The organism is Marinospirillum insulare DSM 21763 (genome assembly GCF_000686905.1).
Lineage (GTDB): Bacteria > Pseudomonadota > Gammaproteobacteria > Pseudomonadales > Halomonadaceae > Marinospirillum > Marinospirillum insulare.
In genome coordinates this window covers 1-57,671 of record NZ_JMLW01000019.1, presented here as the reverse complement: position 1 = coordinate 57,671, position 57,671 = coordinate 1, and the positions used below count along the sequence as shown (strand labels likewise).

Below are 57,671 nucleotides of genomic sequence, written 5' to 3'. Positions count from 1 at the left end.
TATTGATCGTTTAGATTTACCAAAACGCCTTGTGCTAACTTCTTATGACACTTTACGTTCTTACCAGTTTTCTTTATGTAAAGTTGATTGGGGTTTAGTGTTTTTTGATGAAGCTCAAAACATTAAAAACCCTAATACTATACAAACGCGTGCTGCCAAGGCGCTAAAAGCAGATTTTAAAATGCTAGTAACGGGTACTCCTGTCGAGAATAGCTTAGCTGATTATTGGTGTCTATTAGATACCGCCCAACCTGACTTATTGGGTGATTGGAAGGTTTTTAGAGAAAACTGGGTTTCACCTATTGTTAACGCGATCCCAGAAGAGAGGCATGATATTCGGCTAGAAGTTGGTGCAAGACTTCACCAAGCTACCGGTAATTTCATGTTAAGAAGAACCAAAGAAGAAGAACTAACTGGTTTACCTAGAAAAAAATTTTATATAGGTAAGCTGCTTCAAGAGTCAGCTAGTAACATTGAGCTAATGCCTTCCATAGGTTTAACAATGAAAGGTGAGCAGTTAAAAGTTTACGATCAAACGTTGAAAAATTATCAGCAAGGTTTAGATGCAGATGATAGTAAAAATTCTGCACTAACAACCCTAGCTGCTCTCCGTAATATAACACTTCACCCCAATTTAAATGGGGCTAGTTTTAACTCTGAAGGAGTTGTTGGTAATGCTAAAGCATTTATGGATGCTTCAGCAAAGCTATTGGCACTAAATAGTATTTTAGAAATCATCAAGACTAAGCAAGAAAAGGTGATTGTATTTTTAATTAATAAGAAAATGCAGTTACTTCTTAAGCAGGCACTAGATGAAATTTATAAGCTAAACATTGATATTGTTAATGGTGATACTAAAGCAGTTGCTGATAAAAAAAATGACTCAATGACACGCAAAGGAATAATTCAAAAGTTTGAAAAAAAAGAAGGTTTCAATATTATTATTATGTCACCTATTGCTGCTGGTGTTGGATTAACTATAGTTGGTGCTAACCACGTTGTTCACTTAGAGCGTCACTGGAATCCAGCAAAAGAAGCTCAAGCAACAGATAGGGTTTATAGAATTGGTCAGACTAAAAATGTACATATTTATTATCCCTTCAGTTTGCATGCAACAAAACCCTCATTCGATGAACATCTAGCTTTATTACTTGATAGAAAACATTTACTAAAAGAAGCGGTAATAAGTCCAGAGCCTGTAAATGAAGAAGAAGTAATTAGTAGCTTGTTCAGTTAAATTGCCCTCGATATGATTTATGATAAAGCTAGTACTTTATTAAGTAATGACTAAAAAGCTATGTTATTTAAGTTGTCAATATTTTTATTGCCTGATTTTGTTATATTTAAAGCTACCAACACTAGGTTTATATGCTCTAGTGCTAGGTAGCTTTGGATGAGCGGGAGAGCTGGTGTAGTTACCCAGCCATCATGGCTATACCTACTTTTGAGCGGTTGGGGCGGTTGATACTGCGGGTTATCCAATCACCCGTTGCGGCAAGTTTTTCTAGATTTATACCGCTTTTTATGCCCAGTCCATTTAGCAGATAAATCACATCTTCACTGGCTACGTTGCCGGCTGCACCTTTAGCGTAGGGGCATCCGCCTAAGCCTGCAACCGAGCTGTCAATAACTGCTATGCCTTCTTCTAATACTGCGTAGAGGTTGGCTAGAGCTTGGCCGTAGGTGTCGTGAAAGTGGGCGGCCAGTTTACTCATAGGAATGTGCTGGCTAACTGCTTCTAACATACGTTTGGCTTTTAGCGGTGTGCCTACACCCACGGTATCGCCTAAAGAGATTTCGTAGCAGCCCATTTCAAACAGGGTTTTACTCACTTCGGCAACTTTGGCGGGTGCGATTTCACCTTCGTAAGGGCAGCCCATCACTGTTGAAACATAACCCCGCACGGGAATGCCAGATTTTTGTGCCAGTTCTATAACGGGTGCAAAGCGTTCGAGTGATTCAGCAATGCTGCAGTTAATATTTTTTTGGGTGAAGCTTTCTGAGGCTGCACCAAATACGGCGACTTCTTTAACACCGCACTCTAAAGCACTTTCTAAACCTTTTAAGTTAGGTGTTAGCGCTGCGTAGGTAACGCCTGAGCGGCGCTGAATGCCAGTCATGACTTCACGCGCATCGCCCATTTGTGGCACCCATTTAGGTGATACAAAGCTAGCGGCTTCTATGTAGCTAACACCAGCGTCGCCTAGGCGGTCGATCAATTCTAGCTTAATAGCGGTGCTGACTGGGTTGGCTTCGTTTTGTAAGCCATCCCTAGCGCCAACCTCAACTAATCTTACAAAATCTGGAAAAGCCATTTGTTATCTCCTAATAACTATCTGCGTAGCTATTACTGTGTTAAAAACCTGCTCAAAATGCTCATTTACAAACACGTAAACTGCGCGTTATCACAGGTTTTTGCCTTGTACTAGCGTCCTCGATGACGTTATTCAGCATTTATATTGGCTACTCATTTAAGTAGACCAGCTTGCCTAGTTCAATCACTCTTCGTCGGCATCAAATTTAAGCAGTTCTGCACCTTGCGAAACTAAATCACCAGCAGCAAAGAAAAACTCAGCCACTTTACCGTCAGCGGGTGCACTTAGGGTGTGTTCCATTTTCATGGCTTCAATAACAATTAGTGAATCACCTTTTTTAACCGCTGCACCAGCTTCAACCAGTAGCGTTACCACTGAACCGTTCATAGGTGCAGTTAGGCTGGCGGTGGCTTCTTCAAATTCGTGGCTGTCTAAATCTGGGCGTAACCACTGGCAGTTAAAGTGTTCGTCGTTGGTAAACAGGGTTAGGTCATTGTTGAGGTCAGCAACATGAATGCTGCGGTGATGACCATTAACCACTGCATCTAGGCGGTCGTCTGTTAGGCGGCCTTCAACCAATAACTTATGCTCACCTACAAAAACAGTCCAGAAGTTTTTGGCGCTGTTGCTTTTGGCAACCACTCGCACGTCGACTGGCTCGTCTTTTCCAGGTAGAGCAAAACGAAGGCTCAGCGCTGGATCGGTGTTCAATCGCCAGCCACCAAAGCCATGCCAAGGTGAATAAGGATCAATCGAATGTTTGGCTTCAGCTTGGCGTTCTTGGTCTAGCTTTAAGAGGGCATAAAGTGCCGCTAGTGCGAGCAGGTTAGGGCTGTAGCTACCGCCCTTTTTAGTGAAGAGAAGGTCTTCATTGCGTTCAATAAAGCCGGTATCAACATCAAAGTTTTGGAAGGGTGCAGCTTCTGCTAAACGCTTTAAAAATTGGGTATTGGTTTTAACCCCAGCAATGCGGTATTCACCCAAGGCTTGTGCCATGCGGCTGAGGGCTGCTTCACGGTTAGTATCCCAAACAATGAGTTTGGCTATCATGGGGTCGTAATAAATACTGACTTCATCGCCTTCCAATACACCCGTGTCGACACGCACATGGCGGCTTTCAGCTGGAGTTCGCAGGTAGCTAAGTGTACCTGTGGCAGGCAGAAAGTCTTGGTCTGGGTCTTCAGCATAAATGCGTGCTTCAAAGGCATGGCCATGAATGGCTAAGTCTTTTTGCTGTTTAGGCAGAGGTAAGCCAGCGGCAATTTTTAACTGCCAAGCCACCAAATCTTCACCGGTAATCATTTCGGTAATCGGATGTTCAACCTGCAAGCGGGTGTTCATTTCCATAAAGAAGAAGCTGTCATCGGCATCTAATAGAAACTCAACCGTTCCAGCGTTGACATAACCTATAGCTTGGGCGGCTTTAAGTGCAGCATCACCCATCTTGGCGCGGAGTTCTTCGCTCATGCCCGGTGCTGGCGCTTCTTCAATCACCTTTTGGTGGCGACGTTGTACTGAGCAGTCACGTTCAAAGAGGTAAACACCGCTGCCTTGCGAGTCACAGAACACTTGAAATTCAACGTGGCGTGGCTTAACGAGGTATTTTTCAACCAACATGGTGTCATCACCAAAACCGTTAATTGCTTCACGTTTAGCTGCGGCTAGGGCTTCATCAAAATCGCTGGCTTTTTCAACAATACGCATTCCTTTACCACCACCACCTGCAGTGGCTTTTAGGAGTACGGGGTAACCAATTTTTTCTGCTTCAGCTTTAATCAGTTCAGGCGATTGGTCTTTGCCGTGGTAGCCAGGTACAAGCGGAACACCAGCATTTTCCATAATAATTTTTGCGGCAGACTTAGAACCCATGGCTTCTATGGCTTTAATGGGTGGGCCAATAAATACTAGGTCTGCGGCATCACAAGCTTTTACAAATTCACTGTTTTCGGCTAAAAAACCATAGCCTGGGTGAATGGCTTCTGCACCCGTTTGCTTGGCAGCAGCGATGACTTTATCAATCATTAGATAGCTGTCACGTGCAGGTGCAGCGCCTAGGTAAACGGCTTCATCGGCCATTTTTACGTGCAGGGAATCTCGATCTGCATCAGAATAAACTGCAACACACTGAATGCCCATTTGGTGAGCGGTACGAATAACGCGGCAAGCAATTTCGCCACGGTTGGCAATTAGGATCTTACGGAACATAGCGCGTTCCTCTTCAAGTCAAAGGGGTTAAATTACTGCCAATTAGGCGCTCGTTTTTCAAAGAAGGCGCTGAGTCCTTCTTGGCCTTCTTCGGATACACGAATTTTGGCAATTAAATCGGTGGTGTAGTCTTGGGTGGTTGCATCGGCTGGGCGGTCGGCAACAAAGTTGACCAAGGCCTTGGTGTGCGCCACGGCTTGCGGACTATTAGCTAGCAGTGTGGTTATTAGCTGTTCTATTTGGCTGTCTAGGGAATCTTCGGCAACCACTTCATCCACCAAGCCCAGTTGTTGGGCTTTGTCCACGTTTATCACTTCTGCGGTTAAGGCATAGCGGCGCATGGCACGCACACCTAAGGCTCTGACCACATAAGGGCTAATAACCGCAGGCGAAAGACCGATTTTTACTTCTGAAAGGCAGAAGCGAGCTTTAGCAGTAGCCACCACTAGATCACAACAAGCAGCTAAACCCACTGCACCACCATAGGCGGCACCTTGTACACGGCAGATGGTTGGGCAGGGCAGGGTGTCGAGTTCGTGCATTAACCTAGCCAGTTCTTGGGCATCTTGTTTGTTTTCGGCTTGGCTGTAACTGGCCATACGTCTCATCCAGCCTAAATCGGCACCAGCTGAAAAGCTTTTTCCTTCTGATCCAAAAACTAACACTCGAGCTTTTGCTTCTCGCACTGCGGCTAGCTTGTTGAGTATTTCTGCTATTAAGTGGTCATCAAAAGCATTGTGAACGTCTGGGCGGTTAAGCGTTAAGTAAGCCACACCACGCTCGTCGATTGTTAGCAGAACGGTTTGAGTGGTCGTCATTTTCTTCTCCTTAAGCAGCACTTACATGCGGAACACGCCAAAACGTGTCGGCTTGTTGGCGGCATTTAATGAAGCGGAAATGGCTAAACCCAAGGTGTCACGGGTTTGAACTGGGTCAAGAATACCGTCATCCCATAAACGTGCGCTGGCAAAGTAGGGGTGGCCTTGGTGCTCGTACATTTCACGGGTGGGCTTTTTGAAAGCTTCTTCTTCTGCTTCAGACCATTCTGTACCATTACGCTCGTGCTGTTCACGTTTAACTTGCGCCAGTACGTTGGCAGCTTGTTCGCCACCCATGACAGAAATACGAGCGTTAGGCCACATCCACATAAAGTTAGGATCATAAGCACGGCCACACATACCGTAGTTACCGGCACCAAAACTACCACCAATTAAAATGGTGAATTTAGGCACTTGGGCGCAGGCAACAGCGGTGACCATTTTGGCACCGTGCTTGGCGATACCTTCATGCTCGTAACGCGAACCCACCATAAAGCCGGTGATGTTTTGTAGGAACACAAGAGGAATGCCACGCTGGGCGCAAAGTTCAACAAAGTGAGCGCCTTTTTGAGCGGACTCTGAAAAAAGCACGCCATTGTTGGCTAGTATGCCGACTGGGTAGCCGTGAATACGGGCAAAGCCAGTGACTAGGGTTTCACCATACCAGCGTTTAAATTCATCAAATTCTGAACCATCGACCACACGGGCAATTACTTCACGCACATCGTAGGGTTTGCGTAAATCAGTACCCACAATGCCGTAGATTTCTTCTGGGTCATAAAGCGGTGGGCGTGAAGGTTGAATGTCGAGTTCACCTAGTTTTTTCCAGTTCAAGCGACTAACCGAACGGCGAACCAGTTGTAGGGCATGTTCATCGCTGAGTGCGTAGTGGTCAACCACACCAGAAATACGTGCGTGAACATCGGCACCGCCTAGGTCTTCAGCCGTGACCACTTCACCTGTGGCAGCTTTAACTAAGGGTGGGCCTGCTAGGAAAATAGTACCTTGTTCTTTAACAATAATGGATTCATCGGCCATGGCAGGTACATAAGCACCACCGGCAGTACAAGAGCCCATAACCGAAGCAATTTGGGGAATCCCTTCGCTAGACATAGTGGCTTGGTTGTAGAAAATGCGGCCAAAGTGATCTCTGTCGGGGAAAACTTCATCTTGGTTGGGTAGGTTAGCACCGCCGGAATCGACTAGGTAAATACAAGGAAGGCGGTTTTTACGGGCAATTTCTTGCGCTCGCAAGTGCTTTTTAACCGTGAGCGGATAATAAGTACCGCCTTTGGTGGTGGCATCGTTGGCAACAATAATGCATTCCACACCAGAAACACGGCCAATGCCGGTAATAATGCCAGCGCTGGGTACAAAATCATCGTAAACATCAAGGGCGGCAAGTTGTGAGAATTCTAAAAAAGGTGCGCCTTGGTCGAGTAGGCGTTCAATACGTTCGCGAGGTAGAAGTTTACCGCGACTTAAATGGCGTTCTTGGGCTTTAGCGCCACCGCCTTGTTTTACTTCGTCTAGTTTGGTGTGCAGGTCTTTAATAACTTCGCGCATGGCTGCATCATTTTCTGCAAACTGCGGCGATCGGGTATTTATCTGCGTTTTAATCACGGTCATTTCAGTGATCCTTTTTTGTAATAGTTTCAGCTGGTGCTTTATTCGCGTATTAAGTAGGTGCTTTATGGCGTCGGTTGTTGTTTTTCGGGGCGCAATAAGTACGCCTTAAGTGGCATTCCAGAGTACAGCTGCTGTTCGTCAGGACGCTACAAGTACTTCCCTGTAAGCTCTGCTGCTGCGTCCTGCAGCAGAAGCCTGACTCATTAGCAGGCTGTACTCTTTGGTAAGCAGTCTTGTCAGTATCGCCAGCAACTTACATGAGCTGCGGCCTAGGTTGTTGTTTATCGGGCTTCTGCAACATGGATGTTGCAGTTGAGTTTACAGGGACGTATTCACAACGACCCGATAAACAATACCTAGGCTAGAGCAGTTCGTTAGAAGCTAGCGAGACTCGTTAAAAATCTCACGTCCAATTAGCATACGGCGTACTTCACTCGTGCCTGCACCAATTTCATATAGCTTGGCATCACGCAATAAACGGCCTGTTGCATATTCGTTGGTGTAGCCATTGCCGCCTAGTAGTTGGATAGCATCCAAAGAAACTTGCGTCGCTTTTTCAGCACAGTAAAGAATGACACCAGCAGCATCTTTACGGCTAACTTCACCACGGTCGCAACCTGCGGCTACTGCATAGAGGTAAGCACGGCAAGCTGTCATGGTGGAGTACATATCAGCAATTTTTCCTTGAACCAACTGGAATTCCCCTATGGGTTGGTCAAACTGCTTACGCTCATGAATATAAGGAACAACGATATCCATGGCTGCTTGCATAATACCAATAGGGCCAGCTGCTAGTACGGTACGCTCGTAATCTAGACCGCTCATAAGAACGCGAACACCTTTGCCCTCTGCACCTAATACGTTTTCTGCAGGTACTTCACAGTCTTGGAAAACCAACTCACAAGTATTTGAACCACGCATACCTAGCTTGTCTAATTTCTGGTGACGTGAAAAACCGGGTGAATCACCTTCTACAATAAAAGCGGTAATGCCTTTAGAACCAGCAGAGGTGTCGGTTTTAGCGTAGATAACAAAAGTATGTGCATCAGGGCCATTAGTGATCCACATTTTGTTACCATTAAGCACGTATTTATCGCCTTTTTTGTCAGCGCGTAACTTCATGCTCACTACGTCTGAACCCGCATTAGGCTCAGACATGGCTAATGCGCCTATGTGTTCACCCGAACAAAGTTTAGGTAGGTATTTTTCTTTTTGTGCTTGAGTACCATTGAGTTTAATTTGGTTTACACAAAGGTTGGAATGCGCTCCATAAGATAGACCAACCGAAGCTGATGCGCGGGAAATTTCTTCAACAGCGATAGAATGAGCTAAATAACCCATGCCAGAACCGCCAAATTCTTCAGGAACGGTAATACCTAACAAACCCATATCACCAAATTTTTTCCATAGATCCATAGGAAATTCATTGCTACTGTCAATTTCAGCAGCACGAGGTGCGATTTCAGCAGCAGCGAAAGCATTGATAGATTCGCGCAGCATATTCAGGTCATCGTCCAAGCCGAAGTTCATATCTTTAAAAATGGATTGCATGGTGTATCCCTCTGCTGTTTTTTTGTTTGAAGACTTATTTCTATAGTTAACGAACTTTAGGGTAAGTTGACGTTAACGTAAAGCTAAATTTAATGACTAGACCGTCATTGCCAATTATAAAAGTAGTAAAGCCTTAGTTTTACTGTTGTTATTTTTACTTTCTGGTTCTAATCTAGCGTTGACAGCAAGGTCGCTATTGAAAATTACATTAACCAAAATAGGAAATACCTTGAGCCTTGAAACTTTAAGTCGTCAGCAAGCAATTTTAGAAGCCGCCAATGAGATGATTATCACTGTATCCTTAGATCAGCGTCTAATGTATATCAATCTTGCTGGTCGTCGGATGCTAGGTATTCCTGCAGCACTAAACTTAGATTTAGAAAGAATTTATGTGCGTGATTTGCATTCTAACGATGTCTATCAACAGTTAGATCAGCAGATTTTTCCTCAGGTTATAGCTGCCAGCGAAGCCTGGGAAGGCGAGTTAGAGTTTTGTGATTTAATGGGCGAGTGTTTTCCAAGCCATTTAACGGTCATCCCTCATACAAGCAAAGAGGGCAAGGTTTTATGGATTACTGGTATAGCCAGAGACCTGCGCCGTAGAAGAGAGTTTGAATCTCAGCAGCGTTTGGCGATGCGAGTGTTTGAATCCACCATTGAAGGCATCATGGTGACCGACGGTCGCGCTAGAATATTGCAGGTGAACTCTGCTTTCACTGAAATTACGGGTTATCAAGCTGAAGAAATTTTAGGTTTAACCCCTAAAATTTTACAATCAAATCACCATGATGCAGCTTTTTATAAGGCTATGTGGGCGAGTATTGCGAAATATGATCGTTGGCAGGGTGAGGTGTGGAATCGTCGTAAAGATGGCAGTGTTTATTTGCAATGGCTGTCCATTAACTGTGTACGTAATGAGCAGGGCGAAATAGAAAACTACATTTCGATTACTCATGATTTAAGTGAGTTACGCGCTAAAGAAGCCCAAATTCAGCATTTAGCCCATCACGATCCTTTAACTGGTTTAGGTAATCGTCACCAGTTAAATGAGCGTTTACATCAAGCCGTACGTCATGCCAAAAGCCAGCAAGAAGAATTAGCTTTAATACTTTTTGATTTAGGTCGTATTCAAATTATTAACGAAACTTTAGGGCACAACTGGTGTGATCGGCTGATTAGTGAACAAAGTAAAAAGCTCCAAGCTTTAGTGGGTGATGCAGACACCTTGGTAAGAGTTGGGGCCGATGAGTTTGCTGTGTTAATTGAAGACTATGAGTCAACCCATGATATTACCCAGCTTGCTTATGACATTAAAAAGAAGTTACAGCAGCCAGTAACAATTGATGATAAAGAAGTCACTTTAAGTCCTTCGATAGGCGTAGGCTTTTTTCCTACCGATGGGTTTGATGCGGATACCTTGTTAACTAACACTCAAACAGCCTTAAGTGAAGCTAAGAATTCTGGGCGCGATACCTTCCGTTTTTTTGATCATAAAATGAGTGAAAATGCCCGTCAGTTACTTAAGCTAGAGCAAGCGCTGCGCACGGCTATTAGTGGCGAAGGTTTAAGCTTGCATTTTCAGCCTAAAGTACAGCTGGTTGACCAACAGCTTTATGGTGTTGAAGCCTTAATTCGTTGGCAGCACCCTGAGTTAGGGCCATTATCCCCAGCGGTATTTATTCCTTTAGCAGAAGAGTCGGGGTTAATTGTTGAAATAGGGGCTTGGGTTATAGAGGAAGCCTGTAGAGCTATGGTACGTTGGCGCGATGCTGGTTTAGCGATACCTAGAGTTGCTATTAATATTGCTGTACAGCAGTTAGAACAAGAAGATTTTCCTAGTTGGTTAGAATCAGTCATTAAAAACCATCAGTTAAGCTTAGATAACTTTGAATTAGAAATTACTGAAACGGGTTTAATGGCTAATGAGTTGTGTGCTTTAGCTACGCTGAGTAGTTTGCAAGAAAAAGGCTTTCGTATTGCTTTAGATGACTTTGGTACGGGTTATTCTAGTTTGTCTTACCTGCGTAAATTACCCCTTTCAACCTTAAAAATTGACCGATCTTTTGTTATGGATATGGGTAATGATGATACCAGCCTCAGCATAGTACAAACTATTGTTCAGCTGGCGCACAACCTAAAGTTAGACTTAGTAGCCGAAGGTGTTGAAGAAGAAGCTCAGGCTAGGCAGCTATTGGCTATGGGCTGTCAGTTAGCGCAAGGCTTTTTATATTACAAACCTTTGCCTGAAGACGAGTTGGTTAAGCTGCTAGCAAAGTCTTAACAACTGAATCATTTGATGCGCTGCGTTTGAAAGCGTGCGCTCACGGTGATGCAAAAAACCCAGCGGACGGGTTATTGGCTGATGATCTAGTTTTAGTACCACTAAGCTTTCATCTATTAAAGTTTCAGGTAACAAACTCCAACCTAAGCCTATCGACACCATCATTTTGATGGTTTCCATATAATTGGTTGAAAGGGTGACGTTTAACTCCAAGCCTTGTTCTTTGAATACTTTGGTCACTATTCCTCGTGTAAAGGTCTGTTGGCCTGGCAAAACCGCATCGTGTTGGGTTAAATCCGCTAGTTTTAGGTTATTCAATTTACTAAGCGGGTGATCTTTTGCCACCACAAACCTAAGTTGATCTTGCCACACAGGCACCACCACCAAAGCAGGGTCGGGTTGGGGTGCCAGGGTTACAATTGCCAATTCTAAATCGCCCGTTAAAACACCCGCATAGGCCTGCTCAGAATCTTGAAAACGCATATCCAATTTTACTTGCGGATATTGCTGAGTGAAGGTTTTTAATAAGGGTGGTAAACGGTGCAAGCCAATATGGTGGCTGGTTGCCAGGGTTAACGAGCCCTGAATTTCACCGCTTAAATTGGCTAGCATGCGGCGCGTATCTTTTAAATCCGCCAACAAATGCCTAGCTCTGGGTAAGAGGGCATTACCTGCTTGGGTTAATTTGATATTGCGCCCAATTCTATCAAACAGCTTTTGGTTCAGCTGCTCTTCTAAACTGGCAATGCGTTTACTAATTGCTGGTTGAGTTAGGTGCATTTCAATAGCAGCAAGCGAAAAAGAGCTAAGTTCGGCCACCGCGACAAAAGCCTGCAAGGATTGAATGTCCATCTTGGCTAGCTCCCCCCTAAAAAGAGTATTTCAATTAGCCAGCATTCCAAAAAGTTATGTTTAATATGAATGCTATGAATTGGTTTTATTAAAGCCTAGGTATTATTATGAGTGCAAGTCTGATTAAAGACTAAAAATTGAGGAGAAAAAGAAATGGCTCAAACCCTATACGATAAACTGTGGGATGCCCACCTAGTTAAACAGCGCGATGATGGTACGGCGCTGATTTATATTGATCGTCATTTATTGCATGAAGTGACTTCACCCCAAGCCTTTGAAGGCTTGCGCTTGGCGGGTCGTAAACCTTGGCGTTTATCGGCCAACCTAGCTACGCCAGACCATAACGTGCCAACGACTGTTAAAGAGCGTGCCCAGGGTGTTAGCGGTATTGAAGATGAAATTTCACGTATTCAAGTGCAAACCCTAGACGACAACTGTGAAGCCTTTGGCATTACTGAATTTAAAATTAACGATATACGCCAAGGTATTGTTCATGTGGTTGGCCCAGAGCAGGGCGCAACGCTACCGGGTATGACTTTAGTGTGTGGTGATTCGCACACGGCAACGCATGGGGCTTTTGCTGCCTTAGCCCACGGGGTAGGTACTTCTGAAGTTGAGCACGTTTTAGCAACCCAGTGTTTAATTCAGCGCAAAATGAAAAACCTGCTGATTCAGGTGGATGGCAAGTTACAAAAAGGCGTAACTGCTAAAGATATCGTACTGGCAGTTATTGGTGAAATTGGTACCGCCGGTGGTACCGGTTATGCCATGGAGTTTGCTGGCTCAGCCATTAGTGAGCTTTCTATGGAAGGTCGTATGACCATTTGTAATATGGCAATTGAAGCTGGCGCACGTGTAGGTTTGGTGGCTTGCGACCAAACGACCCTAGATTACGTTGAAGGTCGTCCTTTTGCACCCAAGGGTAAAGAATGGGAGCAGGCAGTGACTTGGTGGAAAACACTGCATTCCGATGCTGATGCTAAGTTCGATAAAGTGGTTAAGTTAGATGCTGCCAAAATTGAGCCACAGGTTAGCTGGGGTACTTCGCCAGAAATGGTGGGCTCAGTGAATAGTCTTGTACCCGACCCAGCTAAAGCTGCTGATGAAAACCAGCGCAAAAGCTGGGAATCAGCTTTAAACTATATGGGTTTACAAGCTAACCAAGCGATTACTGATATTAAGTTAGACCGTGTATTTATTGGTTCTTGCACTAACTCACGCATTGAAGATTTACGTGCTGCGGCAGAAGTCGCCAAAGGCCGTAAAGTTGCCTCTACTTTAATGCAGGCTTTGGTGGTGCCGGGTTCAGGTTTAGTAAAAAAGCAAGCTGAAGAAGAAGGGTTAGATAAAATCTTTATTGAAGCCGGTTTTGAATGGCGTGAACCCGGTTGTTCTATGTGTTTGGCGATGAATGCCGATAAGTTAGGTCAGGGTGAGCATTGCGCTTCTACCTCTAACCGTAACTTTGAAGGTCGCCAAGGTTATGGTGGGCGTACACACCTAGTTAGCCCAGCTATGGCAGCCGCAGCGGCAATTGCTGGTCACTTTGTTGACGTTCGTGAGTGGAGTTAAAAAATGCAAAAATTTACCCAATTAAATGGCTTGGTGGCACCTTTAGATAGAGCCAACGTCGATACTGACCTAATTATTCCTAAGCAGTTTTTAAAATCCATAAAGCGCACGGGTTTTGGTCCTAATCTGTTTGATGAACTGCGTTATTTAGATGAAGGTTTTCCTGGTCAAGATGCAACGAATCGCCCCTTGAATAAAGACTTTGTACTCAACCAGCCACGCTATAAAAATAGTGAAGTGTTGTTGTCACGGGCTAACTTTGGGTGTGGTTCTTCACGTGAACACGCACCTTGGGCTTTGGTTGATTACGGCTTTCGTGCCATTATTGCGCCTAGCTTTGCCGACATCTTTTTTAACAACGCGCCCAAAAATGGCTTGTTGTTAATTCAGCTAGATGAAGCAACCGTTGAGCGTTTATTTAAAGAAGTAGAGGCTACAGAAGGCTATAAGCTGCTAGTAGATTTACCTGCCCAAACAGTGACTACGCCTAGCGGTGAAGTGCTTAGCTTTGAAATGGATCCCTTCCGTAAGCATTGTTTAATTGAAGGTTTAGATGATATTGGCCTAACCCTGAAAGATGCAGCCGACATTAAAGCTTATGAAGAAGCACGCGCTAAAGTAACGCCGTGGATTTTCGCCTAACCTAAATTGCTACCTAACTTATTGTTAATAGAGATTTTATAATGACTAAACATATTCTTGTGTTACCCGGTGACGGTATTGGTCCAGAAATTACCGCTCAAGCAGTAAAAGTGATGGAAGTTTGTCGTGATGAGTTTGGTGTGGATATTAGCTGGGAAGAAGCGCCTGTAGGTGGTGCTGGTTACGAAGCGGCAGGTCACCCTTTGCCACCAGAGACTTTGGCTAAAGCTCAAGCAGCTGATGCAATTGTATTAGGCGCAGTAGGTGGTCCTAAGTGGGACAAATTAGAAGATATTAGCTTGCGCCCAGAGCGTGGTCTGCTAGGTATTCGTAAAGAGTTAGCACTGTTTGGCAATTTGCGCCCAGCACTTTTATACCCTCAGCTAGCCGATGCTTCTAGCCTTAAACCTGAGGTGGTTTCTGGCTTAGATATTATGATAGTACGTGAGTTGACTGGTGGTATTTATTTTGGCCAACCACGCGGTATTCGTACCTTAGATAATGGCGAAAAAGAAGGTTTTAATACTTACGTTTATTCTGAAAGCGAAATTCGTCGTATTGCTAAAGTGGCTTTTGAAATGGCACGCAAGCGTAATAAGCGTTTGTGTTCGGTAGATAAAGCTAACGTGCTTGAAGTGACTATGTTGTGGCGAGATGTGATGGAAGAAGTGGCTAAAGACTACCCAGATGTAGAGTTGTCGCACATGTATGTTGATAACGCAGCCATGCAGCTAGTGCGTGCGCCTAAGCAGTTTGATGTGATGGTCACTGGTAATATGTTTGGTGATATTTTGTCGGATGCAGCGGCCATGCTTACTGGTTCAATCGGTATGTTGCCTTCAGCGTCTTTAGATGAAAACGCCAAAGGTATGTACGAGCCTTGCCATGGTTCAGCACCGGATATTGCAGGTAAAAACCTGGCCAATCCTTTGGCGTGTATTTTATCGGTGGCCATGATGTTACGCTATTCTTTTGATAATGCAGGCGTAGCAGGTAAAATTGAACAGGCAGTTAGTCATGTGCTTGATGAAGGCTTGCGCACTGCTGACATCTTGTCAGCTGGTCGGACACAAGTAGGCACAGTTGAAATGGGTGCTGCAGTTGTTAAAGCGCTGAAAGCACTTAAGTAAGCAAGATTGAAATAAGAAGCACTTAAATAAGAGGATACTATGAGTAAACTCACAGTAGGTTTAGTTGGCTGGCGCGGAATGGTCGGTTCGGTATTAATGCAACGGATGCAGGAAGAAAATGATTTTGATTTGTTTGAAGCGGTTTATTTTACTACTTCTCAGGCAGGTCAAGCGGGTCCTGATGGTCAGCCATTACAAAGTGCCACAGACTTAGACGCACTTAAAAAGTTGGATGTGATTCTAACTTGTCAAGGTGGTGACTACACCACGGAAGTGTATGGCCCACTGCGCGCAGCAGGTTGGCAAGGTTACTGGATAGATGCTGCTTCTAGCTTACGTATGGATGATGACAGCATTGTAGTGTTAGACCCAGTGAACCGTAAGGTCATTGATTCTGGCCTACAAAAAGGCATGAAAGCTTTTATTGGTGGTAACTGTACAGTTAGCTTAATGCTGATGAGCTTAGGTGGTTTGTTTGATAAAGGCTTAATTGAATGGATGACCTCCATGACTTATCAAGCGGCTTCTGGCTCAGGCGCACAGCACATGCGTGAACTGCTCAACCAAATGGGTGGCTTGCGCGATACGGTAGCCACTGAATTGGCTGATCCAGCCTCAGCTATTTTAGACATAGACCGAAAAGTAGCCGCTGCCATGCGTTCTAAAGACTTCCCAACCGATAAGTTTGGAGTGCCTTTAGCAGGTAGTTTAATTCCTTATATCGATTCACAGCTAGATAACAAGCAAAGCCGTGAAGAGTGGAAAGGCTATGCTGAAACCAATAAAGTGTTGGGCTTAAGCAATAACCCCATTCCTATTGATGGCTTATGCGTGCGTGTAGGTGCTATGCGCTGCCATAGCCAAGCCTTCACCATTAAGTTGAAGCAAGATGTACCTCTAGATGAAATTCATGACTTGTTAGATGCACACAACGATTGGGTTAAGGTCATACCTAATGAGCGTGAAGCATCCATTCATGAACTTGGTCCGACCGCTGTAACAGGCACCTTGTCGGTTCCTGTGGGCCGCTTAAGGAAAATGAATATGGGTTCAGAATACCTATCAGCATTTTCTGTAGGGGACCAGCTGCTATGGGGTGCTGCAGAGCCCTTGCGTAGAATGTTACGCATACTTTTAGAGCGCTCATAATGTAAAAAACGGCAGCCAAGGCTGCCGTTTTTGTAAATCAGCGATGACAAAGTGTGTAAAAACTGTTAAAAACGCTTATTAATTAAAATTAGGCAAGCTATGAGGCTGGGTATGGAGAGTAAGTTGAGCGGAGTAAGATCTTGGTTGCTAGCAGGTTTAACAGCTGTTGTTGTAGCAGTACCATCCATTTCTTGGTCGGTGGCACTGAGTAATGAAGAGTTACGCACTGCTTACGCGTCTACTTCTAACTCTCCTAATCGTCAGCGTACAATTCAAGTTGGGCCTAGAGATACCCTATGGAGTATTGCTCGCACTACTCGCCCTAGTAATAGAGTCACTATTAAACAGGCTATGCTGGCCATACGTGATGCCAACCCCGCAGCTTTTCCAACAGGCAACATTAATGAAATGGAAATGGGTGTGCGTTTAGTTATTCCTTCTAATAGTGCTATGACTAAGCGTACTGCTATGCAAGCTGAGCGAGAAGTAAGGCGCCAAAACCAAGCTTGGGTTGCTGGTCGTGCGGCTCCAGCTAAAACGAAGCCAGTTGCACAGCCTAAGCCAGTAGCTAAGCCCCAACCCGTTGCTAAACCTAAACCACCAGTTCAACCACCAGAAGTTAGCCCAGCTACTACTGAAACCACTAGCCAGCCTAATCAACAAGACCTAACCCTCAGTGCAAGAAAGGTTAGTAAGGCTCAAGAAGAGCGTATTAATGATCTAGAAAATAATCTTGCTAGCAGCGAAGAAAATTTAGAAATTGCTGAGCGAGAAAAAGATGAGCTAGCAGAACGTATTTCTGACATGCAACAGCAAGTTAGTACCCTGCAACAGCTTATTCAGTTGAAAGATAAACAGTTAGCTGACATGGAAGAGCAGCTAGCTTTAGAGCAAGCCCAGCCAGGGGCTAGCCGTACAATTCTACCCAAAGCACCAGAACCACAAGATTTAGCCAGTCAAATTAAGCGTCAGCCTGAGCTTTACGGTGCTTTAGCAGGCTCACTGGTTCTTTTGTTAATTTTATTTTTTGCACTGCTATCTGCTCGCAAAAAGCTTAAAAAAGCCAATCAACAAAAAACTGATGCTACAGCGGGTTTAACTTCTGCTTTTGCTGAAGATCAAGCTAGCTCAAAAGACTTTGATTTAGACCTTAATGCTCAGCCCCTAGAAGGGCTTGAAGAATTGGAGCCCCTTGATTTTGATGAGGAGTTAACGGGCGACCTCAGTTTAGATGACCTAGATAGCTTAGATAGTAATTTAGAAACAGCGGCTTCAGCTTCACCTGCTGCAGCTGTTACAGAACAAGAAAAACCTAAAGACCCACTAGAAGAGGCAGAAACGTTTATAGCCTACGGTCGTTTAGAGCAGGCAGCCGGCTTCTTACAGTCAGCCATAGAAAAAGAACCTCAGCGTGAAGATTTACGCATCAAGCTTTTAGAAGTTTTGGTTGAGTTAAACGATGAAGAAACTTTTCGTCAGCAGCAACAGCAATTAGCTGCTAACTCTGCATCTGCTGCAGGTTTAGCACGAGCAGAAGAGTTGGCTTCTCTATTTACACCTGCCAGCACTTCGGTTGACTCAGCAGAAACAGAGGTTGCAGAAGATGACTTAGGTGAGCTAGATCTGGGTGAAATGGATTTAGATGAGCTAGACGATTTAGATTTAATTTTCCCAGGTGAGGAAGAGGAAGAAGTTGCCGAAGAAGCTTCTCCGGCAGCAGACACTAGTTTTATTGCTGAAGCTGAGGGTGTTGTTGATGACTCTACTGACGATTTAGCTGATATAGATTCTCTAGAGGCAGATTTAGACGGTTTAATTGCTAGTAAAGAGCCAGTTAAAGCTAGCCCAAGCGAGCCAGCAGAAGAAGACCTAGATTTTGATGAGCTAGATGAAACAGACATAGAAAACTTGGAGCTAGAACTAGATTTAGAAAAGCCCTTAGATGAAAAAGAACTAGCAGATCAGAATGATCTTGCAGCAGATTTTGAGCCAGTAGACTATAAGTCTGATGCCGATGACTTTATGCAAGCTCTAGATAGCTTGAGTTTAAATAATGAGCCAGAGGGTGAAGTGCCCGCAACTGAACAGTCAGATCCTCAGCAGGCACCTGGTGTTGATGAAGAGCTGGCAGCATTAAATGAGAATTTTTCAGAGCTAGAAGCTTTTACTGAGACTAAACCCGCTGTGACCGATGATTTAAGTGACCTAGACGACTTTGGTGACCTTAGTGAGCTTGATGATTTAGGCAATTTAGATGATTTAGGTGATTTGGGAGATCAAGATTTAGATGGTGTTGAAGACAGTATGTCTACCCAATTAGACCTTGCAACAGCCTATATAGAAATGGGTGACCAAGAAGGTGCTAGAGAGCTGTTGGAAAAGATAGCTAAAGAAGGGGATGCAGACTTAAGGGCAACAGCTCAGCAAATGTTAGAGACCTTGTCTAACTAAAATGGCTTTGTCTGATCCCTTCGATTTATTTCCTATAGATGATGCTACACCCGGGCGATTAGCCTTGGGTGTAGAGTATTTAGGCAGTAACTACCGTGGTTGGCAAACTCAACAGGCAGGTGTGCCAAGTATTCAGCCCCTAGTAGAAAAAGCCTTAGCAAAAATTGCTTTAGAGCCCATTAGGATTCACTGTGCAGGTAGAACTGATGCCCAAGTTCATGCCTGTTGTCAGGTGGTTCACTTCGATACATCAGCAGCCCGCCCAAGTCGTGCGTGGGTATTAGCTACTAACAATAACCTGCCTGCCGATATTCGTATTCGCTGGTCCAAACCAGTGGCTAAGGATTTTCATGCACGCCACTCTGCTTTGGCTAGGCGTTACCGTTATGTGATTTTTAATTCCAGCGTACCTTTTGCGCAGATGCACGATCAACTGACTTGGCATAAAAAGCCCTTAGATGCTGAAAAAATGCATCAAGCAGCACAAAGGTTAGTGGGTGAAAAAGATTTCTCAGCTTTTCGTTCAGTGCGCTGCCAATCCTCAACTCCCTGGCGGCATTTGCACTTTATTCGTGTTTACCGCCGTGGCCAGTTAATTATTATTGATATTCAAGGCAATGCGTTTTTACATCACATGGTACGCAATATTGCTGGTGCTTTAATGGAAGTAGGTGAGGGTTTACAAACGGCTAGCTGGTTAACTGAATTATTAGCAGCTAAAGAACGTGCAGCAGCCGGAATTACCGCTCCAGCCGAAGGTTTATATATGGCAGCAGTGCATTATCCAGAAAGGTTTAGCTTGCCGCTTGAACCGCTGGGACCACATTTTATGCACTTGTTGGCTGATGAGCACCCAGATGATCCTTATCCAGAATTTTTGCCCGAGTGGTACCGTAGCGATTTAACTCGTTCGCAGCAGAAAATTACATCGCTACAAAAGGAAATGAGTTAGCGTGCGTATTAAAATCTGTGGTTTAACCCAGCTAGAAGATGCTTTAGCGGCAGTTAATGCGGGTGCCGATGCTTTAGGCTTTGTTTTTTATCCACCCAGCCCAAGAGCAGTAGCGCCAGAGCAAGCAGCTAAAATTATTCAACAACTACCTCCTTTTGTGATGATGGTGGGTTTGTTTGTTGATCCTGAGCCTGAATGGGTTGAAGAAGTGCTTAATACAGTAGCTATTGACCTGCTGCAGTTTCATGGCGATGAACCTGAAAACTTTTGCAAAAGTTTTGCTCGGCCTTATATAAAAGCGCTACGCATGAAGCCAGAATTTAATCCAGTGCAAGCAGCCGCTAACTGGCCAACAGCAAGGGGCTTTTTGCTGGATGCTTACACACCGGGTATTCCCGGCGGTACAGGTGAGGTGTTTGATTGGCAGCGTTTTCCTAAAAGTGAATCATCTAAGGGTGGGTTGCTTGATAATAAACCTCATCACTGGATTCTTGCTGGAGGTTTGACGCCATCCAATGTTGCTGAAGCTATCCAGATCACCCATCCTTATGCGGTGGATGTTTCTGGTGGAGTTGAAAGCAGTCGAGGTATAAAATGCTCGACAAAAATTAATGCCTTTATTAAGGCTGCTAGAAGTTAAGGGGTGTAAAGCGTGTCTAAATATGCAGATTTGCTAAACCTGCCAGATGCTCAAGGCCATTTTGGTCCTTATGGCGGTCGTTTTGTATCAGAAACCCTGAGCCATGCTTTGGAACAGCTAGAAGAGCAATACACTCGTCTAAGTGCTGATCCTGCTTTTCAGGCCGAGTTTGATAAAGACCTAGCCCAGTATGTAGGTCGTCCATCGCCGCTTTATCATGCTGAGCGTTGGTCTAATCACCTAGGTGGTGCGCAAATTTGGTTAAAGCGTGAGGACTTAAACCATACAGGTGCTCACAAGGTTAACAATACTGTGGGTCAGGCTTTGCTTGCCAAGTATTCGGGTAAACAGCGTATTATTGCTGAAACAGGCGCTGGCCAGCACGGTGTAGCTACAGCCACAGTAGCAGCCCGCTTAGGTTTAAAGTGCCAAGTTTATATGGGTGCAGAAGATGTGAAGCGTCAAGCACCCAATGTGTACCGTATGAAGCTACTAGGTGCTGAAGTAATCTCTGTAGAATCTGGCTCTAAAACCCTAAAAGATGCCATGAATGAAGCCATGCGTGACTGGGTTACCAATGTCGATGATACCTTCTACATTATTGGTACCGTTGCAGGTCCCCACCCTTATCCTTTGTTAGTGCGTAACTTTAACGCTGTAGCAGGGCGTGAAGCACGTGAACAAGCCCTGCAACAAATTGGTCGTTTACCCGATGCTTTAATTGCATGTATAGGCGGCGGTTCCAATGCGCTAGGTTTATTTCACCCCTTTATTACTGATGACGAAGTTGAAATGTATGGTATTGAAGCCGGTGGTGAAGGAATAGAGTCGGGTCGCCATGCAGCACCTTTAAATGCAGGTCGTCCGGGTGTATTACACGGTAACCGTACTTATTTAATGGAAGATGATGCAGGGCAAATTACTCCAACCCATTCCATTTCTGCCGGTTTAGATTACCCAGGTGTTGGGCCAGAGCATGCTAACTTAAAAGATGTGGGTCGGGTTAAGTATGAGTTGGCTACCGATGCAGAAGTGATGGAAGCCTTTGCTGACTTATGTAAATATGAAGGCATAATCCCTGCGCTAGAGTCGAGCCATGCTCTAGCCTTTGCTAAGCGTTTAGCGCCCACTTTAGGTAAAGATAAGCACTTGATTGTTAACTTATCTGGCCGTGGCGATAAAGACATAATGACCGTTGCAAAAATGCAAGGTATCACCCTTTAATTGCGTCTGATGGAGAAAAGCATGAGCCGTATTAAAACCACCTTTGCTAACTTAAAAGAGCAAGGACGCAAGGCGTTAATTCCTTTTATTACCGCAGGTGATCCTAAGCCTGATGCAACGCTAGAGTACATGCACGCTTTAGTTGAAGCGGGTGCAGATATTATTGAACTGGGTGTGCCTTTTTCAGACCCCATGGCCGATGGTCCGGTGATTCAAAAAGCTTGTGAAAGAGCTTTATTACACGGTACACGTTTAATTGATGTGCTAGGCATGGTGGCTGATTTCCGTAAAACTAATGACACTACGCCGGTTGTTTTAATGGGCTACTTAAACCCAGTAGAAGCGCTAGGTTATGAAAACTTTGTTAATGAAGCGGCAAAAGCAGGCTTAGATGGCGTGCTGGTCGTTGATTTGCCGCCCGAAGAGGCCACAGAGTTTTCTGCTTTATTGGCAGCTCAGCAATTAGATTCAATTTTTCTCTTGTCACCTACAACCACTTTAGAAAGAGCCAAGAAGATCTGTGCTGCCACCACTGGCTACTTGTACTATGTTTCCATAAAAGGGGTGACAGGGTCTGCTACACTAGACGTAGATGCAGTAGCAGAAAAACTCAATTTATTTGCTGGTATAACCGATTTACCTTTAGCTGTTGGCTTTGGTATTCGTGATGGTGCTACAGCAGCTGCACTAGGTGCTATATCTGACGGAGTGATTGTTGGAAGTGCGCTAGTTGGTAAGGTTGCAGAGTTAGCAGACCAGCCAGAAAAAATTGCACCCGCTATGAGTCAGGTACTGAATGAAATGCGTCAAGCCTTGGACAAGTTGCCAGGCTAAATAAATTACAACCCAGTCTTAGGCCTGGGTTAAACTGTCCTTATTAAATTTAGATTACAGAGTTTATTATGAGCTGGTTAAACCGAATAGTTCCATCCATTATCCGTTCTGAAGCAAGTGACCGTAAAGCCAATGTACCAGAAGGTTTGTGGCGTAACTGTCCTAAATGTATTTCAGCTATTTACCGTCCAGAGCTAGAAAAAAATCAGCTAGTTTGCCCTAAATGTGATCACCACATGCGTATTCCAGCACGCAAGCGCTTAGAAAACTTTTTAGATAAAGATACTTCTAGTGAGCTTTTTGCTGATCTAGAGCCAGTCGACCGTCTAAAATTCCGTGACTCCAAAAAGTACAAAGACCGTTTGACAGCAGCGCAACGTAGTACGGGTGAAAAAGATGCACTTATCGCAATGCGTGGTGACCTAAAAGGTATAGCGGTTGTGGCCGTAGCTTTTGAGTTTAATTTTATGGGCGGTTCTATGGGTTCTGTGGTCGGCGAAAAATTCGTTCGAGCTGCTGAACTAGCATTAAAAGAGCGTATTCCTCTTGTTTGCTTTTCTGCTTCGGGTGGCGCACGTATGCAAGAAGCCCTTTTCTCACTAATGCAGATGGCAAAAACCTCGGCAGCTTTAGAGCGAATGAAGCAAGCTGGTGTGCCTTATATTTCTGTTTTAACAGACCCGGTGTATGGTGGTGTTTCTGCTTCTTTAGCTATGTTGGGTGACTTAAACGTTTCTGAACCCTATGCTTTGTGTGGCTTTGCTGGTCCGCGGGTTATTGAGCAAACTGTACGTGAAAAGCTACCTGAAGGTTTCCAGCGTGCAGAGTTTTTACTCTCTCATGGTACGGTCGACATGATTATTCATCGTCATGAGCTAGCTGATAAACTCGGTGGCTTACTGCGTAAAATGACCCAACAACCTACAGCCTGCTGATAACACTAGTGACCTCAAGATTACAGCTGGGTGCTTCCACAAGTTTGGACATCTGGCTTAAGCATTTAGAAAGTCTGCACTCCCGAGAAATAGACTTGGGACTCGACAGAGTGAGGGCAGTAGCAGAACGCTTAAAACTACCTTTAACATCAGAGCAGCGTGCTAATCAAGCTCTGGTGTTCTCTGGCACTAACGGTAAAGGTTCAACCCTTGCATTAACTGAGTCTATGGCGCTTGCTCAGGGTTTAAGTGTCGGTAGTTATACCTCCCCACATTTCTTCGACTTTAATGAACGCATTAAAATTAACGGTACGCCAGTTAGTGATGAAACGATCACTGCTGCCTTTGCTCGCATAGAAGCAGCACGTTTAACCCCCTTAGAAGATGCTATTTCACTCAGTTACTTTGAATTTGCTACCCTTGCAGGTTTGCTAATTTTTCAAGATGCGGGTGTTGATTTATGGTTACTAGAAGTGGGTTTAGGTGGTCGGCTAGATGCGGTAAATATTGTTGATGCTGATTTAGCCGTGCTAGTGACTGTAGCGCAAGACCATGCCGAGTACCTAGGTGCTGACTTAGAGTTTATTGGCCATGAAAAAGCGGGCACCTTTCGCCAAAACCGCCCTGTTGTTTTAGGTAGTAGCAAGCTGCCTGCTAGTGTAGAAGACTATGCTCAAAACTTGGCTTGTCCTATTTTTCAGCTGGACAAAACCTTTCAGCGAAGTTTGCCAGTAGATAATCTTTGGTCTTGGCAGGGTTTAAATAAGCAAAATCAGCCCATGCATTTTAACCAGTTACCCACCTGCTCTTTACCTTTAGATAACGCTGCTACGGCTATTCAAGCTTTAATTCTGCTTTACCCCCAGTTGACTGAAACAGCCATTAAACAGGGTTTGGCTGCAGCTAAACTAACCGGGCGTATGCAAGGTGAAGGTCGTTGGTTGCTAGATGTTGCCCACAACCCTGAAGCGGCCAGTTATTTGGCTGCTAGGCTTGAAGAGCTGCCAAGCAAAAAGCGTTTAGGTTTAGTGGGCATGATGGCAGACAAAGATATAAAAGCTAGTTTGCAGCCTTTGTTACCCTTGGTTGATGCTTGGGTAGTGACTAGCCTGCCTTTACCCAGAGCTATGCCCGCAAAAGAACTAGCCAGCCTACTTGAATCCTTGGGTGCAAAGGTAGTTTTAGCTGACCCTGATACTCAAGGCGGTCTAGCCTTTTCTACCGCTAAACAGCTGTTGGACCAAGCTTATGATGAGGTTTTAGTGATGGGTTCTTTCTTTACACTGGCACAAGTATTACGCCAGCTGCCTAAGAGTGAGGCTTAACCATGCGTTATGGCTTAAAAGAGCGCCTATTAGGAGCCTTGGTACTCATTGCCTTGGCAGTCATCTTTGTTCCTTTTCTCTTAGAGGAAAAGCGCCCTAGTGCACCTATTTCTGATAAAATAATTACGCCTGAACCACCCGAGTCAGTAAAATCTACTGTAAAAAAACCGGTTGCTCCCAAGTTGCCACCTAGCCTTAACGAGCAACAAAAGCAGCAAGTGGTTGAAAACAACAAAAACCTGCCTAAATCGGGCTTAACTTTGAAGCCTGAGGGTGGTGTTGATGCTTGGGCTATTCAGGTGGCATCTTTTGGTGATTCTACTAATGCTAAGCGTTTAGTTAAGCAGCTAGAGCAAAAAAACTATCATGCCTATTGGCGAAAAATAAATGCTATGGCCGTGGTGTTTATTGGCCCTTATTTAAGCCAAAATGAAGGGCGTAATGTACAAGACAAGCTTTTACAAGAGCAGGGCTTAAAAACACTCTTAACGGGCTATGTGCCCGAATATGAAGCAAGAATCAAGGGCAGTTTGCCTACTAGTGAAGACTAGTTAAATTTTAAGGGGTGATCGAATGAATATGATTGATATAGGTATTTTAGTCATTGTATTTGCTTCAGTTTTGCTGGCCTTTTGGAAAGGCTTTGTTCAGCAAGCCATTTCTTTAGCGGGCTGGGTCGTTGCCTTGTTAGCTGCCCGTTTATTAGGTAAAGAGCTAGCACCTTTATTTGGGTCAATAGTGACAGATCCAAAAATACAGCTAGCAGTCGCTTATGTAGTGATTGTTTTGGTGGTTATTCTTGCAACTAAAGTGGTTTCTAGTGCTTTTGGCACTTTAGTGCAAAAAATAGGTTTGGGGTATTTAGACAGGCTACTAGGTATCTTGTTTGGTGGTTTGCGTGGGCTGATTATTGTTGTGCTGCTAGTGGCCGTGTTTAGTTTAACTGGTTTACGAGAAGGGGCAGCTTGGCAGGAGTCTCAACTTCTACCTTACATGGAACAGATTCGCGATTGGACCGCAGGGCAATTTGACGATTATTCAAAGAGATAGGTGAAAGCTTCATGTGTGGAATAGCAGGCATTATGGCTCATGAGTCAGTGAATCAGTTATTGTTTGACAGTCTGACCGTGTTACAACATAGAGGCCAAGATGCTGCGGGTATCATGACCTGTGATAAAGGGCGCTTTTACCTGCGTAAAAGTAATGGTTTGGCTCGTGATGTTTTTCGTACGCGTCACATGAAAAACCTGTTTGGTAATATGGGTATAGGTCATGTTCGCTACCCAACGGCTGGCTCTTCAACCGAGGCTGAGTCACAACCTTTTTATGTGAACTCGCCCTATGGTATTGCCCTGGCACACAATGGCAACCTAACCAATTCAGAAGCGTTAAGTGAAGAAGTCTTCCGTACCGATCTTCGCCATATAAATACCAACTCTGATTCAGAGGTATTGCTGAATATTTTTGCGCATGAGTTAAGCAAGCAAGGTATGAGCTTAACCCCTGACGATATTTTTGCAGCTATCGGTCGTCTTTATGAGCGGTGTGAAGGTGGTTACGCTGCAGTAGCTATGATTAGTGGCTATGGTTTAGTTGGTTTTCGTGACCCTAATGCTATACGTCCTATAGTTATAGGGCAGCGAGAAACACCTCAGGGCATGGAGTATATGATTGCCTCAGAAAGTGTAGCGCTAGACGTAGTAGGCTTTGAATTGATTCGTGATGTGCAACCGGGTGAAGCTGTTTATTTAGATACTCAAGGCCAGTTACACACGCGGGTTTGCACCAGTAAAACTCAGTTATCGCCTTGTATTTTTGAGCATGTTTATTTAGCACGCCCAGACTCCATTATGGATGGCATTAATATTTACCATGCACGTATGCAAATGGGCGAAAAACTAGCCGAGAAAATTACCCGTGTAATGCCCAAGCATGATATCGACGTGGTTATTCCTATTCCTGATACCAGTAGAACGTCTGCTTTAGAACTAGCTCAACACCTAGGGGTTACCTACCGCGAAGGCTTTATTAAAAATCGCTATATAGGGCGTACTTTTATTATGCCTGGACAAACCCTGCGTAAAAAATCGGTACGTCAGAAGCTAAACGCTATAGGTATGGAATTTAAAGGCAAAAATGTTTTGCTGGTTGATGATTCAATCGTGCGCGGTACCACCTGTAATGAAATTATTATGATGGCGCGTGATGCAGGCGCTAACAAGGTGTACTTTGCTTCAGCAGCGCCCCCGGTTCGTTACCCGAATGTTTATGGCATAGATATGCCTGCGGCTAAAGAGCTAATTGCTCATGAGCGTACCGAAGATGAAATTTGTAAGTTAATTGGTGCTGACTGGCTGGTTTATCAAGATTTAGATGATTTGATTGATGCTTGTAAAGAACTAAACCCCGCTGTTAAGCAGTTTGATTGCTCGGTTTTTAATGGCGAGTATATTACGGGTGGTATAGATCAAACCTACCTTAACAACCTAGAAAAGCAGCGTAATGATGCTGCGAATAAAGGTAGTGACTCAGCTGACTCTGCTATTGAGTTACATAACGACAACTCAACAGAAACAGAGGATTAAATCATGCCGAATAATCAATCTTGGGGTATAGATACCTTAGCTTTACGCAAAGGTCAGCATAGAACTGCTGAACGTGAGCATGCTGAGCCTATTTTTACTACATCTAGCTATATTTTTGAATCAGCGGCTCATGCTGCAGAATGTTTTGCTAATGAAACGGGTGAGCACAACATTTATTCGCGCTTTACCAACCCAACAGTACGCTGTTTTGAAGAGCGTTTAGCCGCTTTAGAAGGCGGTGAGCGAGCGATAGCAACCAGCTCTGGTATGGCAGCTATCTTGTCGGTTTGCATGGCATTTTTACAACAGGGCGATGAAATCGTTTGTTCGCGTAGTGTGTTTGGTTCAACCATTGGCTTATTTAGCCGCATGATGAACCGTTTTGGTGTTACCACCCACTTTGTAGAACTACAAGATTTAACCGCTTGGGAAGCAGCTTGTAACGATAAAACCCGCTTGTTGTTTGTAGAAACGCCTTCTAACCCTTTAAGCGAAATCGCTGACTTAGAAGCCTTAGCTCACTTGGCTAAAAGCAAAGGCTTGCGTTTAGTGGTAGATAACTGCTTCTGTACCCCTGCGCTGCAACTACCTTTGCAATTAGGTGCAGACATTGTTGTTCACTCAGCAACCAAATACCTAGACGGCCAAGGTCGTATGATTGGTGGTGCGGTAGTTGGCAGCGATAAAGACATGGCAGAAGTGTTTGGTGTAGTACGTACCGCAGGCCCTTGCATGAGTCCTTTTAATGCTTGGGTATTTTTGAAAGGTTTAGAAACCTTGCGCCTGCGTATGGATGCCCACTCTGCTAGCGCCTTAGATTTAGCTCGCTGGTTAGAAGAACAACCCCAGGTTAAAAAAGTACATTATGCTGGCTTAACCAGCCACCCACAGCATGAATTAGCCAAAAAGCAAATGCGTGGCTTTGGTGGGGTGTTATCGTTTGAAATGCAAGGTGGAAAAGAAGCCGCTTGGCGGGTTATAGATGCAACCCAAATGTTGTCTATTACAGGAAACTTAGGCGATGCAAAAACCACCATTACCCATCCAGCCACCACCACTCACGCAAAGTTAAGCCCTGAAGCACGCGCTGAGGTGGGTATTACTGATGGTTTAATTAGAATATCGGTTGGTTTAGAAGACGTTAAAGATATTAAAGCTGATTTAGCCGTGGGTATTAGCAATTAAGCTATTTAACCAAGCTAAGCTAGGAAAACTTACTGAGTAAACACATAAAAAACGGGGCCTAAGCCCCGTTTTTTTGTAATGCTTAACGAATACCGAGTTCTTCCATACTCATATCACGCATTTTAAATTTCTGAATTTTACCCGTGACGGTCATAGGGAAGTCTTGGGTGAATTTAAAGTAGCGTGGCACTTTGTAGTGGGCAATTTTACCTTTACAGAAGGCTTTTAACTCGTCTTCATTGAGCGACTTACCTTCATGGACTTTAATCCAAGCCATCACTTCTTCGCCATACTTTTGGTCTGGAATACCAATAACCTGAACATCAGAAATAGCTGGGTGAGTGTAGAAAAACTCTTCTAATTCACGTGGGTAGATATTTTCACCACCACGAATGATTAAGTCTTTTATACGGCCAGTAATGGCAACGTAGCCTTCTTCGTCCATTTGTGCCAAGTCACCTGTGTGCATCCAACCGTTGACTATCGACTCTTGGGTGGCTTGTTCGTTATTCCAGTAGCCCAACATAACACTGTAGCCGCGCGTACATAGTTCGCCTTTCTCGCCTCGCTCAACCACTTCGCCAGATTCTGGGTCAACCAGTTTTACTTCTAGGTGAGGGTGAATGGTACCAACGGTAGAAACACGTTTTTCTAGTGGTGCATCCATACGGGTTTGGAAGCTAACTGGGCTGGTTTCAGTCATGCCATAGCAGATGGTGACATCTTTCATGTTCATCTGGGCAATGACCTTTTTCATCACTTCGATAGGGCAGTTAGAGCCAGCCATAATGCCCGTGCGTAAGTGGCTAAGGTCATAGTTAGCAAAGTTAGGGTGCTCTAGTTCAGCGATAAACATGGTGGGTACACCATAGAGAGCAGTGGCTTTTTCTTCTTCAACCGTTTGCAGGGTTGTTTCTGGGTCAAAACCATCGGAAGGGTAAATCATGGTTGAGCCATGCGTAATACAGCCCAAGTTGCCCATCACCATACCAAAGCAGTGATAAAGGGGGACAGGGATAACCACTCGATCTTGATCCGTTAAAGCCATACCTTCAGCTACAAAGTAACCATTATTCAAAATATTGTGGTGCGAAAGGGTTGCGCCTTTAGGAGCCCCCGTAGTACCTGAGGTGTATTGAATATTAATTGGGTCATCAAACTGCAAGGTTTTTTGTACATCAGCTAGGGCAGCTTCAGTCACTTGATCGTGCATTGCCATTAAATCTGACCAGGTGTACATGCCCTCGGTTGCTAAGTCTTCATCTAAGCAAATAACACGCTTTAGCTCGGGTAGCTTTTTACTGGTCAAATTTTGCGGTGTACTGGTATGCAGTTCAGGCACTAGCTCACAAATAATTTCAGCATATTTAGAAACCTTGAATTCACCTTCAAGAATTAAGGTATTAGTTGCCGATTGTTTCAGTGCGTATTCTAGCTCGTGAGTGCGGTAGCTAGGGTTAATGTTGACTAAAATGGCACCAATTTTTGCTGTTGCAAACTGGGTGATACACCACTGCGCATTATTCGGTGACCAAATACCGACCCTTTCACCCTTGGTAACCCCCATTTTTAACAAACCACGAGCACAGCGATTAACTTCCTCTTGTAGCTCTTGGTAGGTGTAACGAAGGTTTTGATGGCGTGAAATTAGCGCATCGTTATTAGGAAAGCTGGCCACAGTTTGGTCAAATAGGTCACCAATGGTCATCCCAATTAAAGGACGTTCACTTTTGCCGCTGACGTAACTTAGCTGTTTGCTCATAAACCCACCTCTTACTTTTGTCTTTGTTGTGTGTTGGTTTTGAACAGTAGGGTAAGCAGTTAGAAGTGCTAGCCTACTTTTCGTTGTTGTGTTGAAGCTTTTTTCTCATCACGTTGACGCACTTTAACCAAAGCATCTTGGCAACGTGATTCAGCAATGTTGAGCTCTTCTTGTAAGCGTTGAATATCGCTGAGCTGTTGGCGCATATCAGCTTGCTTTTTAGATAAAATATCTAGCATATACAAGAGCTGCTTTTCATTGCCTTGGGTAGTGGAGTCGTACATATCGAACAGTTCTTTGCTTTCTGCCAAACTAAAACCTAAGCGTTTGCCGCGCAAAGTTAGCATTAACCTAACCCGGTCTTTAGGGCTGTAAATGCGCGTTTGGCCTTGGCGAGCAGGGTTTAACAAACCTTGCTGCTCGTAAAAGCGTATAGTTCGTGTGGTTACTTCAAACTCTTTAGCTAGCTCACTAATGCTATAAGTAGGAAGCTTCACTTTATTGTTCATTGGTTAGGTTTCCAAAAGTTTTATGCATCAACTCTAATCAAGGTTGACGTTTACGTAAAGGAAAATGTGCTATTATTTTCAATAACGGTTCACTCGTCGATAATTTCCTGGGCTGACACCCATGACTTTTTTAAATAATCGAGAGAAGTAATAGCTATCTTCATAGCCCAACTGTTCAGCAATACTACCTATACTGGATTCACCTGTATCTAAGAGATAACAAGCCCGCTCAATTTTCATTTGTAAGTAGTGCTGTATAGGTGTTTCGCCAGTTATTTGTTTGTAGCGGGCAATGAAATGATACCTAGATAAACCTGCTGTTGCAGCTAGGCTATCAAGGTCGAGCCGAGTATTTAAGTGATCACGCATTTGTTCTTGTAGTAGAGGCAAGTTTAAATCTGTTTGCTGTTTAACTTGAGGCCTTTTATGCGACAAGGGTAGGGCAGTTAAAAGCTGCCTTAAACGGTTGCTGGCATGAATTAATGGCTGCTCTTGAAAGCCACTGTCTTGAACCGATAGCAAACCATTAAAATCTACCAATAGGCGTGGTTGTCTACCTAGGTTAATGCGTCTATTTAACCCGCTAAAGCCTAAGTATTGGCGAAAATAACTCGCTAAAGGGCCTGAATAATGAACCCAGTGAATGGTCCAAGGGTTGTTGTCGAGCGTAGTGTAGCGGTGGGCTTCGCCTGCAGGCAGGTAAAGCAAGTCGCCCGCGACTACTTTTAAAGCTTGTTGCCCTGTAACTACTTCTGCCTCTCCCTCAGTACAGTAAATAAGCAACTCATCTTTATGTTGGCTTCGATTCATTGAATGCCCTTTAGCTCTTTGATAATGCCCAAAAGAGATAGGGTAAAGCTCACGGGTAAGTGGGTGTTTTTCTAACAGTTTTATTAGGCGCTGGGGAATAATGTAGCGCAAACTGCCTTGGGGTAATGGCCAATCTGAAGTCTGTGACATGCTAAGTACCTTTAGATAGATCGCAATATAATCCATCTACTAAACAATTTAGTCAATTTACCTAGGGCTAAAGACTTGCTAAATTTTTAAACAACCTAGCAGCTGCTTGGTTTATTTAGTCTTTTTAAAAGCAGCTGTCCAAGTAAACAAGCCTAATAAATGGGCTGATACTGATAAAAGAGAACCAAGAGGAAAGCTAATGAATTTTAATCTAACCGAAGACCAGGTTGCTTTTCGTGATGCAGCTAAAGCTTTTGCTCAGAATGAAATGGCACCCCATGCAGCCCAATGGGATGCTGAACATATTTTCCCTGTAGATGTAATTCGTGAAGCTGGTGAGATGGGCTTTTGCGGTATGTACACGCCGGAAGACTTAGGAGGCATGGGCTTATCTCGCTTAGACACCAGCGTGATAGTTGAAGAGCTAGCTGCTGCCTGCCCATCCACTGCTGCCTATATCACCATTCACAATATGGTGTGCTGGATGATTGCAAGTTTTGCTCAGCCTGAGGCAGCAAGTGAAATAGCACCCAAGTTGGCCAGTGGTGAGCTGTTAGGTTCTTACTGTTTAACCGAGCCAGGTGCAGGTTCAGATGCTGCCAGCCTACGCACTAAAGCAGTAAAAGAAGGCGAAGAGTATGTGTTAGAAGGCTCGAAGATGTTTATTTCGGGTGCTGGTAGTACAGATATATTGGTGGTTATGGCAAGAACTGGCAGCCAAGAAGAAGGTGCTCGTGGCATTTCAGCTTTTATTGTGGATGCAAAAGCAGAAGGTATTGAGTATGGCAAAAGCGAAGATAAGCTAGGTTGGAACAGTCAGCCAACACGCCTGATTACTTTTGATAAGGTGCGAGTACCAGCAGCCAACCTACTAGGCAAAGAAGGCGAAGGATTTAAAATTGCCATGAAAGGGCTAGATGGTGGGCGACTTAATATTGCTACCTGTTCTTTAGGTGCTGCTCAGGCAGCCCTAAGCTTGGCGCGTGACTATCTACATGAGCGTAAGCAGTTTGGCAAAGAGTTAGCAGGTTTTCAGGCGCTACAATTTAAAATTGCTGATATGGCGACAGAATTAACAGCGTCTAGGCAAATGGTACGTTTAGCCGCTTTTAAGCTAGATGAAGCTGACCCAGAAGCCACGCTTTACTGTGCTATGGCTAAGCGCTTTGCTACAGATGCTTGTTTCCAAGTAATAGACGATGCCCTGCAGCTGCATGGCGGTTATGGTTATATTCGTGAATACCCTTTAGAGCGTTACTTGCGTGATACGCGTGTACATCGCATTCTAGAAGGCACAAATGAGGTGATGCGCTTAATTGTAGCGCGTCGAGTTCTTGAAGAAGGTGTTTTGGAGGCAATCTACTAATGACCCCTTTATTAAAGTATGAAAAACGTGGCCACATAGCGGTTGTTACTATCAACAATCCCCCCGCTAATACCTGGAATGAAGAGTCTTTATCAGGTTTAAAAAACCTAGTTGAAGGCTTAAACGAAGACCGTGATATTTATGCGCTAGTCATCACGGGTGAAGGCGAGAAGTTCTTTTCTGCAGGTGCCGACTTAAATAAATTTGCAGACGGCGATAAAGCAGTTGCACGTGATATGGCGCGTCATTTTGGTTTGGCATTTGAAGCCTTAACTAATTTCCGTGGTGTATCTATTGCAGCGATTAATGGCTTTGCTATGGGTGGTGGTTTGGAATGCGCCCTGTCTTGCGACTTGCGTGTTGCTGAAGAACAAGCACAAATGGCGTTACCAGAAGCGCGTGTCGGCTTGCTGCCTTGTGCAGGTGGAACGCAAAACCTGCCACACCTAGTAGGCGAAGGTTGGGCGAAGCGTTTAATTTTATGCGGCGAACGCATTAAAGCTGATAAAGCCTTAGAAATTGGCTTGGTTGAAGAAGTGGTTCCTCAGGGTAAAGCCTTAGAGCGTGCTTTAGAGCTAGCTGAAATGGCTTGCCAGCAATCACCTTCATCCATTGCCTCTTGTAAACAGCTAGTGATGCACTCACGCGAATCAAGCAGCCACGAACAAGGCTGGCGCTTAGAGCGTGAGCTATTTGTTGACTTGTTTGATACTGAAGATCAAAAAGAAGGTGTACAGGCTTTTCTAGAGAAGCGTACCGCCAACTGGAAAAACCGCTGAGGTGATGTATGAGTGATCTACCCGTACTTTTTAGCGAGCTACCGCTAAATAATGGCCAAAAAATTGGGGTGGCAACACTGAATGCCCCCCGAGCTTTAAATGCACTCTCTTTGGAGATGATAGACCAGCTTTTAGCCAAGTTTGAAAATTGGGCAGCCGATGATCAAGTAGCTGCAGTTTGGTTGGAAGGTGCAGGCGATAAAGCCTTCTGTGCCGGTGGTGATATTGTTGCGCTTTACCGCTCTATGACTGAATACACGGGTGGAACTGATCCAGCCAAGGAAAATCCTTATGCTGAAAGGTTCTTTACTAATGAGTATAAGCTAGATTATTTAATTCATACCTATCCTAAACCCCTGATTGTATGGGGTAATGGCATAGTGATGGGTGGCGGTATGGGGCTATTTGCTGGCGCGGCTTTTCGGGTAGTCACTGAAACTTCACGTTTAGCCATGCCCGAAATTACCATAGGTCTCTACCCAGATGTTGGCGGCAGCTGGTTCTTAAACCGTATGCCAGGGCGCTGTGGTTTATTTCTAGGTTTAACCGGTGCACATTTTAATGCAGCTGATGCTTTGTTTGTAGGTCTGGCCGATCGCTTTATAACCCACGAAAAACGTAATCAAGTATTGGCTGCTTTAGAAGAGGCTTCTTGGAAGAAGGATCACTTTAAAACAGTCAGCCAGATTTTGCGTGAGTTTGAAGCTAATAGCCAAGCAGAGCTACCTGAAGCACAGGTTGAGCCTAATTTTGCTGAAATTCAACAGCTCACCGATGCTGACTCTGATTTAGAGCGAGCTAAAAAAATTGCCGCTTATACGGGTGATGAAAAGTGGTTGAAACGTGCTGCGGCAAGCCTTGCTGCAGGTTCGCCAACCGCTATGTTACTTATTCAAGAGCAGTTGCGTCGTACCCGTCATGCTTCCTTAAAAGAAGTGTTCCAACAAGAACTGAATCTTTCCGTCCAAGCGAGTTTAAAAGGTGAGTTTGCAGAGGGTATCCGTGCCTTGTTAATTGATAAGGATAAAAACCCACGTTGGAACTATCCTACCGTTGATGCAGTTGAGCAGCAGTGGATAGACAGTTTTTTTGAACCACTTTGGTCAGAAAGTCCTTTGCAAACCTTTTAATTAAAACAATAAGATGGAGTTAGTTTATGAGTAAAATTGCATTCATTGGTTTAGGTAATATGGGTAGCCCTATGGCTCATAACCTAATTAAAGCAGGTCACACGGTTACTGGCTTTGATTTAAGTGCTGATGCACTTAAAGTATTAGAGCAAGCGGGTGGTCAAGCCGCTGCTTCAGCCGAGGAAGCTGTAAAGGGTGTTGAAGTCGTTGTCTCTATGTTGCCTGCTAGCCAGCACGTTGCAGGTTTATATTTAGGTGAGAAGGGTTTATTTAGCCAGTTGCCAGCGGGCACTTTGGTAATTGATTCTTCAACCATTGCTTCAGATACCTCTAGAGAAGTGGGCAAAGCAGCAGTTGAAAAAGGCATTAAATTTCTTGATGCGCCCGTTTCTGGTGGTGTGGGTGGCGCAGTTGCTGGCACCTTAAGCTTTATTGTTGGTGGTAGTGCAGATGACTTTGCACAAGCAAAACCACTGCTAGAAAAGATGGGAAAAAATATTTTTCACGCTGGTGAAACCGGTGCAGGCCAGGTAGCCAAAGTTTGTAACAACATGCTGTTATCTATCTTAATGGCAGGTACTACCGAAGCTTTGGCCTTAGGTGTTAAAAATGGTTTAGACCCAGCAGTTTTGTCTGAAATTATGAAACAAAGCTCTGGTGGTAACTGGGCACTGAATGTTTATAACCCTTGGCCTGGTGTAATGGAAGGTGTGCCTGCTTCTAACAACTACCAAGGTGGCTTTCAAGTTGACCTAATGGCTAAAGACTTAGGTTTAGCTTGGGAAACAGCACTAAACAGCAAGTCGTCTATTCCTATGGGTTCTTTGGCGCGTAACCTGTTTGCGCTGCATGCCCAAAAAGGTAATGGCAGTTTAGATTTCTCTAGTATTCAGCAGATGTTTGCTGAATAAAGGATTGAATAGAAATTAAATATAGGGCGGGTTAGCTCGTCCTATTTTGCCTCTAAATACAAAAACAAGCACTGGAGTGTAAAACAATGAATAAAGAAAACTTAATTGCTCCAAAAGATTACAATATTGTTATGGAAGTAGAGCGCCATGCAGCGGATGCAAATAAAAAAGCTTTAATTCTAAAGGATCAAGAAGGGTTAGTGTCAGAGCTTACTTATAAGGAGCTAATTCAAAATACTAACCGAATTGGTAACGTCTTACTTGAGAGCGGGTTGAAAAAGGGAGACAAGGTTCTGGTAATGATCCCGCGTATATTCGAAGCTTATGAAGTGTATTTAGCAGCACTCAAAACAGGGATTATTATTATCCCCAGCTCGGAAATGCTTACCAAAAAAGACTTACAGTACCGGGTTACACATGGTGGCGCTAAGGGTGTTATTAGTTACTATCCTTTTGCTGATGCCTATAGCGGTTTAGATGAATATGATCAATTAAAGCGCTTTGTAGTGGGCAAGGAAGTAGCTGGTTGGCAGTTCTTGGATAATTTGAAAGCTCAAGCATCTGACCAATTAGAAATAGCCAAAACAGCCAGTGATGATATTGCATTCTTACCCTATACCTCAGGTACCACAGGCAACCCAAAAGGGGTTGTGCATACCCACTCATGGGGCTACGCCCACTTAAGAACAGTGGCAGAAAATTGGCTTGATATTCAAGATGGTGACTTGGTTTGGGCCACAGCGGCACCTGGCTGGCAAAAGTGGGTGTGGAGTCCGTTTTTAGCAACCCTGGGCTCGGGTGCAACAGGCTTTATTTATAATGGAAAATTTGATCCGCAAGTTTATTTGAATTTGATACAAGACTATAAAGTTAATGTGCTTTGCTGTACTCCAACTGAGTACAGAATTATATCTAAAGAAGATAACTTAGCAGACTTTAGTCTTTCAGATTTAAGAAGCACGTTATCAGCAGGTGAACCATTAAACCGTGAAGTAATCGAGACATTTAAAAAGCACTTTAATTTATCGGTTCGTGATGGATATGGGCAAACAGAAAACACCCTGCTGCTAGGCATAATGAAAGACATGGAAATTAGACCAGGCTCCATGGGTAAGCCAACGCCAGGCAATGATGTAGCTATCATTGATGAGGAAGGTCAGGTTGTTCCAGTGGGCGATGTTGGTGATATTGCGCTTAAATTAGACAGTCCGGCTTTGTTCCGCGAGTACTATAAAGATCCAGAGCGTACAGAGGTTACAAGGCGTGGTGACTACTATGTGACAGGTGACCGTGCTTGGATGGATGCTGATGGTTACTTTTGGTTTGAAGGAAGAAACGACGATATTATCATCAGCTCTGGTTATACCATTGGGCCTTTTGAAGTAGAAGATGCGCTCATTAAACACCCCTCAGTTCAAGAATGTGCTGTTGTTGCTAGCCCAGATGAAATTCGTGGAAACATTGTAAAAGCCTTTGTTGTTCTCAAAAGTGATATTGATGACCAAGATCCTAATCTTGTAAAAGAGCTGCAAGACTTTGTTAAGGCAAATACAGCTCCCTATAAGTACCCAAGAGAAATTGAGTTTATTGAGGAGCTACCCAAAACCTCGTCAGGAAAAATTAGGAGAGTTGTGTTAAGAAATCTCAAATAACTTGCTCAATAAGTAATTAGATAAAAATAAAGAAGGAGCAGCTAGGCTGCTCCGCTTACTCCTAAGGCAGCAAGTTTTGAATCTTTACTGAATGAGCTTTTTAAATTAGCTCTGAGCACAAAAAAAGCTTGATCTAAGTTAAAAAACGCAAAATAATCTAAAACAGGGCTTGTGGGATGCATCTTTTTAGTTTACGTTTACGTCAAGGTCACAAAAAAGATCTTAGTATCATTAAACTTTATAAAACAGATAGATGCTACAAGCTCTAGTAGAAGCTGGTATAAAAACAACAGGGCAAAGCCCACAGCAAGAGGATTTACAATGAGCCAGGAGTTCGTGTTAGAAACGCGAGGTCTGACTAAAGAGTTTCGCGGCTTCACTGCTGTTGACTCGGTTAACCTGCAAGTGAAGGAAGGGAATATTCATGCGCTTATCGGGCCAAATGGTGCGGGTAAGACAACTCTCTTTAACCTTCTAACTAAATACCTACCTATTACCCGTGGTGATATTTTATACCGTGGAAAATCCATAGCTAAGATGAAATCTAGTGAAATAGCGCGTTTAGGTGTGGTGCGTTCGTTCCAGATTTCTGCTGTTTTCCCTCACATGACTGTGCTGGAAAATGTACGGGTTGCCCTGCAGCGTCCTATGGGTAATTCATTCCATTTTTGGAAAACTGAAAAGGTGCTTAATCAGCTAAATGATCGTGCCATGGAACTGCTTGAGTCAGTGGGCTTAGATGATTATGCCGACAATATTACTGTTGAGCTGCCCTATGGTCGTAAGCGTGCTTTAGAGCTAGCAACCACCCTGGCAATGGAACCCACCATTATGTTGTTAGATGAGCCTACTCAGGGTATGGGCTTAGAAGACGTTGATAGAGTAACTGAGCTTATTCGTAAAGCAGCAGTAGGCCGTACCATCTTAATGGTTGAACATAACTTGCGAGTAGTTAATAAGCTATGTAACCAGGTGACGGTTTTAGCTAGAGGCAGCGTTATTGCAGAAGGTGACTATGCAACTGTGTCTGCTAACCCTCAAGTTAAAGAAGCTTACATGGGTTCAGAGGCAGATGAAGACCAGGAGGCTGCATCATGAGTAAGACTTACGAGCAGTTAGGTATTACTGATCTACATGCTTATTACGGCGAATCACATATTCTGCACGGTATAGATTTACACATTAACCGTGGTGAGCTAGTGACCTTGTTAGGCCGTAACGGTTCAGGGCGTAGTACGACACTAAAATCGATTATGAATATGGTCGGTCGCCGCACAGGTTCCATTGTTATTAATGGTAATGAAACCATTGAAACAGCCCCTCACCACATAGCGCGTTTAGGCGTAGGTTTTTGTCCAGAAGAGCGTGGCATTTTCTCTAGCCTTAACGTAGAAGAAAACTTGCTTTTGCCTCCTACTGTACGCAGTGGTGGTATGTCGCTAGATGAAATCTACGATATGTTCCCCAACCTTTATGAGCGTCGTAAAAGTGTAGGTACCCGTCTTTCTGGTGGTGAACAGCAAATGCTGGCTCTAGCACGTATTTTACGTACGGGCGCCAACATGCTTTTGCTAGATGAAATTACCGAAGGCTTGGCACCTGTCATAGTGCAAAAGTTAGCCGAGGTCTTAACTCAGCTAAAAGAGAAAGGGTTAACTATTTTACTGGTTGAGCAAAGCTTCCGTTTTGCTGCACCTATTGCTGATCGTCACTACCTAATGGAGCACGGTCAAATTGTAGAAGAAGTTAAAAAAGACGAATTAGAAAGCAAAAAAGACATACTCAACACTTACTTAGGTGTTTAAAGCTTAAGTGTTGCTGTAAAAAGTTGGATTGAAATACTTAGCACTTAGCTATTCATGGATGATAAACAAAACAACAACAAAAGCCGGCAAGGCATCGGAGTAGACGAATGAAACTAATAAAAAAAGTACTAACTGCAGCAGTTGCAACAGCTATGACCGCAGGTGCTGCTCAGGCAGCAATCACCGATAACGAAGTGCGTATTGGTTACTTAGCAGATATGTCGGGTACCTACCGTGATTTAGCAGGTCCTAACGGTTTAGAAGCCTTGCGTATGGCGGTTGAAGACTTTGGTGGAACGGTTAACGGGAAAAAAATTGTAGTTATCAATGCTGATGACCGTAACAGCCCAGATGTAGCTTCTAGTACTGTGCGTCAGTGGCTAGAAAGCGATAAGGTGGACATGGTTGCAGGTTTGGTTGCTTCTTCAGTTACTATTGCTGCCACTAAGGTCTTGGAAGGTTCAGATGCTATTGGCCTTGTTAACGGCTCTGCCGCTTCAAGCATTACTAACGAACATTGTACGCCTAACCACATTCACTGGGCTTATGATACCTATCCACTAGCTAACTCAACGGCTTCGGCTATTGTGGCTGAAGGTGGTAAAAACTGGTTTATCGTGACTGCTGACTATGCTTTTGGTCATTCGCTAGAAAATGATGTGCGTACTGTTGTAGAGCGTGATGGCGGTAAAGTTGTAGATACCGTTCGCCACCCACTTGCAACAAATGACTTCTCTTCTTACATTCTACAAGCCCAGGCTTCGGGTGCTGATGTCGTTGGTTTTGCCAACGCCGGTGGTGATACCGTTAACTCGGTCATTACTGCAGGTGAGTTTGGTTTAGCACAATCTGGTCAAACCGTAGCTGCACTATTATTCTTCTTAAATGATGTTCATGCCCTAGGTGTACAAACAGCTCAAGGTATTCAGCTGGTCACTGGTTGGTACTGGGATAAAGACAAAGATGCACGCGCTTGGTCTGACAAGTTCTACAAGCGTACCAATGCACGTCCTGGCATGGTTCATGCGGGTATCTACTCAAGCACTATGCATTACCTAAAAGCGGTTGAAGCAACAGGTAGTGATAATGCCAAGGTGGTACGTGCTGAAATGGCTAAAACCAAGGTTAACGATATGTTCACTAAGGGTGGCTACATCCGTGAAGATGGTCGTATGGTGCACGATATGTACCTAGCCCAGGTAAAAACACCTGCTGAATCTAAAAATGAGTGGGACCTTTACAAGATCGTACGTACTATCCCAGCAGATGGCGCTTTCCGTCCTTTGTCTGAGAGTAAGTGCTCTTTAGTAAAGAAGTAATTCATTAAGCTGGATACTAGCGGGGTCGTCCTGATCCCGCTTTATAAATAAGAATATTGTTAAAGGATGGTACGCAGATGACCATGATATTTGGAGTGCCTGCAGCCGCATTTTTCGGTCAGTTGCTGCTAGGTCTGATCAACGGCGCTTTTTACGCTCTCCTGAGCCTAGGGTTGGCAATTATTTTTGGCCTACTCAAGATAATCAATTTTGCGCATGGTGCCCAGTATATGCTGGGGGCTTTTGCAGCTTATCTGTTGCTAAATTATTTAGGCATTAACTACTGGGCGGCCTTGTTTTTAGCACCGCTTATAGTGGGTACTATCGGCGCACTAATAGAACGTTATTTGCTACGTCGCATTACTCATATAGACCATATTTATGGGCTATTGCTTACTTTTGGTCTAGCGCTAATTATCCAAGGTTTATTTACCAATTTGTTTGGGGTTTCTGGTAACCGTTATCCAGTGCCTAGCGAGCTAAGTGGTGGTATTAACCTAGGTTTTATGTTTATGCCTTATTACCGAGGCTGGATAGTTGCTATTGCCGTGGTGGTTTGTATTGCAGTTTGGTTCTTAATAGAAAAAACCAAGCTAGGTGGTTACTTAAGAGCTGGAACTGAAAACCCTGCCTTAATGCAAGCTTTTGGTATTAACGTACCGTTACTAGTAACTCTTACCTATGGCTTTGGTGTTGCTTTGGCTGCCTTTGCTGGTGTGTTAGCTGCACCTATCTACTCAGTTGCTCCAGGTATGGGGGCTAACCTTTTAATTGTAGTATTTGCGGTGGTGGTTATCGGTGGTATGGGTTCAATTATGGGTGCCATAGTGACAGGTCTTGCCATGGGTATAGTAGAAGGGCTGACCAAGGTTTATTACCCGGAAGCATCCAATACTGTTATTTTTCTAGTAATGATACTGGTACTGCTGTTACGTCCAGCAGGACTCTTTGGTAAGGAGGCATAGATCATGGCTATGACCGAAACTAAAAGCTCAAGAAATACTGCAGCGCAAGAGCAGAAAAAAGCCGCTAACCGTCGACGCACTATCGTTTACCTAGTGCTCTTGGCTATCGCTCTAATCGCTCCTTTTCTTGCTTACCCAGTTTTCTTAATGAAAATACTGTGTTTTGCACTCTTTGCCTCTGCTTTTAACCTAGTGCTTGGCTACACAGGGCTTCTGTCTTTTGGGCATGCTGCCTTTTTAGCAACGGGTGGTTATTTTACCGGCTACTTATTAAGTAACCATGCTATAACGCCTGAGATAGGTATTATTACGGGTACTATTGCAGCAATAATTTTGGGTACCTTCTTTGGCTTGCTATCAATTCGCCGTCAGGGTATTTATTTTGCAATGATTACCCTAGCCTTAGCTCAGCTGGTATTCTTCTTCTACCTGCAAGCAGACTTTACAGGTGGTGAAGATGGTATGCAGGGCGTGCCTCGCGGTTATTTATTTGGCTTTATTGACTTAGAAAACAACCTAGCAATGTACTATTTTGTACTAGCAATTTTCTTGCTCGGTTTCTTACTCATTCAACGCACTATTCATTCTCCTTTTGGGCAGGTATTAAAAGCCATTCGTGAAAATGAACCTCGTGCGACCTCCTTGGGTTACAACGTCGATGCTTACAAGTTGGTTGCCTTTGTTATTTCTGCTGGTTTGGCAGGCTTAGCTGGCTCCACTAAAACTGTAGTCTTTCAGTTGGCTTCTTTAAATGATGCTCACTGGCACATGTCGGGTGAGGTCATTCTGATGACTCTAGTAGGCGGTGTAGGTACTTTGGTTGGGCCTATTGTAGGTGCTACCTTTGTATTAACCTTAACTCACCAATTGGCACAAAGTGCTGTAGGTGATTGGGTCAACGTCATTCTTGGTGTAGTGTTTGTGGCCTGTGTTATGGCTTTTCGCGCTGGTATTGTGGGCGAGATACAAAAATTCGCTAAGAAAAACTTTAAGTAAAATCTAGTATTTTTATGTAGCTCTGTGGGTCACTCTCTGTGCCCTTGTTTGACCTGCCAGGCAACTGGCAGGTCTTTTTTATTACAAAAGCTATGACTTAATAGTAGGATATAAAAATTAAAAACATTTCAATTAGGGCTAAGTGAATATGCACCCATACCGAGCAGTAATGTTATTTGTTTCCCTGCTGTTAATGCTTGTTTATACAAGCTTCGCCTTTGCTGTTGAGTGTGAGAGCTATGCTTCTTTAATTCGGACTGAGGGCAAAGTGCAGCTAGTGGCTCTAGGTTCGCCTTTCCCCAAACGTAATCTTGACTTGCCTTATGCGCTTTGTAGTGGCGATAGGGTGCAAACAGTGGCTGAGGCTCAAGCACTTATAAGTCATTCAGGGGGTGAGTTAGTTTTAGCAGAAAATAGCAGCTTAGAAATGTTAGATGTTGATAGTCTATCCCTAACAGAAGGTACTGCATTATTTCGGGTGACTAAGCGTGAAGGGCAAAGGTTTGTAGCCAAAACTCCTCTGGTTGTTATTGGAGTTAAGGGAACCGAGTTCTTAGTGAGTAGCCAAAGCTCACGTAATGATGTTGCACTTTTTAAGGGTGAGGTTGAAGTGGAACGGCAAGATGGTCAGGAAATGGCTTACTATGAATCTAAGCCTGTTTCAGCTATGAGTTTTTCAGAGTATCAAGCCTTTCAACAGCAATCCTTTAATGAGTATAAAAATAATTTAGAACAAGCTTTTAGTGATTATAAAGAACAGCAACTAGCCGAATTTAAAGCCTATGTTAGTGGTGTTGATTTACAAGCAGGTCGGCAGCTAACTTTAAGTGGTGAAAATGAAAAGCCTGAAGCCATTGATGCACCCATCAACAAGTCAGTTGAAAAACTACAGCAGCAGCTAAACTCATGGCTGGAGTAGACTGGCTAGGTTTTACAAAAAAACGCGGTATCTATTTACTGGCAGCTATTTTTTTACTGCTAGTCTACACGCTAGCCTTGCAACCACCTGCAAGAATTGAGTCTTTCGCTAGTGCAGTCAGTGACGGTTATTTTGATTGGAATACACGCAAGCCTTCCGATCAGTTAGTTTTTCTTGAAATAGAAAACACCAGCGTGCAAGCCTTTGGACGTTGGCCCTGGTCGCGAGACTTAGTTGCTCAGGGCTTAAAGCGTTTAGAGGCAGCTGAAGTGATTGGCTTAGATATGCTCTTCTCAGAACCTACTTCTGCTGATAAAGATGAACAATTAGCCGAGGTTTTAACCACTCTACCCATTATCGGTGGTGTGTTTTTAAATGGCCCTCAAGCAAAAACATTAAGCGAGCAAGCTTACAGTCAACTACTGCTCTCATCTTTAACTCAGGTACAAAGTCCACAACTTATAGACAGCGAGCTAGCTGAACTTCCCATTGAAATTATAAATACTAGCCTGCCTTTTTTAGCTGCATTAAATATTGCGCCTGATGCTGACCACAAGTTTCGTCGCTATCCCTTAGCTTTTTGGTTGCAAGACGCTGTGTTACCCAATTTGGGTGTGCAAATGTGGCGAGTAGGACGCTATGAAGATTTGCAACTCACTAGGACCTCAGCTCAATTAGGTGCGCAGTTACTACCTATTGATAAGAAAACCCGCACCAGAATTAACTATTACCCAGAAGATGCATGGCAACGCATTAGCTTTGCTGAACTAATGCAACCTAACTGGGACTCTCAGCGCTTAGCTAATAAATGGGTGGTGGTTGGAGTAAGCGAGGCGGGTGTAACAGATTTACGAGCAACGCCCATTGGTCAATTAGCCGGCCCATTGGTGCACCTAACTTTTTTAGCTAACTTGTTAGATAACACTCTGCTTGCCAATTTAACCAACCTTCAATTATTGTTTGTTTTCCTAACCGTTTTCATTTTATTACTGGCTATTTGGCAGCTAAGTCTTCCCTGGTTACGCTTTGGCTTATCTTTACTCTTAGGGGTAGGTATCTACTTTGCAGGTGTGGCTGGCTATGCTTTTTTTAATCTCTGGTTAGAAGTTTTTTACCCTTTATTATTTTTGTTGGCTGCAGCAGTGACTGGAGAAATCTGGCTATTTGTGGCCAATCGTGCAGAAACAGCGTATTTACGTTCTGCTTTTAGTAGCTATGTTGCACCCTCTTTAGTCGATGAATTAGTCCAGCAGGGCTCTCAGTTACAGTTGGGCGGTAAAAAGCAGCAGTTAACCGTGCTATTTAGTGATTTGCGAGGCTTTACCCCAACTACTGAATTACTAGAAACTGAAGAGTTGGTGAGTCATTTGAATCGCTATTTTGGATTGATGATTGATGAAATTCATCAGCACAAGGGCACCTTAGATAAATTGATAGGTGACGCAGTGATGGCGTTATTTAACGCGCCCTTAGCTGATGATGATCACGCCTACAATGCTTGTTTGACAGCTGCGGGCATGATGCAAGCACTAAAAAACTTTAACCGTCATTATTCAGCTAGTGATCCGCATTTTTTAAGAATGGGAATAGGTATAAACACTGGCGAAGCGGTGGTTGGTAATATAGGGGCAGCTAATCGCTTTAACTTTACTGCCATAGGTGATGCTGTAAATACTTCGGCTCGGTTAGAAAGCGCTACAAAAGAAGTGAATCTAGATTGGCAGGCAGCAATTAAAGCAGGTGAAAATAAACCCTCAAGTCAGGTAGATATTTTAATCGGTGAGCAAACCTACTTGGCCGTTAAAGATCGCTTGCCTTGTTATCCAGTAAATAACCTTGAATTGAAAGGTAAAGCTGCGCCACTCAATGCTTGGGTATTGGATTGGCAAAAAATGATTCAACAGAAGCTATTGCTCTAAAAAGTATTTCTCTATATTCTTAAAGGTAATCTAAAGCTGCCTTCTTATAACCTTTTTTCGATAAAGAGAACCACGCATGAAATTACAGCAGTTACGCTATATATGGGAAGTCGCCCACAATAATTTAAACGTGTCGGCTACAGCCCAAAACCTGTTTACCTCCCAGCCTGGGGTAAGTAAACAAATACGTTTGCTAGAAGACGAGTTGGGAATAGAGATTTTTGTGCGTAGCGGTAAACACCTAACGCGTATAACACCAGCAGGTCAAACTGTTATTGATATGGCGGGGCAGATTTTACAAACGGCAGAAAACATAAAAAAAGTAGCTTATGATTTTAGTAATGAACGCCGTGGCAGTTTAGTTTTAGCAACCACTCATACTCAAGCACGCTATATTCTTCCTGAAGTTATTCAACAATTTATGGAGCGTTATCCAGATGTGACGCTTAGCTTGAAACAAGGGACACCACCACAAATTGCCCAAATGGTTGCCGAGGGGGAAGCTGACTTAGCAGTGGCTACCGAATCTATTGCTAATGCCAGTGACCTAGTGACTTTCCCTTGCTATCAGTGGAACCGCTGTATTTTAGTACCTAAAAATCACCCCCTAGCAAAAGTTAAGAAGCTAAGCCTTAAAAACCTAGCTGAATACCCGCTAGTGACTTACATTCATGGTTTTACTGGCCGGGCCAAGGTGGATGAAGCCTTTGTTAAAGCTGGCTTAGAACCAAAAATAGTGTTCACTGCTGCAGACTCAGACGTTATCAAAACCTATGTGCGCTTAGGTGTAGGGGTGGGTATAGTCGCTCACATGGCAGCAGATAAGCGCGATGATGACCTAGAAGTGATAGATGCAAGCCACCTGTTTGAGCCAAGTATTACCCGCTTAGGAATAAGACGCGGCACTTTTATGCGTGGCTACCTTTACCATTTTATTGAAAAATTAGCGGCGCACTTAAATAAAGATACCCTAGATAAAGGCTTGGCTGCATTAAATAAGCAAGAAGTTGACCAACTGTTTGCTAAGCTAGAGCTGCCGAAGCGTTAATAAAGCTTTATAATTAACTATCAATTATTCACCCTACTACTGTTTAAGGATTGTTATGGAACTGGCTTGTTTAGACCTAGAAGGTGTTTTAGTACCTGAAATTTGGATTGCTTTTGCCGAAAAAACCGGCATAGACGAATTAAAAGCCACCACGCGTGATATTCCTGATTACGATGTATTAATGCGCCAACGCTTACGCATCTTAGATGAACACGGCTTAAAGCTACCCGATATTCAAGCGGTGATCGCAGAACTAGAACCCTTGCCCGGTGCTGTTGAGTTTATTGACTGGTTAAGAGAGCGTTTTCAGGTGATTATTCTTTCAGATACTTTTTATGAATTTTCACAGCCTTTAATGCGCCAGTTAGGCTTTCCAACCCTGCTTTGCCACAAGCTTGAAGTAGACGCAGATGGCCGAGTGACTGACTATAAGCTACGTCAGCGTGACCCTAAGCGCCAAAGTGTTAGAGCTTTACAGTTATTAAACTACCGTGTTATTGCCGCAGGTGATTCTTATAACGACACCACCATGCTAAAACAGGCCGAGCAAGGCATTCTTTTCCACGCGCCACAAAACGTAATAGAAGAGTTTCCGCAATTCCCTGCTGTGCAAACTTTTGAAGATTTAAAGAAAGCCTTTATTAACGCTAGTGACCGTGAGCTGGTTTTATAATGGCTAACTCTTTTCAAAGTGAACAGTTGCAAGGTAAAAAAGCTTGGATTACAGGCGCAAGTTCAGGCATAGGAAAAGCAACAGCTCACCGCTTAGCTGCAGCGGGTATGAATTTGGTTTTATCAGCGCGTCGCTTAGAGCGTTTAGAAACCCTAGCCCAAGCGTTAAAAGCAACGGGTGTAGAAGTGACCCTAGAGCCTGTTGATGTATCTGACCGTGCTGCAATGGCGGCAGTGGGTGAGCGGATTGCAGCAGCTGGCGGTGTTGACCTGCTAGTTAATAATGCTGGAACCATGCCGATTAGCCCGATTCTCTCTGGTCGGGTTGATGAATGGGAGCAGATGATTGATGTGAATATTAAAGGCGTGCTTTATGCCATTCATGCCGTTTACTCTGGCATGGCAGAGCGTAAGCAAGGCCACATTATTAACATTAGCTCAGTTGCGGCAAGAACAACCTTTCAAAGCGCGGGTGTTTATGCAGGGACTAAACACGCAGTTAGAGCTATTTCAGATACGCTACGCAAAGAAGCGATTCGTTACGGTGTTCGTGTTACAGATATTCAGCCAGGTTCAGTCGCTACAGAGCTGCCTGACTCAATTCAGCATGAAAAAATTCGTAACGCAGTAAAAGCTAATCTTTATGCCGACCCTAAAGGTGTTTTACAACCTGAAGATATAGCTGAAGCCATTTATTATGCTGCTTCACAACCCGAGCATGTCGATGTGAGTGAACTGCTTATTCGACCTCAAAGTATGGAAGACTAATAATGCTGCTTTTTATTCATGGTTTCGGTTCAAGTGGTCGGGGCGATAAAGCTCAGTTGTTAAGAAGCTGGTGCCAAGAACAAGGCATCAGTTTTATGGCACCTTCTTTGCCGAATATCCCTGAATTAGCGATTGAAACACTGCAAGAAATAATCGAAGCCATTCAACAACATGAGCCAGTCGGTTTAGTTGGCTCTTCTTTGGGTGGTTTTTATGCTACTTGGTTGGCCAATCATTACCACTTGCCTTATGTGCTAGTGAACCCTTCAGTTGAGCCTTATGTCACGCTTGAACGGGCTATAGGCCAAGGTGTTAATTTTCATGACCAAAGCAGCTATGAGTGGAATACTCAGCACACAGCGAGTTTGCGCCAGTTTAAGCTAGATAAACCAGCAAAAGACTGTTTATTAATGGTGCAAACGGGTGATGAGTTGCTAGATTACCGCCAAGCAGTCAACTACTACTCAGCGGCAGAACAGCTAGTTGAAGAAGGCGGTAATCATGGTTTTACTGGATTTAACCGGCACCTAGCCAAGATTACCAATTTTTTAAGGCTTTAAAGTTTAAAGCTCTAAAACTTAAACTCACTCCATACGGGCGCATGGTCAGAAGGTTTTTCCATGCCGCGTATTGCGTAGTCAATGCCAGTGGCAACACAAAAAGGTGCTAAGCCTTTGCTGGCTAAGAGTAGGTCGATTCGTAGCCCACGCTTAGGCTCATCATCAAAACCTTTGCTACGGTAATCAAACCAGCTAAAAAACTCGTTACTATCTGGGTTTTGTTCTCGGTAGCTGTCAGTAAATCCCCAAGCCATTAAGCGTTCCATCCACTCTCTTTCTTCAGGCTGGAAGCTGGTTTTCCCCGTTTGTAGCCAGCGCTTACGGTTTTTGTCACCTATGCCTATATCTAGGTCTGTCGAAGAAATATTCATATCACCCACCAGTAAAACCCTGTCTCCTGGCGAGTAGTCTGTTTCTAATAGTGTTTGTAAGTCATTATAAAACTTACGCTTGGCAGGAAACTTAACCTCATGTTTAATGTTTTCGCCTTGAGGAAAGTAACCGTTAATCACAGTGATTGTTTTACCATCAGAACATTGATGCTGGGTTGTAATTAAACGCCTTTGAGCGGTTTCATCGTCAGTGACAAAGCCTTTTTTTACACTCAAAGGAGGCTGCTTAGAAAGTGTAGCCACACCATAATGCGTTTTCTGACCATGAAATTCAGCGTAATAACCTAAGTCTTCAATCATTTTATGAGGGAAGTCTGGGTCATTCACCTTGGTTTCTTGCAGAGCAATTATTTCAGGCTGATGAGCTTCAACCAGAGCTTCCATTTGATGAGGGCGGGCACGTAGGCTATTGATATTAAAACTAACCACTTTCATAACTAAACTATTTCCTTCTTAAAATAACTAGATTTCTTAAATTAACTAGAGATCGTTAGGCAATCGAATAAGGGGATTTTAGCACCTTTGTTCTGTTAGAATGCCTAGGTTTTTTACTTAAACTTTTTTTGGCTAAGCTGGGGGCGCTTTATGAGTATTAAATCGGATCACTGGATTCGTCGTATGTCGCAAGAAACGGGCATGATTGAACCCTTCGAAGCTGGACAAATTCGTGAAGCAGAGGGTGAAAAAATTATATCTTACGGTACATCAAGCTATGGGTATGATGTGCGCTGTGCCGATGAGTTTAAAATTTTTACTAATATAAATTCCACCATCGTTGACCCAAAGAATTTCGATGAAAAGAACTTTATCGACTTTAAAGGCGACCGGTGTATTATTCCGCCCAACTCTTTTGCCCTAGCCCGTACCGTTGAGCGTTTCAAAATTCCGCGTGATGTACTGGTAGTTTGCTTAGGTAAAAGTACCTACGCCCGTTGTGGCATTATAGTGAACGTAACGCCCTTAGAGCCTGAGTGGGAGGGTTACGTTACCCTAGAGTTTTCTAATACCACTAATTTGCCTGCAGTTATTTATGCCAATGAAGGCATTGCCCAAATGTTGTTTTTTGGTGGGGATCAGGTCTGTGATGTTTCTTACAAAGACCGAGGCGGAAAGTATCAAGGGCAGCAGGGTGTAACACTGCCTAAAGCCTAAAAGTAACTTGTCTGAGTTATTCAAATACACGAGCTGTTGCTAACAGAAGTGGCTTAAAAGCTAGTCACGCAGTTTTTTGTGAACCTTGTTTTATTAGGAGTTTTTGTGCGTCTTATTCATTGTCTGTTAGCTGCCAGTGTGTTTCTGGTTATACGTTTTTGGTTACCCCTAGATGCAGAAGTTGCCGCAGGGTTAGCTTTGGTTGCTGCCATAGCCTGGTTATGGCTGAGTGAAGCTTTGCATGTGAGTGTGACTGCTTTGCTGGTTCCTTTTCTAGCAACCCTAACGGGTATTTTCAGCCTACCTAAAGCCTTGTCTCATTTTTCAGACCCAATTATTTTTTTGTTTTTGGGTGGTTTTGCTTTGGCAGCAGGTTTGCGCCAGCAAAAGCTTGATCGCTGGATGGCCAGTTGGGTTATGCAAAGGGCCGGAGGGGAGCTAGGTCGTGCTGCACGTTGGCTGTTTGTTTTAACTGCTGTTTTATCTATGTGGATTAGCAACACCGCTACTGCAGCAATGATGCTGCCTTTAGCTTTAGGTCTGCTAGCTCCCTTAGATTATCAACGCTTTCGTAACACTTGGGTTTACGTACTTTTAGGTGTGGCTTTTAGTGCCAATATCGGGGGTATAGGTAGTTTGGTAGGTAGCCCACCCAATGCCATTGCAGCTGCCGCCATAGGTTTAAGTTTTGGGCAGTGGTTAGTTTGGGGTGTTCCACTAGTTATTGTTTTGCTGCCTTTAATGGACTGGGTATTACGTAAAGCGTTAAAACCGGCATTAAAAGCTGAAGTGAGTGTTGTGGGTACAGAAATGACTTGGACCCATTCACACACAGGTATGCTGCTGGTTTTTTTAATGACAGTATTGCTTTGGGTATTTGGTGCGCCTTTGGGTGAAGCCCTAGGTATAAGTAAGGGTTATGATGCAGCTGTTGCGCTCTTAGCTTTGCTACTTTTACACACTTTTAACTTGGCAAGTTGGCGTGAAATAGAAAAAAGTGCTGACTGGGGTGTACTGCTTTTGTTTGGGGGTGGCATTACGCTCAGTGCTGCACTTTCAGCCAGTGGTGCGGGGGCTTGGTTAGCTGCATTGGTAGGAGGAGGTTTTGCTATTATGCCTGCTTTAGTGGTTTTGGCTTTAATGGCACTTTTTACTATGGCCCTAACAGAAGTTGCAAGCAATACAGCCAGCGCAGCTTTATTAGTGCCCTTATTTATAGGAATGACTCCTAATATAGATGCTGAAGTGGTTGCAGTTATTGTTGCTGTTGCAGCATCTTGTGCCTTCCTACTGCCTGTTGCAACACCACCTAACGCCATTATTTTTGGAAGTGGCAAAGTAAAGCAGCAAGATATGATTATTAACGGTGGCTGGGTTACCTTAATGGCTTGGCCGGTTATTATTCTTGCTGCTGCATTGGCACTATTTAACATCTAAGCCTAGAATGACTTTTTTCATTTAACCTGATTATAAAAAGGTAGCTAAGCAATCCATGGAACATACCTATACTCTGACTATTTCTTGCCCCGATAAAATAGGCATTGTCGCCAAGGTGAGTAACTTTTTAGCCATGTATGGTGGCTGGATAACCGAAGCCAACCATCATTCCGATTTAGACGTAAACCGTTTTTTTATGCGCCATGAAATTCGTGCTACCACCCTACCTTTTGGTTTAGATGAGTTTCGTACTGCTTTTAGTCCTATCGCCCGTGAATATGATATGGATTGGGATATTAGCGATTCAGAGGTGAAAAAGCGTGTGGTACTGATGTGCTCCAAGGATTCCCATTGCATGGTGGATTTACTGCATCGTTGGCAAAGTGGTGAGCTGGCCTGTGATATTCCTTTGGTTATTTCTAACCATAATGATTTACGTGATTTAGTTGAATGGCATGGTATTCCTTATGTGCATGTGCCAGTGAATAAAGATAATAAGCCAGAAGCCTATGCTGAAGTTGAGCGCTTAATTGATGAAGCACAAGCTGATTGCGTAGTTTTAGCCCGTTATATGCAAATTATTCCTCCAGCTTTATGCCAAAAATACCAGCATCAAATCATCAATATTCACCACAGCTTTTTACCTTCCTTTGCTGGCGCCAAACCTTATCACCAAGCTTATGAGCGAGGGGTGAAGCTTATTGGCGCTACCTGCCACTATGTAACCGAAGAGCTGGATGCTGGCCCTATTATTGACCAAGACACAGTGAGAGTGAATCATCGTCAAACAGCACAAGATATGGTGCGTTTAGGACGTGATGTTGAAAAAAGTGTATTGGCACGCGGCCTAGTCTGGCACTTACAAGATAGGGTCTTGGTGTATGGCAATAAAACAGTGGTGTTTAACTAGGTGCTTAACAAAATAACTAGGGAGGCGTGGAGTGTTAGAAGGTTTTGCAGTGCTTTTATTGTTTCAGTTAATCGGTGAGCTGATTACGCGCTTATCTGGTATTCCTGTACCCGGCCCAGTTTTAGGTATGGCATTGTTATTATTAGCTGTATTGCTAATAAAAAAAGTACCAGCTGGTGTGCGTACCGCTTCAGAAGGTTTATTGCGCTACCTGCCGCTTTTATTTGTACCGGCGGGGGTAGGGCTAATAAATCATGGTTTATTGTTAAAACAAGATATTTGGGTGATTAGCATTACCTTGGTGGTGAGTACTATTTTTACCCTAATAGTTACCGTATTGGTTTTACAGGGTTTAAAGAAGCTGTGGGGGATAGAAAAAGATGCCTGAAGTCATTTTTGAACTCTGGGTGTATATGGCGGCTAGCCCTTTACTGCACCTACTTTTAACCTTGTTGGCTTTCTTTTTAGCACAGTGGGTTAATCGACGTGCGGGTGGTTCACCTTTACTTCACCCAGTATTAGTAGCTATAGCGCTGTTAGTAGGTTTTTTATTATTAACGGACACACCCTATGCCACTTATTTTGAAGGGGCGCAGTTTATTCACTTTTTAATGGGGCCGGCGATTGTTTCTTTAGCCGTGCCCTTATTTGATCACCGTGAAAGAATTAAGCGTGAATTTATTCCTTTAATGCTGGCTTGTGTTGCCGGCATTATTACTGCAGTGATTTCGACAGTGGTGCTAGTGCGGATGTTAGGTGGGCGTGAAGACACTTTATTGTCGCTAGTACCCAAGTCGGTAACTACGCCCATTGCTATGGGGATAGCTGAACAAATTGGTGGCTTTCCAGCCTTGGCTGCTGGCATCGTATTAATTACTGGTGCTATAGGTTGTATTTTAGGCCCACCGATATTTAAGCTATTAAAAATAAAAGACCATGCGGTGCAGGGTTTTGCAATGGGTTTGGCGGCACATGGTTTTGGTACAGCCCAGTGCTTTAGCCTTAGCAACCTTGCTGGCGCTTTTGCCGGTTTGGCAATGGGCGTGACAGGGCTGCTAAGTGCCTTTTTAATACCGCTGATTATGCGATTCTTTGCCTAATCCAAGCATTAAGCTCGGGTACGGTATTGGCAATAAAGTCTGCACCCCAACTCTTAGGTTCTTCTTTAATGCCTATATAACCAAAGCCTGCTACCAGTGTTTGCATGCCAGCATTGCGGCCAGCTTCAATGTCTCGAATATGGTCACCAACATAAAGGCATTGCTCTGGCGGTGTTGCCAACTGCCTAGCCGCTAGTAAAAGTGGTGCTGGGTCTGGTTTGCTAACACCTAAGTCTTCAGGGCAAACCACCGCTGCAGCTTTGATACGCAATTCACGCAGTAGCAAATCAGTGTAAATGCGTGGCTTGTTAGTGACTATCCCCCAAGGAATAGGGTGTTGGTCTAATTCATGCAAAAGTTCATCTAGGCCAGTAAAAATACTGCTATGTTCGGCTACATTTTCTTGATAAAGGTCTAGTAAACGCTGGCGCAGTTCAGGCTGGTTAGGTTCACCCAACTTAACACCAAAACCTAATTCTACTAAAGCATTGCCACCGTTAGACACTTGATCACGAATGACCGCGTAGGGCAGCTCTGCTTTGCCTTCTTCAACCAATAGGCGGTTTAAGGCGGCTGCTAAATCAGGGGCGGAGTCTACTAAAGTTCCGTCTAGGTCAAAAAGCACCGCTCGCACTGCAAGCGGCTGTTGAGTATCACTGTCCAAGCAAATAACCTCTCAGTGTTTTGCCATTGCTGCTTTTAAGAATTAAAGCACCGTTTTCGTTAATTTCAAATTGGCTAATTTCATTGAATGTTTCTAAAAATTTCTGTTCTTGGTTCATCAGGGCTTCAGGGCAGGCCATTTTAGTGGCTAGGCTGTGCCCAAAAGTTAAGCCTTCATCGGTGAGCTGGTAATCACTAGAGTAACGGTTGCAAGAAGCACTACCAAAAGCACGGCCTTCTTTGTCGAAGGTGAGTGTGACGTTAGAGCTGTCAATAATACCTTCACCGTTAATATCCTCTATTTGCCATTCACCTAGTAGCTGCTCAAGCCGTTTTTCTTGATTGACAGGCTGACTGGTTGAGTCTTGGCTAGTTGTGTAGCTACAACCGACCAAACCAAGCGTTAGAGTCATAAGAGCAGGTGTTACAAAAGATTTAAACAAAATTAACTCGCTTATTTATTCAGGTTTACTAGTACGCATTAGGTAGTTTACTTGCACATCTTTGGAGGTTAGCTTATAGGTTTTAGTTAGGGGGTTATAAGTCATACCCATTAACTCACTGACCTGTAAACCCGCATCACGTACCCATTGGCCCATTTCAGACGGTTTAATAAACTTACTGTACTCATGGGTGCCTCTAGGCAACATGCGCATAACATACTCAGCACCAATAATCGCAAATAAATAAGATTTAGGGTTACGATTAAGAGTGGAGAAGAATACTTGACCACCCGGTTTAACTAAAGTTGCACAAGCTTGAATAACGGCTGCTGGGTCTGGCACGTGTTCAAGCATTTCCATGCAAGTTACTAGATCAAAGCTATTAGGTGCTTCTTTAGCTAGTTGTTCGGCAGTCATTTGGCGGTAGTCAATTTGTAAACCCGACTCTAGCTGATGTAAGCGTGCTACAGAAAGCGGTGCTTCACCCATGTCTATTCCTGTTACCTCTGCTCCACGCTGAGCTAAGGCTTCAGATAATAAGCCACCGCCACAGCCTATATCGGCTACACGCTTACCAGCAACTTGGGCGTGTTTGTCTATCCAGTTAGCTCTTAACGGATTAATGTCGTGAAGGGGTTTGAATTCACTTTCAGGATCCCACCAGCGTGAAGCTAAGGCCTCAAATTTTGCCACTTCACCTTGATCAACATTTTTAATGGGTTCAGGGTTAGTCATGTAATTTTCCTTTAAAGAAGGGCAGTAGTGTAAAGGCTAAACGAATAAGTGTCAGTTTAGCATTGATATTCAAACCTTGTTGCGAGTGAAATAATTACATCTTATATAAGCAATAGTAAACCTATACGTTGATGCCTGTACCGCTGTACAATAGCCCAGTTTACTGTCGGCTGCGAAGGCTGCTGCCCTTGCTGCTATCCCTTTCTATTTAGCTAATTGTGAGAAGAACTCTATGCTACGAACTTTATTTGCACTAATTGTTGCAATGTTGGTTTCTGCACCAGTTTTTGCTAGTGGTTCCACTGAAGCGGTGGACCACATGAATGCCACGGGTACCCTTGCGGGGTATTTAGCAGTTTTTGTTTTTGCTATTGCTTATTTGGTTGTTGTTGGTGAAGAAAAGCTCCAGCTGCGCAAATCAAAACCAGTATTAATAGCTGCTGGTATTATCTGGGTTCTAGTTGGCATAGTCAGTACTGATCATACGGCAACCAAGGCAGCCTTTAGTAGAAACTTTTTAGACTTTAGTGAGCTAATGCTCTTTTTGTTAGTGGCTATGACCTACATAAGCGCCTTAGAAGAAAGACGTGTATTTGAAGGTTTGCGTGCCTGGATGGTTCAAAAAGGGTTTAGTTATAGGTCTTTATTTTGGATTACCGGTATTCTGTCTTTCTTAATATCACCCATTGCTGATAACTTAACAACCGCACTACTTATGTGTGCTGTAGTTCTTAAGGTCGCTGAAGGTCAAAATCGTTTCATTGCTATGGCCTGTGTCAATATAGTGGTTGCAGCTAACGCTGGCGGTGCTTTTAGCCCCTTTGGTGATATAACCACGCTGATGGTATGGCAGGCTGGTAAAGTTCAGTTCTTAGAGTTTTTCGACCTTTTCCTACCTTCAATTGTTAACTTTGTAGTGCCTGCATTAGTAATGACTGTTTTCCTACCTAAGGGCAAACCAGCCAGTATTACAGAAGAAGTTGAGTTAAAGCGTGGTGCTAAGCGCATTATGGGCTTTTTCTTACTAACCATTGCTACTGCTGTATGTGGTCACCAATTCCTAGGTTTGCCACCTGTGTTTGGTATGATGGTGGGCTTAGGTTACTTACAATTCTTTGGTTACTTCCTACGTGTAACGCTACCCAAGTCATTAGAAAAAAAGCGTACCGTTGCTGAAGAAAAAGCTGACCGTGAAAAGCTGCGTTACTTAGGTAGTGTGGTTCCTTTTGATATTTTCAGAAACGTTGCTCGTGCCGAGTGGGATACGCTTTTATTCTTCTACGGCGTAGTGATGTGTGTGGGTGGTTTAGGCTATTTTGGCTATCTGCAACTGGTGTCAGTTTTCTTGTTTGAAGGTGTAGGTGCAAGCTGGGCTGCCTTTGGTATCGGAGTCATTTCCGCAATTGTTGATAACATTCCAGTTATGTTTGCTGTGTTAGAAATGAACCCTGCTATAAGTCATGGCCACTGGTTGTTAGTAACCTTAGCTGCTGGTGTGGGCGGTAGCTTGCTTTCAGTTGGTTCTGCGGCGGGTGTAGCGCTTATGGGTGCAGCACGAGGTCACTATACTTTTATGAGTCACTTACGCTGGGCGCCAGTTATCTTTTTAGGTTATGTAGCAAGTTTGCTAGTGCATCTATGGTTAGGAAATATCTTGGGTGTATTTGAGGTATATAACTAAAATTAACTGAATAAAAAAAGAGCGCTTAATTTTGATTGATTCAAAGTTAGGCGCTCTTTTTGTTTAGCTGGGCTTTTTATTTATCTTTGCGAATAACTTCAATGAGTGCATTCAAAGCATCGGTGGCTGTAAAAATACCGTAAAGCTGATCATCTTCTACCACTATAACGCTACCGACTTTTTTATCAGACATAATTAGCGCAACTTCTTCTAGCGGTGTAGTGCAGTCTAAAGTTAAAGGGTTGGCCGACATAATATCGCCTGCATTCACCTGATACTTCTCTGCATCTGACAGCCCAGAGAAAAGACGAATATCACGATCGCTAATAATACCAACAACCTGACCTTGACCCACAACAGGTAAGTGACGAACACCTGCACCTTCCATAAGCATCATTAGCTCATCTATAGCCGTGTCTTCGGTTACTGTAATTGGGTTTTCAGTGGTGTAATCTTTTAATGGTAGTCGTATGGGTTGCATTATTTTTCCTTAGCAAAATATAACCTGGATTCAACTCTCAAGTGCAACTCATTAAACTAGGATTGGATGGCAAGCTGCTGTAGCATCTTATGCTTTTCAATCGACCAAGAATGAGAAGCAAACATGAGACACTACACACAGCTCACCAGAGAGCAACGATACCAAATATCTGCCCTGCTTGATAACAATTTAACCCAAACTGAGATCGCTAAAACGCTTGGTGTTCACAAATCAACCATTAGTCGAGAGCTTAAACGTAATACAGGCAAACGTGGATATCGGCCTAAACAGGCTCACGAATTTACCGAAGAAAGGATCAAACAACGCTCAAAAAAACGCTTTATTGAGCCTATTTGGGGTGT

At 43.8% G+C, this 57,671-nt stretch carries 54 protein-coding genes (1 of these 54 running past the window's edge); 40 read left to right on the top strand and 14 right to left on the bottom strand.

The window, feature by feature from the left end:
• On the top strand, positions 1-1,237 hold the 3' portion of the coding sequence (locus BP27_RS0109175) for a DEAD/DEAH box helicase (RefSeq protein ID WP_160169833.1). Its footprint begins 1,250 nt before the window's first position; the window shows 1,237 of its 2,487 coding nt (coding positions 1,251-2,487); its start codon lies off the left edge, out of view; the stop codon is at positions 1,235-1,237.
• 178 nt (positions 1,238-1,415) lie between these two features.
• Here the strand turns inward: BP27_RS0109175 and BP27_RS0109170 are convergent, their stop codons facing one another.
• The 5 genes from BP27_RS0109170 to BP27_RS0109150 form a co-directional block, all read right to left on the bottom strand.
• Positions 1,416-2,315, bottom strand: a complete 900-nt coding sequence (locus tag BP27_RS0109170; protein ID WP_027851305.1) for a hydroxymethylglutaryl-CoA lyase — start codon at positions 2,313-2,315, stop codon at positions 1,416-1,418.
• Between the two features lie 183 nt (positions 2,316-2,498).
• On the bottom strand, positions 2,499-4,520 hold the full coding sequence (locus tag BP27_RS0109165; RefSeq protein WP_027851304.1) for an acetyl/propionyl/methylcrotonyl-CoA carboxylase subunit alpha: 2,022 nt from the start codon (positions 4,518-4,520) through the stop codon (positions 2,499-2,501).
• A 32-nt stretch (positions 4,521-4,552) separates the two neighbouring features.
• Positions 4,553-5,338, bottom strand: coding sequence for an enoyl-CoA hydratase-related protein (locus BP27_RS0109160; protein WP_027851303.1), 786 nt, complete (start codon positions 5,336-5,338; stop codon positions 4,553-4,555).
• Positions 5,339-5,359: 21 nt separating this feature from the next.
• Positions 5,360-6,967 carry a carboxyl transferase domain-containing protein gene (locus tag BP27_RS0109155; protein WP_027851302.1) on the bottom strand — a complete coding sequence of 536 codons (1,608 nt, stop codon included), beginning with the start codon at positions 6,965-6,967 and terminating at the stop codon, positions 5,360-5,362.
• A 381-nt stretch (positions 6,968-7,348) separates the two neighbouring features.
• Complete coding sequence (locus BP27_RS0109150; protein WP_027851301.1) at positions 7,349-8,518, bottom strand: isovaleryl-CoA dehydrogenase; 1,170 nt, start codon at positions 8,516-8,518, stop codon at positions 7,349-7,351.
• A 229-nt stretch (positions 8,519-8,747) separates the two neighbouring features.
• Here BP27_RS0109150 and BP27_RS15805 point away from each other — a divergent pair, with 229 nt between their 5' ends.
• Positions 8,748-10,799 (top strand): putative bifunctional diguanylate cyclase/phosphodiesterase, encoded by a 2,052-nt coding sequence (locus tag BP27_RS15805; RefSeq protein ID WP_051610479.1) that lies wholly within the window; start codon positions 8,748-8,750, stop codon positions 10,797-10,799.
• Here BP27_RS15805 and BP27_RS0109140 read toward each other — a convergent pair.
• Entirely contained in the window at positions 10,785-11,651 is an 867-nt protein-coding gene (locus BP27_RS0109140) for a LysR family transcriptional regulator (protein ID WP_027851300.1), read from the bottom strand. The genes BP27_RS15805 and BP27_RS0109140 overlap by 15 nt on opposite strands.
• A gap of 153 nt (positions 11,652-11,804) precedes the next feature.
• Here BP27_RS0109140 and leuC point away from each other — a divergent pair, with 153 nt between their 5' ends.
• The 15 genes from leuC (at position 11,805) to BP27_RS0109065 (ending at position 28,275) form a co-directional block, all read left to right on the top strand.
• Complete coding sequence (leuC, locus tag BP27_RS0109135) at positions 11,805-13,223, top strand: 3-isopropylmalate dehydratase large subunit (RefSeq protein ID WP_027851299.1); 1,419 nt, start codon at positions 11,805-11,807, stop codon at positions 13,221-13,223.
• Positions 13,224-13,226: 3 nt separating this feature from the next.
• Entirely contained in the window at positions 13,227-13,865 is a 639-nt protein-coding gene (gene leuD / locus BP27_RS0109130) for a 3-isopropylmalate dehydratase small subunit (RefSeq protein ID WP_027851298.1), read from the top strand.
• Positions 13,866-13,906: 41 nt separating this feature from the next.
• Positions 13,907-14,995 (top strand): 3-isopropylmalate dehydrogenase, encoded by a 1,089-nt coding sequence (leuB, locus tag BP27_RS0109125; protein ID WP_027851297.1) that lies wholly within the window; start codon positions 13,907-13,909, stop codon positions 14,993-14,995.
• 39 nt (positions 14,996-15,034) lie between these two features.
• Complete coding sequence (asd, locus tag BP27_RS0109120) at positions 15,035-16,144, top strand: aspartate-semialdehyde dehydrogenase (protein WP_027851296.1); 1,110 nt, start codon at positions 15,035-15,037, stop codon at positions 16,142-16,144.
• 123 nt (positions 16,145-16,267) lie between these two features.
• Positions 16,268-18,595 carry a FimV/HubP family polar landmark protein gene (locus BP27_RS0109115; RefSeq protein ID WP_027851295.1) on the top strand — a complete coding sequence of 776 codons (2,328 nt, stop codon included), beginning with the start codon at positions 16,268-16,270 and terminating at the stop codon, positions 18,593-18,595.
• 1 nt (position 18,596) lies between these two features.
• On the top strand, positions 18,597-19,547 hold the full coding sequence (gene truA / locus BP27_RS15800; protein WP_084324563.1) for a tRNA pseudouridine(38-40) synthase TruA: 951 nt from the start codon (positions 18,597-18,599) through the stop codon (positions 19,545-19,547).
• Position 19,548: 1 nt separating this feature from the next.
• On the top strand, positions 19,549-20,187 hold the full coding sequence (locus BP27_RS0109105) for a phosphoribosylanthranilate isomerase (RefSeq protein WP_027851294.1): 639 nt from the start codon (positions 19,549-19,551) through the stop codon (positions 20,185-20,187).
• A gap of 12 nt (positions 20,188-20,199) precedes the next feature.
• A complete protein-coding gene (gene trpB / locus BP27_RS0109100; protein WP_027851293.1) occupies positions 20,200-21,411 on the top strand; it encodes a tryptophan synthase subunit beta in 1,212 nt (403 codons plus the stop codon).
• A gap of 21 nt (positions 21,412-21,432) precedes the next feature.
• On the top strand, positions 21,433-22,245 hold the full coding sequence (gene trpA / locus BP27_RS0109095) for a tryptophan synthase subunit alpha (RefSeq protein ID WP_027851292.1): 813 nt from the start codon (positions 21,433-21,435) through the stop codon (positions 22,243-22,245).
• Between the two features lie 68 nt (positions 22,246-22,313).
• Positions 22,314-23,180, top strand: a complete 867-nt coding sequence (accD, locus tag BP27_RS15795; RefSeq protein ID WP_036239925.1) for an acetyl-CoA carboxylase, carboxyltransferase subunit beta — start codon at positions 22,314-22,316, stop codon at positions 23,178-23,180.
• 44 nt (positions 23,181-23,224) lie between these two features.
• Positions 23,225-24,505 carry a bifunctional folylpolyglutamate synthase/dihydrofolate synthase gene (locus tag BP27_RS0109085; protein ID WP_160169832.1) on the top strand — a complete coding sequence of 427 codons (1,281 nt, stop codon included), beginning with the start codon at positions 23,225-23,227 and terminating at the stop codon, positions 24,503-24,505.
• A gap of 2 nt (positions 24,506-24,507) precedes the next feature.
• On the top strand, positions 24,508-25,056 hold the full coding sequence (locus BP27_RS0109080; protein WP_027851290.1) for an SPOR domain-containing protein: 549 nt from the start codon (positions 24,508-24,510) through the stop codon (positions 25,054-25,056).
• Positions 25,057-25,078: 22 nt separating this feature from the next.
• Positions 25,079-25,555, top strand: a complete 477-nt coding sequence (locus BP27_RS15790; RefSeq protein ID WP_051610478.1) for a CvpA family protein — start codon at positions 25,079-25,081, stop codon at positions 25,553-25,555.
• An 11-nt stretch (positions 25,556-25,566) separates the two neighbouring features.
• Complete coding sequence (gene purF / locus BP27_RS0109070) at positions 25,567-27,090, top strand: amidophosphoribosyltransferase (protein ID WP_027851289.1); 1,524 nt, start codon at positions 25,567-25,569, stop codon at positions 27,088-27,090.
• A gap of 3 nt (positions 27,091-27,093) precedes the next feature.
• A complete protein-coding gene (locus BP27_RS0109065; RefSeq protein ID WP_027851288.1) occupies positions 27,094-28,275 on the top strand; it encodes an O-succinylhomoserine sulfhydrylase in 1,182 nt (393 codons plus the stop codon).
• An 82-nt stretch (positions 28,276-28,357) separates the two neighbouring features.
• On the opposite strand, the gene BP27_RS0109060 is transcribed toward BP27_RS0109065, so the two are convergent.
• The 3 genes from BP27_RS0109060 to BP27_RS0109050 form a co-directional block, all read right to left on the bottom strand.
• Positions 28,358-30,037 carry an AMP-binding protein gene (locus BP27_RS0109060; RefSeq protein WP_027851287.1) on the bottom strand — a complete coding sequence of 560 codons (1,680 nt, stop codon included), beginning with the start codon at positions 30,035-30,037 and terminating at the stop codon, positions 28,358-28,360.
• Positions 30,038-30,105: 68 nt separating this feature from the next.
• Positions 30,106-30,546 (bottom strand): MerR family transcriptional regulator, encoded by a 441-nt coding sequence (locus BP27_RS0109055; protein ID WP_027851286.1) that lies wholly within the window; start codon positions 30,544-30,546, stop codon positions 30,106-30,108.
• A gap of 78 nt (positions 30,547-30,624) precedes the next feature.
• Positions 30,625-31,506, bottom strand: coding sequence for an AraC family transcriptional regulator (locus BP27_RS0109050; protein ID WP_027851285.1), 882 nt, complete (start codon positions 31,504-31,506; stop codon positions 30,625-30,627).
• A gap of 199 nt (positions 31,507-31,705) precedes the next feature.
• Here BP27_RS0109050 and BP27_RS0109045 point away from each other — a divergent pair, with 199 nt between their 5' ends.
• The 16 genes from BP27_RS0109045 (at position 31,706) to BP27_RS0108965 (ending at position 48,315) form a co-directional block, all read left to right on the top strand.
• Positions 31,706-32,872: an acyl-CoA dehydrogenase family protein gene (locus tag BP27_RS0109045; RefSeq protein WP_027851284.1), complete on the top strand. Its 1,167-nt coding sequence runs from the start codon at positions 31,706-31,708 to the stop codon at positions 32,870-32,872.
• A complete protein-coding gene (locus tag BP27_RS0109040; protein WP_027851283.1) occupies positions 32,872-33,651 on the top strand; it encodes an enoyl-CoA hydratase in 780 nt (259 codons plus the stop codon). Before BP27_RS0109045 ends, BP27_RS0109040 begins: the two co-directional genes overlap by 1 nt.
• A gap of 8 nt (positions 33,652-33,659) precedes the next feature.
• The gene (locus BP27_RS0109035) at positions 33,660-34,781 is read left to right on the top strand and encodes an enoyl-CoA hydratase/isomerase family protein (RefSeq protein WP_027851282.1); all 1,122 of its coding nucleotides are present in this window, start codon (positions 33,660-33,662) and stop codon (positions 34,779-34,781) included.
• 26 nt (positions 34,782-34,807) lie between these two features.
• Entirely contained in the window at positions 34,808-35,692 is an 885-nt protein-coding gene (mmsB, locus tag BP27_RS0109030; RefSeq protein WP_027851281.1) for a 3-hydroxyisobutyrate dehydrogenase, read from the top strand.
• An 86-nt stretch (positions 35,693-35,778) separates the two neighbouring features.
• Positions 35,779-37,344: an acyl-CoA synthetase MbcS gene (mbcS, locus tag BP27_RS0109025; RefSeq protein WP_027851280.1), complete on the top strand. Its 1,566-nt coding sequence runs from the start codon at positions 35,779-35,781 to the stop codon at positions 37,342-37,344.
• A 321-nt stretch (positions 37,345-37,665) separates the two neighbouring features.
• Positions 37,666-38,442: an ABC transporter ATP-binding protein gene (locus BP27_RS0109015; protein ID WP_027851279.1), complete on the top strand. Its 777-nt coding sequence runs from the start codon at positions 37,666-37,668 to the stop codon at positions 38,440-38,442.
• The gene (locus BP27_RS0109010; RefSeq protein WP_027851278.1) at positions 38,439-39,149 is read left to right on the top strand and encodes an ABC transporter ATP-binding protein; all 711 of its coding nucleotides are present in this window, start codon (positions 38,439-38,441) and stop codon (positions 39,147-39,149) included. The genes BP27_RS0109015 and BP27_RS0109010 overlap by 4 nt, the downstream gene beginning before the upstream one ends.
• Positions 39,150-39,256: 107 nt before the next feature.
• Positions 39,257-40,468: an ABC transporter substrate-binding protein gene (locus BP27_RS0109005; protein WP_027851277.1), complete on the top strand. Its 1,212-nt coding sequence runs from the start codon at positions 39,257-39,259 to the stop codon at positions 40,466-40,468.
• A 77-nt stretch (positions 40,469-40,545) separates the two neighbouring features.
• Complete coding sequence (locus BP27_RS0109000) at positions 40,546-41,433, top strand: branched-chain amino acid ABC transporter permease (RefSeq protein ID WP_027851276.1); 888 nt, start codon at positions 40,546-40,548, stop codon at positions 41,431-41,433.
• Positions 41,434-41,436: 3 nt separating this feature from the next.
• A complete protein-coding gene (locus tag BP27_RS0108995) occupies positions 41,437-42,429 on the top strand; it encodes a branched-chain amino acid ABC transporter permease (protein WP_425411883.1) in 993 nt (330 codons plus the stop codon).
• Positions 42,430-42,577: 148 nt separating this feature from the next.
• The gene (locus tag BP27_RS0108990; RefSeq protein ID WP_027851274.1) at positions 42,578-43,348 is read left to right on the top strand and encodes a FecR domain-containing protein; all 771 of its coding nucleotides are present in this window, start codon (positions 42,578-42,580) and stop codon (positions 43,346-43,348) included.
• On the top strand, positions 43,336-45,267 hold the full coding sequence (locus tag BP27_RS0108985; protein WP_027851273.1) for a CHASE2 domain-containing protein: 1,932 nt from the start codon (positions 43,336-43,338) through the stop codon (positions 45,265-45,267). Before BP27_RS0108990 ends, BP27_RS0108985 begins: the two co-directional genes overlap by 13 nt.
• 76 nt (positions 45,268-45,343) lie before the next feature.
• Entirely contained in the window at positions 45,344-46,315 is a 972-nt protein-coding gene (gene cysB / locus BP27_RS0108980) for an HTH-type transcriptional regulator CysB (protein WP_027851272.1), read from the top strand.
• A 55-nt stretch (positions 46,316-46,370) separates the two neighbouring features.
• Positions 46,371-46,988: a bifunctional phosphoserine phosphatase/homoserine phosphotransferase ThrH gene (gene thrH / locus BP27_RS0108975; protein ID WP_027851271.1), complete on the top strand. Its 618-nt coding sequence runs from the start codon at positions 46,371-46,373 to the stop codon at positions 46,986-46,988.
• The gene (locus BP27_RS0108970) at positions 46,988-47,755 is read left to right on the top strand and encodes an SDR family oxidoreductase (protein WP_036239924.1); all 768 of its coding nucleotides are present in this window, start codon (positions 46,988-46,990) and stop codon (positions 47,753-47,755) included. The genes thrH and BP27_RS0108970 overlap by 1 nt, the downstream gene beginning before the upstream one ends.
• A gap of 2 nt (positions 47,756-47,757) precedes the next feature.
• Complete coding sequence (locus tag BP27_RS0108965; protein WP_027851269.1) at positions 47,758-48,315, top strand: YqiA/YcfP family alpha/beta fold hydrolase; 558 nt, start codon at positions 47,758-47,760, stop codon at positions 48,313-48,315.
• 11 nt (positions 48,316-48,326) lie between these two features.
• Here BP27_RS0108965 and xthA read toward each other — a convergent pair whose 3' ends face one another.
• Entirely contained in the window at positions 48,327-49,142 is an 816-nt protein-coding gene (xthA, locus tag BP27_RS0108960; protein WP_027851268.1) for an exodeoxyribonuclease III, read from the bottom strand.
• Positions 49,143-49,292: 150 nt separating this feature from the next.
• On the opposite strand from xthA, the gene dcd reads away from it, so the two are divergent.
• The 5 genes from dcd to BP27_RS0108935 all read left to right on the top strand — a co-directional run bounded on the left by dcd (position 49,293) and on the right by BP27_RS0108935 (position 53,306).
• Complete coding sequence (dcd, locus tag BP27_RS0108955; protein WP_027851267.1) at positions 49,293-49,859, top strand: dCTP deaminase; 567 nt, start codon at positions 49,293-49,295, stop codon at positions 49,857-49,859.
• 105 nt (positions 49,860-49,964) lie between these two features.
• Entirely contained in the window at positions 49,965-51,296 is a 1,332-nt protein-coding gene (locus tag BP27_RS0108950; RefSeq protein ID WP_027851266.1) for an SLC13 family permease, read from the top strand.
• Between the two features lie 55 nt (positions 51,297-51,351).
• Positions 51,352-52,206 carry a formyltetrahydrofolate deformylase gene (gene purU / locus BP27_RS0108945; RefSeq protein WP_027851265.1) on the top strand — a complete coding sequence of 285 codons (855 nt, stop codon included), beginning with the start codon at positions 51,352-51,354 and terminating at the stop codon, positions 52,204-52,206.
• 31 nt (positions 52,207-52,237) lie between these two features.
• Positions 52,238-52,594, top strand: coding sequence for a CidA/LrgA family protein (locus BP27_RS0108940; RefSeq protein ID WP_027851264.1), 357 nt, complete (start codon positions 52,238-52,240; stop codon positions 52,592-52,594).
• Complete coding sequence (locus BP27_RS0108935) at positions 52,587-53,306, top strand: LrgB family protein (RefSeq protein WP_027851263.1); 720 nt, start codon at positions 52,587-52,589, stop codon at positions 53,304-53,306. The genes BP27_RS0108940 and BP27_RS0108935 overlap by 8 nt, the downstream gene beginning before the upstream one ends.
• Here BP27_RS0108935 and BP27_RS0108930 read toward each other — a convergent pair.
• From BP27_RS0108930 to ubiG, 3 genes are read right to left on the bottom strand one after another with little or no spacing between them, the layout of a single operon-like run.
• The gene (locus BP27_RS0108930) at positions 53,287-53,970 is read right to left on the bottom strand and encodes an HAD family hydrolase (protein ID WP_036239915.1); all 684 of its coding nucleotides are present in this window, start codon (positions 53,968-53,970) and stop codon (positions 53,287-53,289) included. The two genes, BP27_RS0108935 and BP27_RS0108930, sit on opposite strands and share 20 nt — an antisense overlap.
• A complete protein-coding gene (locus BP27_RS15785) occupies positions 53,960-54,412 on the bottom strand; it encodes an META domain-containing protein (protein WP_051610477.1) in 453 nt (150 codons plus the stop codon). Before BP27_RS15785 ends, BP27_RS0108930 begins: the two co-directional genes overlap by 11 nt.
• Positions 54,413-54,427: 15 nt before the next feature.
• Positions 54,428-55,147, bottom strand: a complete 720-nt coding sequence (ubiG, locus tag BP27_RS0108920; RefSeq protein ID WP_245597832.1) for a bifunctional 2-polyprenyl-6-hydroxyphenol methylase/3-demethylubiquinol 3-O-methyltransferase UbiG — start codon at positions 55,145-55,147, stop codon at positions 54,428-54,430.
• 232 nt (positions 55,148-55,379) lie between these two features.
• Here ubiG and nhaD point away from each other — a divergent pair, with 232 nt between their 5' ends.
• Positions 55,380-56,828, top strand: coding sequence for a sodium:proton antiporter NhaD (nhaD, locus tag BP27_RS0108915; protein WP_027851260.1), 1,449 nt, complete (start codon positions 55,380-55,382; stop codon positions 56,826-56,828).
• Between the two features lie 76 nt (positions 56,829-56,904).
• Here nhaD and BP27_RS0108910 read toward each other — a convergent pair whose 3' ends face one another.
• Positions 56,905-57,309, bottom strand: a complete 405-nt coding sequence (locus BP27_RS0108910; RefSeq protein ID WP_027851259.1) for a CBS domain-containing protein — start codon at positions 57,307-57,309, stop codon at positions 56,905-56,907.
• Between the two features lie 123 nt (positions 57,310-57,432).
• Between BP27_RS0108910 and BP27_RS17125 the strand changes: the two genes are divergently transcribed.
• On the top strand, positions 57,433-57,671 hold a 239-nt coding region (locus BP27_RS17125), incomplete at its 3' end, for a helix-turn-helix domain-containing protein (protein WP_027850944.1).

Excerpts from the sequence above, each read along its gene's own strand:
- cysB (WP_027851272.1), top strand. The coding sequence starts at position 45,344 with ATGAAATTACAGCAGTTACGCTATATATGGGAAGTCGCCCACAATAAT.
- truA (WP_084324563.1), top strand. The coding sequence starts at position 18,597 with ATGGCTTTGTCTGATCCCTTCGATTTATTTCCTATAGATGATGCTACA.
- BP27_RS0108935 (WP_027851263.1), top strand. The coding sequence starts at position 52,587 with ATGCCTGAAGTCATTTTTGAACTCTGGGTGTATATGGCGGCTAGCCCT.
- BP27_RS0109010 (WP_027851278.1), top strand. The coding sequence starts at position 38,439 with ATGAGTAAGACTTACGAGCAGTTAGGTATTACTGATCTACATGCTTAT.
- BP27_RS0108995 (WP_425411883.1), top strand. The coding sequence starts at position 41,437 with ATGGCTATGACCGAAACTAAAAGCTCAAGAAATACTGCAGCGCAAGAG.
- dcd (WP_027851267.1), top strand. The coding sequence starts at position 49,293 with ATGAGTATTAAATCGGATCACTGGATTCGTCGTATGTCGCAAGAAACG.
- xthA (WP_027851268.1), bottom strand. The coding sequence starts at position 49,142 with ATGAAAGTGGTTAGTTTTAATATCAATAGCCTACGTGCCCGCCCTCAT.
- BP27_RS0109165 (WP_027851304.1), bottom strand. The coding sequence starts at position 4,520 with ATGTTCCGTAAGATCCTAATTGCCAACCGTGGCGAAATTGCTTGCCGC.
- purU (WP_027851265.1), top strand. The coding sequence starts at position 51,352 with ATGGAACATACCTATACTCTGACTATTTCTTGCCCCGATAAAATAGGC.
- trpA (WP_027851292.1), top strand. The coding sequence starts at position 21,433 with ATGAGCCGTATTAAAACCACCTTTGCTAACTTAAAAGAGCAAGGACGC.
- BP27_RS0109140 (WP_027851300.1), bottom strand. The coding sequence starts at position 11,651 with ATGGACATTCAATCCTTGCAGGCTTTTGTCGCGGTGGCCGAACTTAGC.
- BP27_RS0108965 (WP_027851269.1), top strand. The coding sequence starts at position 47,758 with ATGCTGCTTTTTATTCATGGTTTCGGTTCAAGTGGTCGGGGCGATAAA.
- BP27_RS0109155 (WP_027851302.1), bottom strand. The coding sequence starts at position 6,967 with ATGACCGTGATTAAAACGCAGATAAATACCCGATCGCCGCAGTTTGCA.
- mmsB (WP_027851281.1), top strand. The coding sequence starts at position 34,808 with ATGAGTAAAATTGCATTCATTGGTTTAGGTAATATGGGTAGCCCTATG.
- purF (WP_027851289.1), top strand. The coding sequence starts at position 25,567 with ATGTGTGGAATAGCAGGCATTATGGCTCATGAGTCAGTGAATCAGTTA.
- mbcS (WP_027851280.1), top strand. The coding sequence starts at position 35,779 with ATGAATAAAGAAAACTTAATTGCTCCAAAAGATTACAATATTGTTATG.
- BP27_RS0109150 (WP_027851301.1), bottom strand. The coding sequence starts at position 8,518 with ATGCAATCCATTTTTAAAGATATGAACTTCGGCTTGGACGATGACCTG.
- BP27_RS0109080 (WP_027851290.1), top strand. The coding sequence starts at position 24,508 with ATGCGTTATGGCTTAAAAGAGCGCCTATTAGGAGCCTTGGTACTCATT.
- ubiG (WP_245597832.1), bottom strand. The coding sequence starts at position 55,147 with ATGACTAACCCTGAACCCATTAAAAATGTTGATCAAGGTGAAGTGGCA.
- BP27_RS0109005 (WP_027851277.1), top strand. The coding sequence starts at position 39,257 with ATGAAACTAATAAAAAAAGTACTAACTGCAGCAGTTGCAACAGCTATG.
- BP27_RS0108985 (WP_027851273.1), top strand. The coding sequence starts at position 43,336 with ATGGCTGGAGTAGACTGGCTAGGTTTTACAAAAAAACGCGGTATCTAT.
- BP27_RS0109035 (WP_027851282.1), top strand. The coding sequence starts at position 33,660 with ATGAGTGATCTACCCGTACTTTTTAGCGAGCTACCGCTAAATAATGGC.
- BP27_RS15790 (WP_051610478.1), top strand. The coding sequence starts at position 25,079 with ATGAATATGATTGATATAGGTATTTTAGTCATTGTATTTGCTTCAGTT.
- BP27_RS0109055 (WP_027851286.1), bottom strand. The coding sequence starts at position 30,546 with ATGAACAATAAAGTGAAGCTTCCTACTTATAGCATTAGTGAGCTAGCT.
- BP27_RS0109050 (WP_027851285.1), bottom strand. The coding sequence starts at position 31,506 with ATGTCACAGACTTCAGATTGGCCATTACCCCAAGGCAGTTTGCGCTAC.
- BP27_RS0109040 (WP_027851283.1), top strand. The coding sequence starts at position 32,872 with ATGACCCCTTTATTAAAGTATGAAAAACGTGGCCACATAGCGGTTGTT.
- BP27_RS0108910 (WP_027851259.1), bottom strand. The coding sequence starts at position 57,309 with ATGCAACCCATACGACTACCATTAAAAGATTACACCACTGAAAACCCA.
- thrH (WP_027851271.1), top strand. The coding sequence starts at position 46,371 with ATGGAACTGGCTTGTTTAGACCTAGAAGGTGTTTTAGTACCTGAAATT.
- BP27_RS0109045 (WP_027851284.1), top strand. The coding sequence starts at position 31,706 with ATGAATTTTAATCTAACCGAAGACCAGGTTGCTTTTCGTGATGCAGCT.
- leuD (WP_027851298.1), top strand. The coding sequence starts at position 13,227 with ATGCAAAAATTTACCCAATTAAATGGCTTGGTGGCACCTTTAGATAGA.
- BP27_RS0109060 (WP_027851287.1), bottom strand. The coding sequence starts at position 30,037 with ATGAGCAAACAGCTAAGTTACGTCAGCGGCAAAAGTGAACGTCCTTTA.
- accD (WP_036239925.1), top strand. The coding sequence starts at position 22,314 with ATGAGCTGGTTAAACCGAATAGTTCCATCCATTATCCGTTCTGAAGCA.
- BP27_RS0109065 (WP_027851288.1), top strand. The coding sequence starts at position 27,094 with ATGCCGAATAATCAATCTTGGGGTATAGATACCTTAGCTTTACGCAAA.
- leuC (WP_027851299.1), top strand. The coding sequence starts at position 11,805 with ATGGCTCAAACCCTATACGATAAACTGTGGGATGCCCACCTAGTTAAA.
- leuB (WP_027851297.1), top strand. The coding sequence starts at position 13,907 with ATGACTAAACATATTCTTGTGTTACCCGGTGACGGTATTGGTCCAGAA.
- BP27_RS0108990 (WP_027851274.1), top strand. The coding sequence starts at position 42,578 with ATGCACCCATACCGAGCAGTAATGTTATTTGTTTCCCTGCTGTTAATG.
- nhaD (WP_027851260.1), top strand. The coding sequence starts at position 55,380 with ATGCTACGAACTTTATTTGCACTAATTGTTGCAATGTTGGTTTCTGCA.
- BP27_RS0108970 (WP_036239924.1), top strand. The coding sequence starts at position 46,988 with ATGGCTAACTCTTTTCAAAGTGAACAGTTGCAAGGTAAAAAAGCTTGG.
- BP27_RS0109015 (WP_027851279.1), top strand. The coding sequence starts at position 37,666 with ATGAGCCAGGAGTTCGTGTTAGAAACGCGAGGTCTGACTAAAGAGTTT.
- BP27_RS0109160 (WP_027851303.1), bottom strand. The coding sequence starts at position 5,338 with ATGACGACCACTCAAACCGTTCTGCTAACAATCGACGAGCGTGGTGTG.
- BP27_RS0109000 (WP_027851276.1), top strand. The coding sequence starts at position 40,546 with ATGACCATGATATTTGGAGTGCCTGCAGCCGCATTTTTCGGTCAGTTG.
- BP27_RS0109170 (WP_027851305.1), bottom strand. The coding sequence starts at position 2,315 with ATGGCTTTTCCAGATTTTGTAAGATTAGTTGAGGTTGGCGCTAGGGAT.
- asd (WP_027851296.1), top strand. The coding sequence starts at position 15,035 with ATGAGTAAACTCACAGTAGGTTTAGTTGGCTGGCGCGGAATGGTCGGT.